The sequence below is a fragment of the Roseicyclus salinarum genome, assembly GCF_029624655.1.
In the GTDB taxonomy this organism is placed as follows: domain Bacteria; phylum Pseudomonadota; class Alphaproteobacteria; order Rhodobacterales; family Rhodobacteraceae; genus Roseibacterium; species Roseibacterium salinarum.
This window is the reverse complement of the sequence record NZ_JARRSA010000003.1, coordinates 1-54,095: the sequence shown is the minus strand read 5'-3', so window position 1 is coordinate 54,095 and position 54,095 is coordinate 1. Positions and strand designations below refer to the sequence as shown.

Below are 54,095 nucleotides of genomic sequence, written 5' to 3'. Positions count from 1 at the left end.
TCTCGGGTTCTCGGCGGCGATGATGGCGGGGATCGGTATCGTGCTTGCGTTGCGGACGGTTCCTGCGCTGGCCGGTTCGTCCTGGGTCGGCCTGCAACAGCGCGGCACCTTCCCGATGGGCATCTCGATCGCCATGACCGGCCTCGCGCACCCGGTCGCGATCGCGATCCTGACCTAGCGCCAGGCCCGACTCGGACGCAGCACGGCCTTGACCCGGCGCAGTGCAATGGAAATCGGGTTTACAATCAGCAGCATGAGCGCGGGCCCGTGCCGGCCGCGCCGCGTTCCGCACCGGGTCCCCTCGACGGCTGCCTTTCCTTCCTGACAGGCCGAAAGCCGTCTGCATTCCTCCGCATACGCAACTTTTTTGACCGGGGGCGCGTCAGGATTGCCCTGCGAATGTGCAACGCGAAAATTATTCTAAAACTTTTTACTTATGACTGTGCCATCGGCTGCGGGGCTGCGTAAGACCCCTGCCATGAACATTGCATCCGAAGTCCTCCCGCCCGAAGACGGCCAGCAAGCGAGCGCTCCCCGCTCCCTTCGCTTCGCCGTCGAGTTGCAGAACGCGTCCGTGGTGTTCGGAACTGGCGAAAAGGCCGTGACGGCGCTGTCGCCGACGACCCTCAGGATGACCCCCGGCGACTTCATCGCGCTTGTCGGGCCGTCGGGTTGCGGCAAGTCGACGATCCTGCGCCTCGTCAGCAACCTGATCAAACCCTCGTCGGGCGTCGTCCTTCTGGGCGGCCGGGAGCCAGCGGCCAAGGAGCTGCGCATCGGCATGGCGTTCCAGAACCCCACGATGCTGCCCTGGCTGACGATCGAGCAGAACGTGATGATGCCGCTCAAGATCGTCGATCCGTTCAAGCGCACGTTCCGCAAGGATCGCAAGGGCGCGTTCCGCGACCGTGTGCACGACCTTCTGGCGCAGGTCGGCCTGAAGGACTTCGCGGGGCATTATCCGTGGCAGCTTTCGGGCGGGATGCTTCAGCGATCGAACCTTTGCCGGGCGCTGATCCACGAACCGGACCTGCTCCTGCTGGACGAACCGTTCGGCGCGCTCGACCAGTTCACCCGCGAGGAGCTGTGGCAGATCCTTCAGGACCTCTACCTCACCCGCAAGCCGACCGTCCTTCTGGTGACGCACGACCTCCGCGAGGCGGGTTATCTCGCCAAGCGCATCTGCGTGATGAGCGCGCGCCCCGGCCGCGTCATCTCGGACGAGCCGGTGAACATCCCCCAGCCGCGCGACATCGGCATCATCTACGACCCCGAATTCGTCGAAATGACCCAATCCCTGCGAGAGCTGATCGCGCAGGTCCGCACACAGGAGCCGTCCGATGTCTGAAGCCGCCCGCACACGGATCCTGTCGCTGTCGCTCATCGTGGGCTTCTTCCTCCTGTGGGAGGTGCTCTGCCTGCTGCTCGACGTCTCGGACCTCGTGCTTCCGCGGCCTTCGGAAATCATCTTCACGATCTGGGAGAAGTTCCCGATCCTCTGGCCGCACATCCTGCAGACGCTCTATTCCACGCTGACTGGCTTCGTGCTGGGCGTGTCGATCGGCGTCTTCCTCGGAGTGCTGGTGGGCACCTCGAAGATCGCCTACTCGGTCGCCTATCCCCTGCTGGTGGGCTTCTCGTCGATCCCCAAGGTCGCGGTCGTTCCCATCTTCGTGCTGTGGTTCGGCTCCGGCACGACGCCCGCGATCCTGACGGCAATGGTGATCTGCGTCTTCCCCATCGTGGTCAACATCGCCACCGGGCTGGCGACGACGGAGCCCGACCTCGAGGACGTTCTCAAGACGCTCGGCGCGTCCAAGACCGAAATCCTGTGGAACGTCGGCCTGCCCCGCGCCATGCCCTACTTCTTCGCCTCCCTGAAGGTTGCCATCACGCTGAGCTTCGTCGGAGCGGTGCTGTCCGAGACGGTGGCCTCCAACATGGGGATCGGCAACGTCATGATGACGGCCTCCTCGAACTTCCAGGTCTCCCTCGTCTTCGCGGGCCTCATCATCCTCGCCGTGCTCGGGGTCATGCTCTACGCCGTCTTCTCCATGCTCGAGCGGCGCGTCACCGGCTGGGCCACGCGCGGCAACGACATCGCGATCACCTGAGCTTCCGCTCTCATCCCTCCCTACGAAACAAGGAACCAAGACCATGAAGCATACCATCTTCAGTGCGGCTCTCGCCGTCGTGGCAGGGATCAGCCCCGCCTTCGCGGACATGACGGACATCCGGTTCACGCTTGGCTGGAAGACCCAAGGCAGCGACGCGCCCTTCCTCGTGGCGCTCAACGAGGGCTACTTCGAGGAGGAAGGCCTGAACGTCACCATCGACCAGGGCGAAGGCTCGGCCGCGACGGTCACGCGGATCATGGGCGGCGCCTACGACGCGGGCTTCGGCGACATCAACGCCATCATCCAGAACGCGGCCGCGCGGCCCGGCGAGGCGCCCGTCATGGTGTTCCAGATGTGGAACCGCCCGCCCTTCGCCATCGCGGTGCCGCGGGGCTCGGGCATCGAGACGCCGGCCGATTTCGAGGGGCGCACCCTCGGTGGCGCGCAGGGCACGCCGACCACCCGCCTGTTCCCGGTCTTCGCACGCCTGAACGGCATCGACGTTGACACCGTCGCCTACGAAAGCCTCGCGCCCAACCTGCAGGAGCCGATGCTGATCCGCGGCGACATCGACGGCGCCTACACCTTCACCGTCTCGAGCTGGTTCAACCTGATCGCCAACGGCAAGGATCCCGAGACCGACTTCGACTGGTTCCATTACGAGGACTACGGAATGGACCTCTACTCCAACGGCATGATGGTCTCGCAGGAGCTTCTGGCTGAGAACCCCGAGGCCGTCGCGGGCCTCGTGCGGGCCGTGACGCGCGCGACGCTGCAGGTCATGCAGGACCAGGACATCGCGGTCGAGGCGATCATGGCGTTCGACAATCTCGTCGATCCCGACCTCGAGCGCGCACGCCTCGAATTCGCGCTGACCCGGCTGATGAACGCGCCCGAGACGGCCGAGACCGGCATCGGCGACCTCGTCGACGAGCGGCTCACGCGCTCCATCGCGCTGATCGCGGAAGGCTACGACCTCGAGCGTCAGCCCGAGGCGTCCGAAATCTTCGACCGGTCCTTCCTCGCGCCGGCGGAAGAGCGGATGCTCGACGTCGTGATCAACTGAGCCGACACCACATCGCAGCCCGCGCATCCGGGATCGCCCCGGTTGCGCGGGATTTAAGCCAGACCCAGTCCAGCAAGGTTTGACATGACCCTCGATCTCGAACCGACCGCCGAAGCGAAAGCCATCGTCGAGGCCTACCTCGAACGCTCGATGGTCCCCGACCCCGAAGGCGCGGCGGCCTATGTCGCCGACGACTTCAAGCTCGTCTTCACCGGCGGCCGGCGGTTCGGCCGCCCCGCCGACGCCTCGGCCTTCAACGCGCGCCGCTACGCCTGGGTGAAGAAGCGGTTCGTGCGGACGGACGCCGCGCTCGACCCTGACACGGGCGACGTCCACGTCTACAATACCGGCTATCTCTACGGGGAATGGCACGATGGGACGAGCTTCGAGACCAACCGCTACATGGACAAGTTCGTGGTGCGCGACGGCAAGATCGTCAGCACGGACGTGTGGAACGACAGCGCCGAGATCCTGCTGCACAAGGCCGGGCTTGCCGAAGCCGATCTCTGAGCCATGCTGAACGATCACGGGCGCTACCCCTACAGAGCGATCACCGACCGCCCCGACTACAGCTGGCCGGGCGGGCACCGCCTTGCCGTCTACATCGGTCTCAACCTCGAGCATTTCGCGTTCGGCGAAGGCCTGGGCGCCGAGCTTGCGCCGGGCGGCCCTCAGCCCGACGTCCTGAACTATGCCTGGCGCGACTATGGCAACCGCGTCGGCGCGTGGCGGATGCTCGAGATGTTCGAGACGCTCGACATGCCCGTGAGCGTGCTGGCCAACAGCGCGATGTATGACCTCGCGCCCGGCCTCATGGCCGCGTTCCGCGCCCGCGGGGACGAGGTCGTGGGCCACGGCCGCACCAATTCCGAGCGCCAGGGCGTCCTCGACCGCGGCGGCGAGGCCGCGCTGATCGCGGAGGCGACGCGGGTCCTTTCACAGGCCGAGGGCGTCGCCCCCAAGGGTTGGCTTTCTCCGTGGATCGCCGAGTCCCGCGACACCCCCGAGCTTCTGGCCGAGGCCGGCTACGGCTACACGCTCAACTGGTGCATGGACGATCAGCCGGTATGGATGAAGACGACGGCGGGGCGGCTGCTTTCGGTGCCCTACCCGCAGGAGGTCAACGACATCCCGTCCATCGTGGCGCGCAAGGACGGCGCGCGCGACTTCGCCGACATGATCATCGACAACTTCGACGAGATGCTCGAACAGTCGCGGCACCAGCCGCTGGTGATGGGGATCGCCCTGCATCCCTATCTTGTCGGGCAGCCCTACCGCCTGCGCCACCTGCGCCGCGCCCTGACCCATGTCGCGGCGCATCGCGACGCGGTCTGGCTCTGCCGCAGCGGCGACATCCACGATCATTGCCGGACCGAGATCCCGGACCTGATCCCGTGACGCAGGCCGCCGCCGGAGCCCCAGACCCGCACGCCGCATCCCGGAACGCGCCCCGCACGGTCCGCACGATGTGTCCGATGAACTGCCACCCGACGCTCTGCGGCATGTCCGTGACGGTCGCGGACGACGGGGGCGTGTCCATCGAAGGCGACGCCACGAACCCCGACAGCAAGGGCTTCCTCTGCATGCGCGGCCGCGCGGCGCACGAGATCGTCGGCAACGACCGGAGGCTTGTCGCGCCGCGTCTGCGCGAAAGGCGTGGATCGGACGACTGGCAGGAGACGGACTGGGACGGCGCGCTCGACCGGATGGCCGACGCCATGCGCCGGGTCGGGCGCGAGGCCGTCGGCTTCTGGCAGGGGCACGGCAACATGGCCAACGATTACGGCGTCGGCCTGAAGCGCGGTCAGATGGAGCGGTTCGCGAACCTCTACGGTTGCCAGCACTGGAACCCCGCGATGATCTGCTGGGGCCTCGGCGGGTTCGGGCTGGGCCTGACCGGCGCGCTCGAGACCTCGACGAAGGAGGACATGGGCGATCACTCGGCCATGGTGATCCTTTGGGGCGCCAATACCGTGAGCCAGGCCCATACGCTGCGCGAGGTCGAACGCGCGAAGCGGCGCGGCGCGCGGATCGTGGTGATCGACGTGCGCCGGACCGAGGCGGGCGCGCTGGCCGACGAGGTGATCCTCGTGAGGCCAGGCACGGACGCCGCGCTGGCGCTCGCGATGATGCAGGTGATCGTCGCCGAGGGCCTTTGGGACAGGACCTTCGTGACGGATCACACGCTGGGCTTCGACGCGCTCCGAGCGCACCTTTCGGGGCATACGCCCGAATGGGCCGAGGCCCTGACCGGCGTCGCGGCCGAGCGTATCGGGGCGCTCGCGCGGGACTACGCGCGGACAGCGCCCGCGATGATCGTTCTCGGCGGATCGTCGATCCACAAGGGGGCGAACGCTTGGCACGCCGCACGGGCGGTTTCGTGCCTGCCCGCGCTGACGGGCCAGTATGGCCGCCCCGGGGGCGGCCTGGGACCGCGCCACGGCGGGCGCAGCCACGGCGCGGGGTTCGCAGACATCTCCGCCGGCGACCGGAGGCGGCCGGGCCGCCATGTGCCGAACCAGATGGAGGCCATTCTGGAGGCGCTCGAAAGCGGTGCGGTAAAGGTCCTCGTCTCCATCGGCTCGAACATGCTGTCGTCGTTCCCCGACACGAACCGCCTGCGCGCCGCGCTCGCGCGGGCCGAGCTGGTCGTGGCCTACGACATCTTCGAGAACCAGTTCATCCGCGAGGCCGCCGACATCGTGCTTCCCGGAACGATCTGGCTGGAGGAGATCGGCGCGAAGTCCACCAACACGCATGTCCATCTGACCGAGCGCGTGCTGCCCCCCATTGGCCACGCAAGGCCCTCCTTCGAGATCTACAGGGGTCTGGCGGCGCGGCTGGGGGTGGACGACGTCTACCCCTGGGCCGACCAGGACGCGGCGCTGGACGCCGTGCTCGACCATCCCGCGACAGGTCACGCCTCGGTCGCGTCGCTGCGGCGGGCGGGCGGGCGGCAGGCGCTGCGCATCTCGCATGTCGCCCACCCCGACCGCCGCTTCGCGACCCCCTCAGGCAGGATCGAGTTCCATTCCGAACGGGCGGCCGCGATGGGCCTGCCTTCCCTGCCGGTCGCGCCCGCGCAGGACGCCGAGCCCGGCCTGACCCTGGCCCACGGGCGAACCTTCGCGCACTTCCATTCGTTCTACGACCACGGCCGCGCCCTTCCGACGCTTGCGGCGCGCGAGGACGCCCCGGAGCTCTGGATAGCGGTCGAGGACGCCGCCGCACGCGCGGTGCGCAACGGCGACGCGGTGGAGGTCGCGAACGCGCGCGGTCGCTTCCGTGCCCGCGCCCGCGTCACGCCGAGGATCCCGGCCGGAACCCTCTGGATGCGCGACGGCTGGCCGGGGTTCAACGCGCTGACCGACGGCGCGGCGGTGCTGCCCGAGGCGGCGCTGTCGGCCTTCGCCTTCTCGGTCGGTCAAAGCGGCTTCGGCGCGCGGGTCGAGGTGACGCGCCTCGACGAGGCCACTTCGTGAGATGCGTGCCGCCACACAGGCACCGGGACGGGCACAGGGACGGGCGCCGGTCGCGGCACACGCGCCGCGTTGCCGATTGCACGGCCCCGATGTCCGGTGCATCCCGCCCGCCACCCGAAGGACCGGAGGACCGGGATGCCCAGACGCGATGACACCGGCGCGGGCGCGCCGCCCCGCACGCGCGACCCCGAACGCACCGAGGCCGGCATCCTGCAGGCCGCCGTGCGGGAATTCGCGCAGCACGGATACCACGGCGCCCGCATCGTGCGGATCGCCAAGGCCGCGCGCTGCAACACGCGGATGATCTACCACTACTTCGGCGGCAAGGAGCCGCTTTATGTCGCGGTGATCGACAGCGTCTACGCCTCGATCAGGAACCGCGAGGCCGCGCTGAACCTGTCGGAGGACACGCCGCTGGAATCCATGCGCCGGCTGGTCGAGTTCACGTTCGACTATTTCCACGAGAACCAGGCGTTCCTGAACATCACGCGAAACGAGAACATCCTCGGCGGGAAGTTCATCCGCCGGTCCCGGATGATCCGCTCGATGTCGCAGCCGCTGACCGAATCGATCGGGCGCATCCTCGACCGTGGCGTCGAGGCGGGCCTGTTCCGGCACCGCCCCGATCCGCTGCAGCTTTACCTCAGCATCGTCGCCCTGTCGGCGCACCACCTCAACAACGCCCACACGCTTTCGGCGACATTCGGCGAGGACTTTTCGGATCCCGCATGGCTTGGCGAGCGGCGCAGGCACGCGGTCACGATGATCCTTCGGGACCTCGGGGTCGCCGACGCCTGAAACCGCCCCGCCCCCGGGAAGCCGCGCGCGGTAGTCCTCAGGCGGCGGTCCGGGCCGCGCGGAGGTCGTCCAGCCGCTGCGGCAGCGCGAGGTAAAGCTGGTCGAGCTGCGGAAGGATGGCGCCCGCGATGCGCCGGCACTCCTCCAGCTCGTCCGCCACGTCGTCCTTTTCCGCGATCCGCGCAAGGAGGGCGTCATGGCGCGCCGCCAGCCGGGTGAACGCCTCGCTTTGCGCCAGCTCCGCCCCGCCCACCAGCGCAAGGAGCGTCTGCCTGCGGCCCACCCCCTTCAACGCGAGGCTCCCCAGCGGAAGCCACGCGAGGTCCGGCGCCCGCTCGCGCACCGCCTCCGTCGCCACGATGTCGAAGCCGACGGCCTTGCAGCTCGCTTCGACCCGCGCGGCGAGGTTCACGGCGTCGCCGATGGCGGAGTAGTTGAACCTCTGCCGTGAGCCGATGTTGCCCACGCAGGCGTCCCCCGAATGAAGGCCGATCCCGATCCCGATGGGTTGCGCCAGATCCGGCCGCCGCGCGAGGAAGCGCGACAGCGCGGCGCGCATGGCGAGGGCCGCCATCGCGCCCTGCCGAGCGTGGTCCGTCACCGTCAGCGGCGCGTTCCAGAACGCCATGACGCTGTCGCCGATGAACTTGTCGATCGTGCCGTCGCGTTCGAGGATCTCCTCCGTCAGGTCCGTGAACAGGTCGTTCAAAAGCGGCACGAGCGCATCGGCCGCCATGCTTTCGCTGAGGGGCGTGAAGTTGCGGATATCGGTGAACATGACGGTCAGCTCACGCACCTCGCCGCCAAGTTCGATCCGGTAGCCCCGGTTTTCGATCTCGCCCAGCACCGAGGGCGCGAGGTATTGCGAGAACGACCGCCGGATCATCCGGCGCTCGCGGTCCGTGACGACGAAGCGGTAGGCGGTCAGCAGGCCGAAGTTCAGCGCGCCCCCCAACAGCGGATAGGTCGCGTCCACGAGGACCGAGTGGCGCTGGAACATCCACCAGCTCGCGCCGATGACGGCGACGGCCCCCAGCCCTCCGGCCACCAGCGAAAGCTGCGGTCCCGCGCGCGCCATCATGAAGGCGACCATCAGCCCCAGAAGCGCCTGCGCCACCACCTCGAGCCCGGCCACGAAATCGCTCCGCGTGAGGTGATCGTCCAGAAGCACCTGCTCGATCAGCTGGGCGTGGATCGAAACGCCCGGCACCGTCTCGCCAAGCGCGGTGGTCCTGATGTCGAGAAGCCCCGCGGCGGACGTCCCGACCAGCACGATGCGCCCCTGCACCGCCGATTGCAGCCACGCGGGATCGTCGCGGCCGAGGACGTCGCGCGCCGAGACATAGAGGCGCGGATCGTCCCGCCGGTAGCGCACCCACATCTCGCCCCTGGACGTCGCGGGGATCACGAAGCCGCCGATCTGGACGCTTTCGACCGCGCCGCGCACGTCGCCCACGCCGCGCAGGATGAAGGTGTCCTCGCCCAGCGCGACGCGAAGCGCCTCGATGCCGAGGGTCGCGACCGCGCCCGTTTCGGTGCCCCACAGCAAAGGGACGGTCCTGATGCGCCCGTCGTTCAGGCGCGGGCTCGTGTTGATGTTGCCGAGGCCCTGCGCCGCGTCGGCGAGGCCGGGCACCAGCGTCGTGGAGCGGCCGAAGACGTGAAGCCCCTCGCTGGGCCGATTGCCGATCTCCACGAGGCCGGGCCGCGCAAGGTCGCCGGTCTCGACGCCGCCCGAGGCCGCCGACGCCAGTCCCAGCACGACCGCCGAGCGCGAGATCGCCTCGGCGAAACGGCGGTCGTTGTCGAGCGTTTCGATCGCGTCCTGCGCAAGGTCCTCGCGGAACAGGCCCGCAAGTTCGGGGTCCTGCAGCAGACGCGCGGGCGACTGGCGGTCGGGTTCCGCGAACAGGACGTCGAAGGCCACGACCGCCGCGCCCGCCGCCGTCAGCTCGTCCAGCATCCGCGCCATCAGGCTTCGCGGCCAGGGCCATTGGCCGAACTCGGCCAGCGACGGCTCGTCGATGTCAACGACCACCACGGGGAGGTCCTGGTAGTCGCGAGGATCGAAGATCTGGAGATAGTCGAAATAGGCGTTTCGCACGGCCTGAAGCGGAAGCGGATCGAACAGCCTGAGCACCACGAGGACCGCGACGATCGCAAGCCCGAGCGCGAGGACCGAACGCTGCAGCCGGCGCCTCATGGACGGCGACGGCCCGCGCCGGAGCGATGCAGGCGGGACGGGCGCGCGAAAACCGGTGCGCGCATCAACCCGATGATCCACCTCGGCCGTTGCCGTTCCCGCGCCCGTTCCCGCTGCCGCCGCCGCGGTTGCCGTTTCCGGCATCCGCGTTCCCGCCGCGCCCGGTGCCGCCGCCCCCGCCGGCGTCGGTGTTTCCGCCGCCGCCGTTGCGGTTCTCGGCACCCTGCCCCGATCCCCGGCCCGAACCGTCCTGCCCGCTGCTGGCGCCGCCGCCCCTGCCTTCGCTGGGCCCGACGCTGCCGCTGTTGCCGGGGAAGTTGCCCGAGGGCTGCGGCGCGGGCCGATCAGGCGGCGGAGGCTCGCGCCTCGGCGGTTCGGGGGCGGGTGGCGGCGGTGCGGCCGGTGGCGGCGCGGCGGCAGGGGGCGCGGGCACCGGGTTGCGGTCCGAGCGGATCTGGAAGTAGCGTCCGCAGCCGCCGGTGGCCGCGCGGAACCCGCTCCGAAGCTGCGATTGCTGCGCCACGAAGGAGAACGCCCCGGAAAGGGCGTCCGCCGCGGCGCGTCCCGTGAGGCCCTCGATCCCGCGCGACCCGCCCGTCCGCGCGACCGCGCAGGACCCGCTGACGATCGCGCAGCGGCGGCTGCTGCGGCACATCCGGACCGACCCGTCGAACAGCGCGAGCGTGGTCTCGCGCCGCGCCACCGCGAGGTCGAAGGAGGTGCCGCGCACGCCCATCGTCGCCGTCGGCGTCGTGATCTCGTAGGCGTCCTTGTCGCTGTTGCCTGTGATGAAGCGGAACCCCCCGCTGACCGCGTTGACGGCGAAACGGCTCGCGCGATTGGAAGAGGTCATCAGGACTTCGGTGATCTCCAGCGAGGAATTCCTGCCGACGACCATGTTCGTTCCGTCGTCGAAGGTGATCTGCACGGTGCCGTCGTCCGACGTCGAGACGCGCGTTCCGTCGTCGATCCGCGCGCCGCTGCGAATGATGAAGCGCTGCCCGCCGACGGACATCTCCGCGCGGCCCGTGACCTCGACGGCCGTGGCGATCGCCTGGGCCGCAAGCGGTGCGGCTGCCGCAAGCGCGACAGCGATGGACGCCATCTGGAACAAGGCACGGATCACTGCGTCCCCCAACGCTCTGGATCACGACGGACCTGCGGTTGACGAGAGAGGCGCGGTAGAGGATCAGGCTGCGCGAGTTCTCGCCACAAAACTGCCCGAATTTGGCCATATTTCGCCGATCCGTCAAGAAATATCGGTTAGGCGGACGCCTATTGATGGCTCGCGCGCTTCGCGCCGGGCCACGGGACGACGTCGTTCTGTCAGGGGCCAGATCCGGCGGAAGGCCGCCTTCCGCAGGGCTTGGGGACGGAGGAAGGCTGCGCTCCGCAAGACTTTGCGACAGGGGCCTGCGCGGTCGCGCCGCCGCGATGCGAAGGGCTAGCCGGCCGCCTCCCGACGGCGATCGGCCTCGGCGCCCCCTTCGCGCCTCGCCGTCCCGTCGCCCGAGCCCTCCGGCGCGCTGAGGGACAGCTTGCGCGCGAGGTCGCGGTTGAACATCGCGCCCAGCGCGTTCGATAGCGCGGGCGACCGGCGCATGATCCGCTCCAGGTCGCGTCGATCCCAGAAGATGTAGCGTGTCCCCACGGGAGCCGTCACGGTCGCCGAGGCGGGGCCTCCGATAAGAAAGGAGATCTCGCCGATGAAGCTCCCCTCGGGGATCTCGTGGACGGTTCCGTTGCGCTGCATCTCGACCCGACCGTCAGCGATCAGGAAGAGGCCGGGCACCTCGTCACCGTTCCGGGTCAGGACGGTGGTCGTGTCCGCCGTCATGATGCGCCCCGCCTTCAGGACGCGGCGGAACTGGCCTGGATTGAGGGTCGGAAAGCTCGCCGAGAGCTTCAGGTGTTCCTCGCTCATCCCGAACCGCGTCCGCTCGCGCACGATCACGACCAGCAGCACGAGATTGATCGTGAAGAGCGTGCCGTTCGTGCCGATCGGGGCCCAGATCGGGGTGTCGTTCAAGGTGAAGTAGAAGACGATGTAGCACAGGTAGCAGCAGGCCAGCAGAGCCCGCATCGCGAGCTCGTCGCGGATCATGAAGCCTGTCGCGCTCAGGCAGAATGCGAGGAACACCAATCCATTGGGGTCCAGGTAGGCAGCGAGACCCAAATCGACGCTCCGGTGGTGGCCTTTTCGTTGCAGGTCCCTTTGGACCGCAATCGCGTCAGGGAGTCAACGCGCGGGACGCCGAAGGGGGGCCGCCATAGACGTCCCCTCCCCGGCGTTCGTTCCGCGAGCGTCGGGATGCAGCCCAGGGCCGGTCTTCCGGGCAAGCGCGCCCGTCAGCGCAGGATGCCGAGGTCGTCCATGTCGACGCCGAGAGGACCGGCAAGATCCGCCACCGAGTCGTGCAGGAGTTGCAGCGCGTAGTGCGGATTGTGGGCGTAGGCGCCGGGATCGGCCGTCACGAGCTTCCAGTTGTAGGCCGCCCGCAGCATCCGCGGCGTCCAGCTGGAATAGGCGACGGGCTGGCCGTCGGCGGTGTCCGCCACACCGTCGGCGTTGCCGTCCGCGAAGAAGTAGGGATAGCGCCCGCCATCGTAGAGGATCGGCGCGCCCGCGACTTCCGCCCCGTAGCGCCCGACCATCTCCAGCAGCAGGTCGGCGTTGTTGTGGATGTCCTCGCGGATGCCCTGGCTCGTGTCGCCGCTTCCGTCGAAACTGTGGCGCGAGATGCGGATCTCGGCCGGCGTGCCGTTCTCGTGGCAGGTCGAGCAGCTTTCGACCTGCACCTCCAGCGTGTGCGGCTGGTGGCAGGACACGCAGCTGTCGATGGGCCGGGCGTGGAAGAAGCGGCCGGCGTAGTCGCGGCCCTCGTAATGGTAGCCCGCGCCGCCATAGCCGCCGAGCCATGTCGCGGCCGCCGTGGCGTAGTGCGGATTGACGAAGCGGATCGCGGCGTCGGGACGGTCGTCCGGCAGGCCGGCAACGGCTTCGGACACCGTGACGCCGGCGGTCCGCCCCTGGTGACAGGTCATGCACGAGGCCTCGACGCCGTTGACGGGGTGCATCACGCCGCTCGGCATCCGGATCTCGGTGATCCGCGACAGGCCGGGATTGTGGCATGTCGCGCAGTCCACGACGCCGCCGGTATCCACGGGCGTCTCCGGGATGCCCGGCTCGCTGCCGTCAAGGCCGTGGAAACTGCGGAACCCCTCGCCGGAATGGCAGACGGCGCAGACCGGCCGGATTTCCTCGTCGGCGTCCCAGTGGCGGAACGCCTCCGCCGCCGCGTCGGCATGGGCCGAGCGGAACCAGTCCGCGATGGCGGCATTGTTGGCGATCTCGATCTGCTCGGGATTGAAGGGGCCGGAGTCCGGGATCACGAAGGGGAGGACGGCATCCTCGCCGGTGAAGGGGAGGTCAGCCACGGTCGAATCCGCGTCCCCGCTGCCCTCCGGGGTCTGGGCGCGACCGACATGGCCCGACGTCAGGGCGATGCCCGCGGCGAGCGAAACAAGGGCGAGGATGGCGGCAAGGGCAGGAATGCGCATGTCTTTTTATCCCGGTGCTTGAGTGTCATCGCGCGTGTGGATTAGCTTAACCCTACAACCTTTGCGGGCAAAACGGAATCTGACGCATGGGCATCACGGGAACCGGAGGGATGGTCAGCCTGCTCGGGATCGGCACCGGGATCGGCACCGGGCGCGGCATCGCGCACGGCAGGGGCCTCGTGCTGTCGATGGAGACGCCGCCCCTCGCCGGCGGCACGGCGCCCGTCGACGCGCCCACCGAGGAGGCGGCCCTCGTCGCGCCGCGTGGCTGCGAGATGCGCATCGACATGGTGGCGGCCGAGGACGAGGTGCTGGCCGAGGGCGCGCCTATCGCGCGGCTCCGGGATGCGCCGGACGTCACGCTTGTCGCGCCGATGCCCGCGCGGGTCGCGCGCATCCGCCTGCTGCCCGGCCGAAGGCTGGGCGAGATCGTGCTGTTCCGCGAGGCGGGCGGCGAGCGATCGCGCCACGACACCGCCGGCGCCGCGTCCTCGGCCGACGCGCTCGCGGCCCTCGCACAGCGCGCGGGCTTCTGGCCGCGGCTGCGCCGCCGCCCCTACGGCGGGCTGCCCGGTCCGGCCGAGCGCCCCGCCGCGATCGTCGTCATGGCGCGCGACACGCGCCCCTTCGCCCCCGATCCGCGCCATGAGGTGACGGGCCGCGAAGAGGCCCTCGTGCGCGGGCTCGCGGCCCTGGGCCTGCTGACGGACGGCCCGATCTTCCTGTGCGAGGACGGCGCCCGGCCGCTTCTGCCGCGGGGCGATGGCGGGCCGCGCGTCACCCGCGTGGCCGTCGGCCCGCGCCATCCGCAGGGGCTGGCGGGCATATGCCTTCACGATCTCTGCCCCGCGACCGACGCGCGCCCGGTCTGGGACCTGCACGTTGGGGACGTGGCCGATCTGGGGGAACTGCTCGGGACGGGGGTGCTGCCGCAGACGCGGGTCGTCTCGGTCGCGGGCCCCGCGCTGACGGAGACGCGCCTCCTGCGCTGCCAGATCGGCGCCGACACCCGCGGCCTGAGCTATGGCGCGGTCAGGCCCGGCCCCCATGCGATCCTCGCGGGCTCGCCGCTCGACGGCCGCGCCGCGCACTGGCTGGGCCCGCGCGACAGGCAGGTCAGCGTCCTGCCCGAGCCGCCCGGCGAAACGCGGCCGCACTGGTTCCTGTCGGCGCTTACGCGGTCGTCGCGGCCCAAGCCCCTCATTCCCACCGCGGCGCTGTCGCAGGCGGCGGGCGGCGCCTTTCCGGTGATGGCGATGCTTCGCGCGCTCAGCACGGGAGACGACGAGACGGCGACACGCCTCGGGGCGCTGTCGCTCGTGGAGGAGGACCTCGCCCTTGTAGATTACGTCGTGGGCGGCGCGCCGAGCGCGAGCGATCTTCTGCGCGGTTTTCTCGACCGCGCGCAGGCCGAGGCCGCGCCATGATGCGCGGGCTCTGGGACCGGGAGATGGTGGCGCTCCTGCTGATCGCGGCGCTCGCGCCGATGGGCCTTGCGTGGCTCTGGTCCGAGGGGTCCGACGCGGTCGCGCGGCTCGCCTTCGCGCTGGTCGTCGCGGGCGCGTGGCACGTCGTCTTCATGCTCGCCCGCGCGCAGCCGCCGTCGCTGGCCGGCGCGATCACCGCCCTTGCGGTGGCGATGCTGGCGCCGGAGGACCTCGGCGCGTTCCGGCTCGCGCTCGGGATCAGCTTCGGGGTCGTCTTCGGCGAACTGGTCTTCGGCGGCTGGGGCCGCAACGTCGTGAACCCCGCCACGGTGACGCTCGCCTTCCTGGGCTTCGGGTTTCCCGCTTTCGGCTGGCCGGATTTCGTCCTGCCGGTCGCGTGGGCCGCGATCGGGGCCGGAGCGATCGGGGTGGCGCTCGGGGTCATGCCGCTGGGCGTCATCGCCGGCGCGACGCTGGTCGGGGGGCTGTCATGGGTGGCGGGTCTGCCCGTTGGGCCCGTGCTGCCCGCCGCCGCGATCGCGCTCGTGCTGATGGTCGCAGATCCGGTGGCCAGCCCCGACACCGCGCTCGGCCGATGGCTGCACGGCGGGCTTTACGGCGCGCTCGTGCTGATGTTCGCGACCGGCTGGGACGGGTCGGCGCCGGTGCAGATCTGCGTGGCGGCGGCGCTTCTGGCCTCGCTCGCCGCGCCGCTTTTCGACGAGATCGCGATCGCCCTCTGGGTCATGCGAAGAAGGAGACGCCATGGCGGACCATGACGGCACGAGCGAGGGCGCGGGCCCCTGGCGGCGGTTCCTCGCCCAGCCGAACGACAGCCGCGCCAAGACCATCGCGATGGCCTTCGCCGTATCGGCGGCCTGTGCCGTCCTCGTCAGCGCGGCGACCGTCTACCTGCGCCCGATCCAGGCGGCGAACCGCGCTGCCGAGGAACAGGCCCGCATCGAAAGCCTCGTGCGCGGCATTCCGGGCATGTCCGACCTGCTGGAGCGGTCGGGCGGCACGCTGGGGACCGTGGTGATCGACCTCGAACGCGGGCGCGCGGCCCCCGAGATCACCACCGACACGCTGGAGATCGCGCTGTCCGACCCCGCCAACTGGAGCGCGCTCGAACCCGGCGAGGACCTTGCGGGACTGGGCCAGCGCCCCGATTACGCGCAGGTCTACCTGCTGCGCGACGGGGGCGAGGTCTCGGTCGTGCTGCTGCCGATCACCGGGTCGGGATACAACGGGCGCATCGACGCCGTCCTCGCGCTGGGCGGGGACATGCGCACCATCGCCGGGCTGTCGATCACGCGGCAATCCGAGACGCCGGGCCTCGGCGCGCGGATCGAGGAGGCAGCGTGGCTGTCGGACTTCCCCGGCACCCGCACCCGCGACGAGGCGGGCAACCTGCGTTTCGCGGTCGCGCGCGGGCAGGCCTCGAGCGTCTACGAGGTGGACGGGATCACGGGCGCCACGAGGACCTCGAACGCGATGACGCGCATGATCCGCTTCTGGCTCGGCCCCGAGGGCTACGGCCCCTTCCTCGATGCGGTCCGGCGGGGGGAATTCTAGGCATGGCGCGCGGCCCGCACCTCTGGACCATCCTCACCACGCCGCTGGTGCGCGAAAACCCGGTGACGCTCCAGATCCTCGGGCTGTGCTCGGCGCTGGCGGTCACGACGTCGCTGCCGACCGCGCTGACGATGTCGGCGGCGCTGACCGTGGTGCTGACGCTGTCGGCCGGCATCATCAGCGTGATCCGCCGGCACATCCCCGACACGATCCGCCTCATCGTGCAGATCGTCATCGTCGCGTCGCTCGTCATCGTCATCGACCAGGTGCTGCAGGCCTACCTCTTCGAGATCAGCCAGGCGCTGTCGGTCTATGTCGCGCTCATCACGACGAACTGCCTCGTGCTGGGGCGCACGGAATCCTTCGCGCGCCACAACCCGCCCGTCCCCGCCATGGTGGACGCCTTCGGCAACGGGCTGGGCTATTCGCTGATCCTGATCGTGATCGGCGCCACGCGCGAGCTTTTCGGGCAGGGCCAGCTTATGGGCCGCACCGTCCTGCCGCTGGCCGAGGACGGCGGATGGTTCACCCCGCTCAGTCTCATGCTGCTCGCGCCCAGCGCCTTCTTCCTCCTCGGCATCCTCGTCTGGGCGATCCGCTCGGTCAGGACCGAACAGGCCGAGGCTCCCGAATTTGCACCGCCAAGGGCGCGGGAGCCGGCGGAATGAGCGGGCTCTGGACCCTTTTCCTCGAGGCGAGCTTCGTCTCCAACATGCCGCTGACGCTGTTCCTCGGCCTGTGCACCTTCATCGCGCTGTCGCGCCGCCCCGAGGCGGCGCTGGGCCTGGGCGTCGCCATCACGGGCGTCCTCGGCGTCACGGTGCCCCTCAACCAGGTCATCTACGACGGGCTTCTCGCCCCCGGCGCATGGGCCTGGGCGGGGATGCCCGAGCTCGACCTGTCCCATCTCTCGCTGATCGCGTTCATCGGCGTGATCGCGGCCACGGTGCAATTGCTCGAAATGGTGCTCGACCGGTTCTTCCCGGCGATCCACGCGGCCTTCGGGGTGTTCCTGCCGCTTCTGACCGTGCAATGCGCGATCCTCGGCGGCAGCCTCTTCATGGTCGAGCGAAGCTACACGCTGCCGCAATCGGTCGTCTTCGGCCTCGGCTCGGGCTTCGGCTTCGCGGTCGCCGTCGTGATGCTGAGCGCGATCCGCTCGCGGCTGGCCTATGCCGACCTGCCGGCGGGCCTGCGCGGCCTCGGCATCACCTTCATCCTGTCCGGGCTCATGTCCCTGGGCTTCGCGTCCTTCGCGCTGATGGCCGTCCAATGACCGAGATCCTCGTCGGCAGCCTTGTCCTGATCCTGCTCGTCACCGGCCTGACCCTGGGGCTTCTGGCGGCGCGCCGGAAGCTTGTTCCCGGAGGCGCGATCGAGGTGACGGTGAACGGCACCACGCGCCTTGAGGCCGAGCGCGGCGAAAAGCTTCTGGGCGTTCTGCATGGCGGCGGCATCGGCATCCCGGCGGCCTGCGGCGGATCGGGGACCTGCGGGCTCTGCCGCGTCACCGTGACCGGCGAGGGCGCGGGCGAGCCGCAGGCGACCGAGCGCGGCATCCTCTCGGCGCGCGAGCGGCGCGACCATGTCCGTCTCGCCTGCCAGACGAGCCTGCGGGGCGACTGCGCGGTGACGGTGCCGCAGGACGTCATGGCCGCGGGCGGCGGCTTCACCGCGCGCGTCCACACGGCGCGGATGCTGGCGCCCCTCATCCGCGAGATCGTGCTCGATCTGCCCGAGGGGCAGCCCTTCGACTACCGCGCGGGCGAGTTCATGCAGATCACCGCGCCGCCCTACCGCCTCGACTTCTCGACGCTGGACCTGCCCGAGGCCTTCCGAGAGGTCTGGGAGATGTCGGGCTGGAACCGCCTGCGCATCGCCTCCGACAGCGCCGTGACCCGCGCCTACTCGGTCGCAAACCGCCCCGAGGATGCCCGCGCCGCCGTCTTCAACATCCGCCTCGCCGTGCCGCCCCCCGGCCGCGAGGACGAAATCCCGCCGGGCGTCGTCTCGTCATGGCTGTTTTCCGTGGCGGAGGGCGACCCGGTGGACGTCTCGGGGCCCTTCGGCGACTTCCGCGTGCAGGACACCGGGCGCGAGATGGTCTTCATCGGCGGCGGTGTCGGAATGGCGCCCCTCAGGGCGATGATCCACCAGGAACTCGGCGCCGGGTCGACCCGCCGCATCCGCTACTTCTACGGGGCGCGCTCGGCGGTCGACCTGTTCTACACCGAAGAATTCGACGCGCTTCGCCGGGCGCATCCCAACTTCAGCTTCACGCCCGCTCTGTCCGATCCCGCGCCCGGCGACCGCTGGACCGGGGCCACGGGCTTCATCCACGAGACGCTCTGGCGCGAGATGCAGGCGCACCCCGCCCCCGAGGATTGCGAATACTACCTCTGCGGGCCGCCGGTGATGATCTCGGCCGTTCTCTCGACGCTCACCCGGCTGGGCGTCGAGCCGCGCAACATCTTCAACGACGATTTCGGAGTCTGAGCCATGACAGCGACACGACAGGGGATCGACCGGCGCGGCCTTCTGCGGATGAGCGCGGCCGCGCTCGCCATGCCGGGCCTCGCCCTCGGCGGGACCGAGGCGATCGAGCGGATCGAGGGGCGCGCCTTCGCCACGACGTGGTCCGTCACCGCACCCGCGGGCGCCGGTCTGGAACGGCTGCGGCCCGCGATCGACAGGCTCCTCGCCGGGATCGACCGGCAGATGTCGCCGTGGCGGCCCGACAGCGAGATCGCGATCGTGAACCGGGCCCCGCCGGGACGTCACGCGGTATCGGCCGACACCGCCACGGTCTGCCGGGTGGCGCTGGAGATCGCCGAGGCGAGCGCGGGGCGCTTCGATCCCACGGTCGGGCCGCTCGTGGCGCGGTGGGGCTTCGGCCCGATCGAGGGCGACGCGGCGGGCGACTGGCGCGACCTTTCGGCCAGGGATCGTGCGGTCGAGAAGGCGCGGGCGGGATCCACGCTCGATCTCTGCGGCATCGCGAAGGGATGGGCGCTCGACCGGATGGCGGAGGTCGTGCGCGCAGCAGGGCACGAGCGGGCCCTCCTGGATCTCGGCGGCGAGATGCGCGGCATCGGGGACCACCCCTCGGGCAGGCCCTGGCGGGTCGCGGTGGAAAACCCCGCCGCCCCGGACGGCACCGTCGCGGTGCTGGAGCTTCCGGACATGGCGGTCGCGACCTCGGGCCTGACGTGGCAATCCTACGCGGTCGGCGGCGGCACCTATGGACACATCGTCGACCCACTGACCGACCGGCCCGCCGCCGGCGCGCTCCGCTCGGTCTCGGTGCTGCACCGGGAGGCGATGCGCGCCGATGCCTGGGCGACGGCCCTCTTCGCGGCGGGCGCCGGGGCGGGGCCGGCGCTGGCCCGGGCGATGGACCTTCCCGCCCTCTTCTTGATCGCGCGGGACGGGCGGCTGGTGCAGGAGGAAACCGGCGCGATCGGGGGCTTCCTGCGATGAACGAAGACGACGGAACGGAGCGCTGCCGATGGAAATGATCCTTGCAACCCTTGTGTTCGTGCTTGCGGCCGGCGGTCTCGGGCTTGGGCTGGCGCTGGGGCGCGGGCCGGTGCGGGGCAGCTGCGGCGGCGCGTCCTGCATGGCGGGCGACGCCTGCGCCGCCTGCCCCCGCAAGAGGCAGGCGGACGCGGAGCGGGACCCATGACCGAGGCCCTGAAGGTCCGCGCGGGCATGGAAACCGACATCGTCAGGCTGTCGCCGGGCGATCCGATCCGGCAGGCCGTCGCGGCGCTCGTCGCAAGCGGTGCAAGCGCCGCCCCGGTCGTCGAGGCGGACGGAGCCTTGTGCGGGATCCTGACCGAGAAGGACTGCTTCCGGTCGGTCCTCCACGCGAGCTACTACCAGGAATGGCGGGGCACCGTGTCCGAACACCTTTCGCGAAACGTGGTCACGATCGAGGCGTCCGAGGACATGGTGCGCGCAGCCGAAGTGTTCCTGTCGCTGCCCCACCGCGTGCTGCCCGTGCTCGAGGACGGCAAGCTGGCCGGGATGCTGAACCGCTCGGCCGTCATGGCCGCCCTCCTGCGCGAAAGCTGACGCAGCCGCTCGGGCCGGGAAGGCAGGGACACCCTTCGGCGTGGGAAGAGGGCGCGTTCCGCCTGCAGCACGCCCCGGTCATCGAACGGGCTGCCGCCTTCGGCGGCGCCGTCGGTGAGGCCGAATTGCAGGCCTGCACGACCGCCGGTCCAGTCGGATGTCGAAACGGCCGGCATGACGGCTGTGGCAGGTGCGGGCCCCCTCCCCAGCCAGCGCGGGGCCCGCGGCCAGCGGGGAAGCGGCGGCATGAATGAAGCGAACCATGAGGTCATCCCTCGTTGGATTGGTCGATCGCGTGACGGCCGGCCCGCCGGTCTTTCGATCGGGGCCGGCCGCTGCGCCGTCCTATCGGCCCGGAGCCGCCGAGGCGCCGCTGTCGCGCCCGGCGTCGTCGCGTCCGCTGTCGCCGCGTCCGCTGTCGCCGCCACGGTCGCTGCCGCGGGATCCACCGTTGCGGTCGTCCTCGCCGCGGTCGGAATTGCTCGGGCCACGGTAGACGAGGATGGGCACGCCCCGCTCGCGCAGGACCTCGCGCACGACGCGCCGCTGTCCGGGGGGCAGGAAATCGAGGTCGAGGGCGCCGGCCTCGAGCGGTTGCTCGTGCTGGTTGTCGCAAAGGTCGAAGCCCTCGCCGATGCACTGCTCGTAGGGCGTCAGCGACTCGGGGCACTGCACCATGATCGAGTCGTAGCAGTCGGACAGGGCGCTGGCCTGCGCGGGGGTGCTCGCCATCGGCAGAAGCCCGAGCGTGCCGGCGGCGGCAAGGGTGCGAAGGATTGCGGTTCCGGTGGTCGTGCGCGTCATGATTTGGTCTCCGTCGGGTTCGATTGATGCGGGCTCGCCGCGTTACAGCCATGGGTCGGAGACCGGGGCCGAAGCGTTCAAAAAAAGTTCGGGAAAGTTTCAAAAGGGGCTCGGTGCGGCGCGAAGACCCCGCCCCACGAGGCCGAGACGGCGCTGCGCAGGGCCGGGTTTCTTGCGTGGTTCAGGTCCGCGGGAAGGCCTGGACGACTGGACGCCGAGACGCGAGCGCGGACATCCGGCGGCCGTCGCGCATGGCGATGGGAGGTGGCGGAACCCTGCGGATGCCCACGCCCGTCACGGAACGCGGCAGGGCGCCCAAGGGCGGGGAAGGGCCACGGGACGCGCGGGCGCATGTCCGAAGCGGCAGCGCCCAGTTGCCAGTGGCGAGGCGCGGACCCTGCGCCCGGTCCGCATCAGCCCACGACGCATCGGGGACCGCGCGGCCGCGGAAGATCGTCAGAGGTGCCCCCGGCAAATGAAGGGCACCGGCGCCTGCGCCCGCCCTGTCCGCGACTGGCACCGCCCACCGTTCGCGACGCAGGCCGCCTTCGACGCGCGCCGCCTTCGACGCGCGCCGTCTTCCGCCCATGCGGTCCGCCGCACGCCCGCCATCGACCCGCAACGTCCGTGACGCGCCCCGTCCGGCCCGCCAAGAGCCCGTCGGCGAGACGCGTCAATCCTCACCCGCCCCGCCCCGCACCAGCCGTCACCCGCCCCGTCCGTCGCATGGCCCCCGGCGACACGCGTCGTTCGTCACCCTCCCCGTCTCTTGCTCGCGGCGCCCGCGCCGTCACGCCCTCCGCGCCGCGCACTGTTCGCAATGCGCACCGTCCGCGACCCGCCCGCCGGACCCTCGCCCAGCCGCAGCCCGCCCGGTCCTGCCGCACCCTGTGCACCCGCTTTCGCGCCGTTGCAGGTCGCTGATCAGCCGCCGGGCTGCCGGTCGATCGCCGCGTCGGCGTGGCGCATCAGCATCTCGAACATGATCTCGGGCGGGCGGTTGGCGCCCGTCGCGAAACCGCGAAGCAGTGTGACGGCACGAGCGCAAGGCGCATCTTCCAGTCGCTGAACCATTTCAGCTCGGCCTCTTCGGAGGCGAGGACACGGATGCCCGCGTGCCGCGGATCGCTCAGAAGCCGCAGCGCAAGGTCGGCGACGGCTCCGCGCGCGCCCTCCACCACCTGCACGAAATGGCTCGCATCGGCGAGGAGGATCCCGGTTATGCCATCCGCGAGGTTGCGGGCGCGCGCGGCGTCCAGCATGGCGGCAAGGCCCGACGCATCGACGCGCCTTTCCGAAAGATACGCAAGCCGGTGGATCGGCGCCCCCATCGCTCAGGACGCCGCCGCAAGGGCAAGGGCGGCCAGACGGTCCAGCGGCGCCTGCTTCTCGACCGCGCCGCGGTCGAAGGCGACCTTCGGCATCCCGTAGATCACGCAACTCGCCTCGTCCTGACCGAAGGTCGCGGCCCCGGCATCGCGCATTTCGCGGAGGCCCGTCGCGCTGTCATCCCCCATTCCGGTCATGATCACGCCCACGGCATTGGCCCCCGCGACCTGCGCCACCGAGCGGAACAGGACGTCCACCGAGGGGCGGTGCCGCGAGACGAGGGGACCGTCCCTGACCGCGACGCCATAGAGATGGCCCGATGCGGAACACCCAGCTCTTGCCGGGGCCGCGAGGCTGAACGAGGTAGCGCATGTCGTCTTTCTCGGCCTTTCTGTGGTCCAAGCTGGACAACAAGCCGTTGGACATCGCCGGAAAAGCCTCGCAATAACAACACGTTATGTATGGTGGCGGAGACGAAGGGATTCGAACCCTCGAGACGGTTTCCCGCCTACTCCCTTAGCAGGGGAGCGCCTTCGACCACTCGGCCACGTCTCCGCCGACCCGTTTAGGCGAGTGTCCGGTCGGTCGCAAGGGATGATTGCCCGCCTTCGGGCCGCGCGCGGCGCGCGGGTGGCGGCGGGCTTCGTCGCTCAGGCGTTGAACAGGAAATGCAGCACGTCGCCGTCCTTGACGACGTAGGACTTGCCTTCCACGCGCATCCGGCCGGCATCCTTCGCGGCCTGCTCACCGCCGAGCGTCACGAAATCCTCGTAGGAGATCGTCTCGGCGCGGATGAAGCCCCGCTCGAAGTCGCCGTGGATGACGCCGGCCGCCTGCGGGGCGTGCGTGCCCTTGCGGATCGTCCAGGCGCGCGCCTCCTTGGGGCCGACGGTGAAGTAGGTCTCGAGGCGCAGAAGCTCGTAGCCCGCGCGGATCATCCGGTCGAGGCCCGCCTCCTCGAGGCCGAGCTCCGACAGGAACATCCCCGCCTCCTCGGGCTCGAGCTGCGCGATCTCCTCCTCGATCCGGGCCGAGATGACGACGTGGGCGGCCCCCTGCTCCTCGGCCATGCGGGCCACGCGCGCGCTTTGCTCGTTGCCGGTGGCGGCCTCGTCCTCGGCGACGTTGCAGACGTAGAGGATGGGCTTGGACGTCAGAAGCTGAAGCATCTGCCAGGCCTTCGCGTCCTCGGCGTCGACCTCGACGAGGCGGGCGGGCTTGCCCTGCTCGAGCATCGCCTTCGCCTGCTGCATCAGGCGCTCCTGCTGGATCGCCTCCTTGTCGCCGCCACGAACCTTCCGGACGATGTTCTGGAGGCGCTTCTCGATCGACTCGAGGTCCGCCAGCATCAGCTCGGTCTCGATGGTCTCGGCGTCGGCGACAGGATCGACCCGCCCCTCGACATGCGTCACGTCATCGTCCTCGAAGCAGCGCAGGACATGCGCGATGGCGTCCGTCTCGCGGATGTTGGCGAGAAACTGGTTGCCGAGGCCCTCGCCCTTCGACGCGCCCTTCACGAGGCCCGCGATGTCCACGAAGGTCATGCGCGCGGGGATCACCTGTTTCGACTTCGCGATGGCGGCCAGCCGGTCGAGCCGCGCGTCGGGCACCGCGACCTCGCCCACGTTGGGCTCGATCGTGCAGAACGGAAAGTTCGCCGCCTGCGCCGCCGCCGTGCGGGTCAGCGCGTTGAACAGCGTGGACTTGCCCACGTTCGGCAGTCCGACGATCCCGACCTTGAAGCCCATGAAGACCACCCCTTCGAAAAGACGCCGCATCTCTAAGGCGGGCGGGGGCGCGGGGCAACCGCAACCGTGATAGGATGGGGCGGTATCAGCACAAGGAGGCGCGCGATGCACGTCACCCCCTATCTCTTCTTTCCGGGCACCTGCGAGGAGGCGATGCTGTTCTACGCCGAGACGCTGGGGACCGACCCGCCGCATTTCGTGCGGATGAAGGACATGCCGCCCGAGGACCAGGCGCAGATGGCCGGGATGCCCCCGGACGCCGTGATGAACGCGGGCCTGAAAAAGGGCGCCTTCGAGGTCATGGCCTCTGACACGCCGCCGGGCGAGGACGCGGGCATGGAGGGCGTGTCGCTTCACCTCGCGCTCGACGACGTGGCCGAGGCGCACCGCGTGTTCGACGTCTTCGCGGAGGGCGGCACGGTGGGGATGCCGATGGGCGCGACGTTCTGGACCCCCGCCTTCGGCACGGTGCGCGACCGTTTCGGCACGCGCTGGATGGTGTCGGTCGAGGACGGCGCGGCCTGAAGGCGCGCGGACGCCGCCGGCCATTGATTTCCCGCGCCACATGGCCCAAACCCGCGCGGGACCATCGTGACGGGGCAGGACATGACACGGATCGACGACACCTTCGCCAAGCTCAAGGACGAGGGGCGCAAGGCCTTCGTGGCCTACGTCATGGCGGGCGATCCCGACTACGAGACCTCGCTGGAGATCGTGAAGGCCCTGCCGCGCGCGGGCGTCGACATCATCGAGCTGGGGATGCCCTTCACCGATCCCATGGCCGACGGCGCGACGATCCAGCTTGCAGGGCAGCGTGCGCTGGAAGGCGGGCAGACGCTGGAGAAGACGCTGCAGATCGCGCGCGAGCTGCGCAAGGAAGACGACGCCACGCCGATCGTGATGATGGGTTACTACAATCCGATCTATTCCCGCGGCGTGGGCCGTTTCCTCGCCGACGCCAAGGAGGCCGGGATCGACGGGCTGATCGTGGTGGACCTGCCCCCCGAGGAGGATGACGAATTGTGCATCCCGGCGCAGAAGGCGGGGCTGAACTTCATCCGGCTGGCCACGCCCACGACCGACGACAAGCGCCTGCCCAAGGTGCTGACCAACACGTCGGGCTTCGTCTACTACGTCTCGATCACCGGCATCACCGGAGCGGCCGAGGCGCAGGCCGCCGACGTCGGCCCCGAGGTCGCGCGGATCAAGGCGCAGACCGACCTTCCGGTGATCGTGGGCTTCGGCATCAGGACGCCCGAGGCCGCCGAGGCCATCGCCGGCGTCGCGGATGGCTGCGTCGTCGGCTCGGCCATCGTGGGCGAGATCGCGGCAGGCAAGTCGGTGGACGAAATCGCGGCCTTCGTGAGGGGCCTGGCCGACGGCGCGCACCGCGCGGGCTAGAGCTTCTCGCGCGGCCGGGCGCCGACAAGGTCCCGGCTGTCGTCGAGAACGCGGCGCACCTCTTCCAGTCTCGGCAGAAGCTCGGCCAGAACCGTCCCGTCGATGCGGCCAAGCAACGCCTCGATGTCCGGCAGGAGCGCGGCGATGGCGTCCTCGCGAAAGGCGCGGCCCGCCTCCGTGATCCAGACCCGTTTCGACCTGCGGTCTTCGGGGTTAGCGCGCATCGAGATCCAGCCGCGCCGCTCCAGCAGCATCAGCGTATGGCTGAGCGTCGTCTTCGGCACCTGGAAGGCGCGGGCAAGCTCCAGCGGCGTGCGTCCGTCGGCCACCCGCACGAGGTGGTTCAGAACGCCGAAATGAGAGGCGAGCACGCCATGCGGCAGCCGCGCCTCGAACAGGGCGCGGCTGAGTTGTTCTATGATCGCGATCTCGTTGAAGACGCGGAAGACATCGCGCGGATCGACGGGCTCACCCGACAAGCTTCTCCTCCAGTGTCCAGCGCGGGCTGGGACCCACCTGCGGACCGTAGCCCAGTCTGGCCCACATTTGAACGGTCGCTCCGTCGGGGGCCAGCCTGTCATGGATCCCGGCATATAGCCCGGCCATTTCGGGATACTCCTGCAACGCCTGGCTCATGGGCTGCGTCCCGATCCCGAGCATCGTGGCGGCAAGGTTCACCCGGACCCAGTCGCGCCCCGCCGCGATCTGGTCCGAGCGGGTGTTTTGCGCCGACACGAGCCAGACGAAGCCCATCGCCGTATCGGCGTTGGCGAAGACGGCGGCGAGGCCCTGCCGGTATGCGACCGAGGATGTGTCGAGGGCGACCTCCCGGGAGAAAAGGCCGGTGCGCGCCATCGCCTCGAACGCCGGGCCGGAAAAGTCGATCCCGTCGGGGTTCGCCTCGACCTCGCGCCGGCCGATGCGGAAAAGATCGACACTTTCGCGGTAGGTGCGCGGGGTCTCGATCTCGATGCGGAGCGCCTCGTGGCTCAAGCTGCGCATCTCGGCCACGTCCGCCTCTGCGACGGTGCCACCTGCGCGCGTGCCATGGATCACCGCGGCCCGCAGCGTGTCGATGGCCGAGGCCGGCACGGGCCGGGCGGTGTCGTAAGGCTCTTTCAGCGAACGGCGGTCCGGCACGGCCGCGAAAAGGGGGTCGGGTGCGGCGTTCGTGGGCCGGAAACGGCAGATTGCGACCGGACGTCCGTCCAGCTCCGTGACGCTCTCGCCCTCGGGGAAAAGCTCCGCGTCCACCGCGAAACCGTCCTGCAGCGCGGCCATGCGCATGACCTCGAGGAAACATCCAAGGCCGATGACGATCTGGCGCGAGAACGGATCGGTGTGCGGCAGAAGCCGGTTCGTGTCGACGTGGAGGATCGCGGTGTCCGGCCGGGACAGGTCGATCAGCCAAGGCTGCCGGTTGTGCGGGTTCGGCGCAAGGATCGCCCAGCTCAGCGCCCTCATGCGGGGATCCCGGTAGCCGCCCGCGGCCTCCCACGGCTCCAGCGCGCGCTCGAGGGGGCGGGTGAGGGTGTAACCCGCGACGGCGCTGGCCGCGAGGATGGTTCCGCCCCCGAGGAGGGCAAGGGTCTTGCGGCGGGAAAGGGTCATGGCAGGCTCCATTAATACGATCTCGCATCACTTAATACGATATCGCACTAACTGTAAACCAATTTCGCCGCATGGACGTCCCCGCGCGCCATTGCTACGAAATTCCGACCACCGCGGAGGAGACGACTTTCATGCCGGTCATCACCGAGATCGAGGACCTCAGGCGCATCTATCGCCGCCGCGTGCCGAGGATGTTCTACGATTACGCGGAATCCGGCAGCTGGACCGAACAGACGTTCCGCGAGAATTCCTCGGACTTCGACGAGATCCGCCTGCGCCAGCGTATCGCCGTGGACATGGCGGGACGCACGACCCGGACCACGATGATCGGCCAGGACTACGCGATGCCCGTCGCGCTCGCCCCCGTGGGCCTGTGCGGGATGCAGTCGGCCGACGGCGAGATCAAGGCCGCGCGCGCGGCCGAGAAGTTCGACGTGCCCTTCACGCTCTCCACCATGTCGATCTGCTCGATCGAGGACGTGGCGCGCAACACCTCCGCTCCGTTCTGGTTCCAAGTCTACACGCTGAAGGACGACGACTTCATGAAGCGGCTCTTCGCGCGCGCGAAGGACGCGAAATGCTCGGCGCTCGTCATCACGGTCGATCTCCAGATCATGGGCCAGCGCCACCGCGACGTGAAGAACGGCCTCTCGGCCCCGCCCAAGCTGACGATCCCCACGATGCTGAACCTCGCCACGAAAGTGCCGTGGGGGCTGGAGATGCTGGGCACGCACCGGCGCTTCTTCGGCAATATCGTGGGCCACGCCAAGGGCGTGACCGATCCCTCCTCGCTCGCCTCGTGGACGGCCGAGGCGTTCGATCCCTCGCTCGACTGGGACAGGATCCGCGAGTTCCGCTCGTGGTGGGACGGGCCGGTGATCCTGAAGGGCATCCTCGACGAGGAGGACGCGAAGAAGGCGCTCGACGTGGGCGCGGACGCGATCGTGGTGTCGAACCACGGCGGGCGGCAGCTTGACGGGGCGCTGTCCTCGATCCGGATGCTGCCGCGCATCATGGACGCCGTCGGCGACAGGATAGAGGTGCATCTCGACAGCGGAATCCGCTCCGGTCAGGACGTGCTGAAGGCGCTGGCGCTTGGCGCGAAGGGGACCATGATCGGGCGGGCCTTCGTCTACGGCCTCGGCGCGATGGGCCAGAAGGGCGTGACCAAGGCGCTCGAGGTCATCCACAAGGAACTCGACACCACCATGGCGCTGTGCGGCGAGCGGGACGTGGCGAACCTCGGGCGGCACAACGTGCTCCTGCCCGAGGATTTCACGACCCGCTGGCGCTAGGCGCGGAACCCGCGACCTCCGTACGGGGTTTGCCCGGCAAGAAACCGGAGGACGCGGCACATGGCGACGCTGAAGGGCGGCGAACGCGACGCGAGGACGTTGCTGGAGCATCTGATCCGGCTCGAGCATGACGCGATCGCAGCCTTCGACGTCGCCATCGAGAGGCTGCAGGACAAGGCGCGCGCGCGGATGGTGCGCGCCTTTCGCGACGATCACATGCGCCATCTGGAAGAACTGGCCCGGCTTGCGGCGGCGCATCGCGCCCGCGATCCCGGCAAGGGCTCGATGAAGTCGCTGCTGGCGACCGGAAAGGTCAGGATGGCATCCCTGACGGGCGGCGACGCCGCGATCCTCGAGGCGATGAGCGCGAACGAGACGGACACCGTCACGGCCTACCTCAAGGCCTCGCGGAACCCACATGCCCCCGAGGACGCAAGACCGTTCCTCGACCAGGCGCTGGCCGACGAGGAGCGTCACAAGGCCTGGCTGGACACCGAGGCCGAGACCGCCTGAGACGCCGTCAGGCCGGTCCCGGTGTCCAGCGCCCGCGCAGCACGAGGGCCAGAAGCGGCGCGATCAGGGAAAGCGCGCCGACCACCGCGAAGGCCGTGCGCAGGCCATAGGCTTCGGACACCTGCCCCATCACGACCGGGGCCATGAGAAACGCGCCGAAACCCATCACGTTGACCCGCGCCACGGCGGCGGTGCGCCGGGACGGCGGCACGATCCGCCCGACCAGCGCCAGCGCCATGGGACCGACCACCGACATGCCGAGGCCCATGAGCCCGAAGCCGAGATAGGCGACCACGGGGCCTTGCGCCGCGGCGGCGAGGCCGGCCCCGATGCAGGCCATGACCGACCCCGCGGTGATGATGGTGGCGTCGGCGAACCGCCCCGCCGCGACCTGCCCAGCAAAACGCCCCGCCGCCATCGTCAGGCCCAGCACGGCGGGCCCGAACGCGCCCTCGGCCGCGCCGCCCGCAAGCGTGCGCTCGACGTGCAGCGCCGACCAGCTTTCGACGACCGCCTCGACGAAGTAGGCGATCAGGACGATGCCCCCGCACAGCAGGACCGCGCCGCCCGGCAGGCCCGCGGGGACGGTGCCGGTCTCGGCGACCTCGGCGGCCTCCATGCGCATCCACAGCGACAGCAGGACGACAGCGGCGGCGACGCCTGCGAAGATCGCGGCCGGGGCCAGCCCCGCCTCGCGTGCGATGCCGGTGGCGACGGCGCTCGCGGCATAGGCGACCGAGAACATGGCGTGGTTGGCGTTCATCAGGGGCGCGCGGTGCCGCGCCTCGAGCTCGGACACGCGCGAGTTCGACACGATGTCGAGCGTCCCCGAGCACAGCCCGACGACGATCATCGTCACGAAGAACGCCGCGGGCGCCCCGACGAGGCCCACGGCCAGCATCGAAAGCCCCGTCAAGGCGGCCGCCGCGGGCAGCGACAGCGCGGCGAGCCAGCGGTCGAAGGCCGGCGCCAGCCACAGCGTCAGCACAAGGCCGATCGGACTGCCCAGAAGGACGAGGCCAAAGACCGCGTCGTCGGCGCCGATCCGGGCCTTCAGCACCGGCAAGACGGCGGCGAAGCTGCCGAAGACGAGGCCCATCGCCACGAACCCCAGAACCGGGCGCAGCGAGGTGCGGAGAGCGGAGAGAACGGCCATGGGACGCCTCTGCCACGGGCCGCAAGGGTGCACAAGCGCAGGCGCGCGGGGTCCTCGCAGCCCCTGTTCGGCCTTCTATTACCCCCCGTGCGGCCCTGACGCGGACGCGCCGCGCGCCCCCGCTCATTGCGTCTTTTCTTTCGCGGCGATCTCGCCTATACGCGCGGCTTCATCGGGGCCCGACACCCTTGGAGGCAGCCCCCTCAGACATGGAGAATTGCAATGGCTGGTGAGATTCCAGATCTTATCGCCGAGGCACGGACGGGGACAGGCAAGGGGGCCGCCCGTCAAGCTCGCCGTGAAGGCAAGGTGCCCGGTGTGGTGTATGGCGGCGGCGGCGATCCGCTTCCGATCCAGATCCCCTTCAACGCCCTGATCAAGCGGCTGCGCGACGGCCGCTTCCTCTCGACGCTCTTCAACCTGAAGGTCGAGGGACAGGACGACGTGCGGGTGATCTGCCGCGGCGTGCAGCGCGACGTGGTCAAGGACCTGCCGACGCATGTCGACCTGATGCGCCTGCGCCGCACCTCGAAGGTCAACCTCTTCATCCCCGTCGAGTTCGTGAACCACGAAGCGTCGCCCGGCCTCAAGCGCGGCGGCGTCCTGACGGTTGTGCGCGCGGAAGTCGAGCTTTTCGTCACCGCGGGCGATATCCCCGAGAAGATCGTCGCGGACCTCAGCGGCCTGAACATCGGCGACGTGGTCCACATCTCGGACGTGCCGCTTCCCGAAGGCACCAAGCCCACGATCGATCGTGACTTCGTCATCGCCAACATCACCGCGCCCTCGGGCCTGGTGAGCGCCGACAACGCGGCCGAAGAGGCCGAAGGCGAAGGCGAGGCCGAGGAATAAGGCCACCGGCCCACCGGCCGCGCACCAGCTTCAGGGACCGCCACGCCGATCCGGCCTGGCGGTCCTTTCGTTATGGTCCGGTCATTCAGGGGCCGCGCCTGCGCCGCCGAGGCCAAGGTCCTCGGCCCCTGGCGCGATCAGGATCTTGCCGGCGCTCGTCCGCGCGGCATGGCGGGCCACCGCCTCGGGCGCGTCCGCAAGCTCGCAGACATCCGCCACCCGGCTCTCCGCGAAGCCGCCCTGCAACGCCTTCGTCACCTGCCGCGCCATCCACAGCCGTTCGGGAAGGCTGCGCCCGGCCAGCCAGCGCGACAGCCAGAAGCCGCGCACCGTCAGGCCCTTGAAGATCATCGTGCCGGGATGGAGGCGCGCCGCCTCCTGCGCGAGACCGCCATAAAGCACGATCTCCCCCTTCCCGCGCAGCGCCTCCCCGAGGCGGAACGTCATTCCGCCGCCGACCGCGTCGAAGGCCATCCTGCATCGAAGCTGGCGGCAGGTGGCGGCAAGCGCCTCGTCGAAATCGTCGCGGTCGGTCGATAGGACATGGCGCGCGCCCTCGCGCCTCAGCGCCTCGGCCTGATCCTCCCGGCGCACGACGTCGATGATCTTCAGCCCTCGCGCGCGGGCGCGGGCGCGGATCATGCGGCCAAGCGCCCCGCCCGCCGCCGTCGAGACGGCCGACCAGTGCCCGCCCCTGCGCGCGATCCCGACCAGCGCGATCGCCGTCAGCGGGTTGACGAAGCTCATCGCCGCGGGCCCGAGGGCCGTGTCGCGCGGCAGCGCCACGCAGCGCGCCGCCTGCGTCACGGCATACTCCGCCCACAGCCCCTGGCGGTCCGCCACGCAAGACACTGCGCGTCCACGCAGCGCGCGCGCCAGCAGCCCGCCGCCGTCGGCCACCACCCGGCCCGATCCCTCGAGGCCAGGCACAAGCGGGAATTGCCAGCCGATCCCGTACTCGCCCGCGATCGTCGACATGTCGGAGGGATTGATCGGCGAGGCGGCGATGCGCACCAGCACCTCGCCATGTCCGGGCCGCGGCACCGGGCGGATCTCGACGCGCGGGGCGGCGCCGGGCGCGGGCACCACGAGGGCGCGCATCGTCTGGGGTATCTCGGTCATCGCGGGTCTCCTCGGGCGTGCGTCGCCTGCCCTGCGCCAGCCTGCCATGCCGGATCGAGCCTTGGCAAACGCCGCCCGTGCTGGCATCACGCCCCGCAACGAAGGACATGACATGAAACTCTGGGTCGGCCTCGGCAATCCGGGCGCGAAATACGCGGGCAACCGTCACAACATCGGCTGGATGGCGGTGGAGCGCATCGCCGGGGATCACGGCTTCGCGCCGTGGCGGTCGAAGTTCCAGGGCTCCGTGAGCGAGGGGGTTCTGGGCGGAGAGAAGGTCCTGCTCCTGCGACCGGAGACCTTCATGAACCTGTCCGGCCAGTCGGTCGGCGAGGCGCTGCGCTTCTACAAGCTGACGCCGGACGATCTCACCGTGTTCCACGACGAGTTGGACCTGGCACCCGGCAAGGTTCGGCTGAAGCAGGGCGGCGGCCATGCCGGCCACAACGGGCTGCGCTCGATCCATCAGCATTGCGGGTCCGACTACGCGCGGGTGCGCCTCGGCATCGGGCATCCCGGCCACAAGGACCGGGTCGCGGGCTACGTCCTGTCGGATTTCGCGAAGGCCGACGGCGACTGGCTCGACGACGTGCTGCGCGGCGTGTCGGACGGCGCGCCGGACCTGGCGGCGGGGGACGGCGCGAAGTTCCTGAACGCGGTCGCGCGGCGCACCGCGCCCGCGCGCAACGAGGGCGCGAAACCGGACCCGAAGCCGTCCGGAAAGCCCGCGCCGGCCGACGACGGGACGCCGGCCGGCGCGGAGGCGAAATCGCCCATCCAGAAACTCATGGACAAGTTCCGGTGACCGGAACCGAAGGCCGCGTCAGATCGGCCTTCCACAGCCAGGGAAAAAGCTGCGCGCTGCTGGGCTCGCCCTTCATGGGCAGGCTGATGCCGCTCGTGGCGGAGCGGCTGACGCCCGATACCGCGCCCGGCGCGCGCATCCTTGGCTGGGAGGGCGATGTCGGGCCGGCGGGACAGTCGGTTCCCCTCAGGCTAGCGGGCGCGCTTCATGCGCTGGTGCTCGAGGGGGTGGATGCCGAACTCGCCGCCGCCTACCCGCCCGCCGAGGTCGACGACGACACGCTCTGGCGGGCCGTGCACGGCGCGCTCGGCCGGCACGCGGGGCGCATCGGCACATGGCTCGACCAGGCGCCCCAGACCAACGAGGTGCGGCGCGCCTGCGTTCTTCTTCCCGCTCTCTGGTGGCTTCTGGAGCGGACCGGCGCGATGCCCATCGAGCTCGGCGAGCTTGGCGCAAGCGCGGGGCTGAACCTGTCGCTCGACCGCTTCGCCATCGTCACGCCTCACGGCCTCGCCGGGCCCGAGGGGTCGCCGGTCACGCTGCGCCCCGAATGGCGCGGCGCGCCGCCGCCGCCCCGGCCCGTCACCGTCGGGGAGCGCGCGGGCGTCGACCTGAACCCGCTCGACCCGGCGGATGCCGCGGACGCGCTCAGGCTTCTGTCGTTCCTGTGGCCCGACCAGCCCGAGCGCATGACGCTGACGCGCGGCGCCATCGCGCTGGCCTCCACGCGCCCCGACGCGGGCGACGCCGCCGGCTGGCTCGCCGCGCGGCTGAAATCCCGCGCGGCGGGGCGGCTTCACGTCGTCTTCAGCACCATCGCGTGGCAGTATTTCCCGCACGACACCCAGACCGCCTGCACCGCCGCACTGGAGGCGGCGGGCCGGGACGCCACCCCCGCATCGCCCCTCGCCCATGTCGCCTTCGAAAGCGACGGCCGCCGTGACGGGGCGGCGTTGCGCGTCCGTCTCTGGCCACAGGCGCCCGCGCCCCAGATGCTCGCGCGTGCGGATTTTCACGGCCGCTGGGTCGATTGGTGCGGTTAACATTTGCGCTTAACGACAGGGCTGTTAGCCTTCCGCATCTGTAAAGTACGAACGGGGGAAGTTCTCATGCCATTCGAGATGGATGCATCCATCAACGTTATGGGCCAGGCACTGCAAAGCTGTTCGCGCGATCCCATGACCGGCTTCTTCCGAACCGGAAGCTGCGAGACCTGTGTGGAGGACCGCGGCATTCATACCGTCTGCGCAGTGATGACCGAGGAATTCCTCGCCTTCTCGAAATACGTCGGCAACGACCTGTCGACGCCGCGGCCCGAATCCTCCTTCAACGGCCTGAAGCCCGGCGACCAGTGGTGCCTGTGCGCCTCGCGCTTTCTGCAGGCGCATCACGAGGGCGTCGCGCCCCGCGTGAACCTGCCGGCCACGCACGAGCGCACGCTCGACGTCGTTCCTCTGGAGGTGCTGGAGGCCTACGCGCTCGACGGGTCCTGAGGCTCGGGCGCCGCGCCGCGCCCGACGGGAACCGCGGCGGGCGCCTGCGGCGCGGGCGTGCCATCGAGAAGTTCGTCCACGAAAAGCGACAGAAGCTGCGGCCGGCCCGTCACGCCGGCCTTGCGGTAGATCGCGTTCGTCTGCGCCTTGACCGTGCCCTGCGATGTCTGCCGCAGGCTCGCGATTTCGGCGATGGACATGCCCTTGAGCGCGAAAAGCGCGACATCGCGCTCGGCCGGGGTCAGAGTCCATTCAGCGAACCGTTCCTCGACGATCTCCATGAACGCGCCCGACGCCGCCCGCAGCGAGCGCTCCATCGAGCGGGTCCTGCGCAGGGACGCCCTGAGCAGAAGCGCACCCAGAACGACGCCGAGGATGAGGCCGATCGCGGCGGCAAGCTCCATGACCTCCCGGTAGGCCCACGGGATCGGGCCAATGGGCGCGCCCACGACCGTCAGCAGGATGTCGGACACGAAGAAGAAGCCGCAAAGCGACTGCACGACGAGGATCGCCCCGAATATCCAGGGCTGGTTCAGCATTCCCCCTGCCCGGGACCGGCCGGATCAGTCGTCATCGTCATCGCCACCATCATCGTCGTCATCGTCGTCATCGCCGCCGCGGTCGTCATCGTCGTCGTCATCATCATCGTCGTCGTCGTCGTCGCGACCGTCGTCATCGCGGCCCGACATGCGGTCGTCCTCGTCGCTGTCGTCTCCCGGCGACGGCCCGATCGAGGGATCTCCGCTTCGGTCCGTGGTGTAGTCGCGCAGGATCGTGCCGTTGCGGGGATCGAGCACGATCTCCCGGTCGAGATCGCCGCGGCGGGACAGGACGCGAACCCGGCCAAGAAGCGTCCGGCGCACCATCGTCACCTCGAACCCCTGCTGCCGCAACTGACGGACGACGGACCGCGTGGCACGGTCCTCCTGCGCCGCGGCGGGGCCCGCGGCGAGGACGGCGGCGGAAACGCCGATCAGGAAAGCGCGCCGGTTCATGCCCATGCCCGCGGTCACCCCTCGCAGAACCCCGCCGGACACTGGCCGGCGGGGCAGATCATCAGATCGCGAGACCACCTTGCGGCGCCTCAGTCGTCGTCGTCATCATCATCATCATCGTCGTCGCCGCCACGGTCATCGTCGCCGCGGTCGTCGTCGTCATCATCATCGTCGTCATCATCGTCGTCGTCGCGATCGTCGTCGTCATCATCGTCGTCGCGATCGTCGTCATCATCATCATCGTCGTCGTCGGGATCTTCGCCGGTATAGCCGGGCCCGTAGGCGTCGTCGTCCTCCACTTCCGAGCGCAGCAGATTGCCCTGCCCGTCGTAGTAGAAGTCGCCCTCGCGGCCGCCGCCATAGGCCTCGACCTCGAAGGTGCCGTCACGCTCGATGTCGATCTCGATGCGGACATAGCCGTCCGCCACGAGTTCGTCGACGATGCGGTCGATGACCTCCTGCGATTGCGCGGAAGCGGCCGAGGCGACCACCGCGATCGCGAGGGCGGAGGACGTGAGAAGTCTTGTCTTTCGCATGAACATGCTCCGTGGGGCTTGCGTTTCGTCGTCGACGCCGCCCGACCGGCGGCAGCCATCGGCAAGGTCCTGCCCTGCCGGACACGGCTGCTACATTGGCACGGAGTTTAGACCGCAAACCATAAACGCAAGCTCGACGGCGATAAACCAAAGGACTAGGGGGGGCGCTCAGCCCGTCATGTCCCATCCCAGCGCACGCGCGACCGTGAAAATGTCCTTGTCGCCCCGGCCGCACATGTTCATCACCAGCAGGTGATCGGACGGAAGGTCGGGCGCGATCTTGGTAACGTGCGCCAGCGCGTGGGACGGCTCCAGCGCGGGAATGATCCCCTCCGTCTCGCACGACAGCTGGAACGCCGCGAGCGCCTCGGCATCCGTGATCGAGACGTATTGCGCACGACCGATATCGTGGAGCCACGCGTGTTCCGGCCCGATGCCCGGATAGTCGAGGCCCGCCGAGATCGAATGCCCCTCGAGGATCTGCCCGTCCTCGTCCTGCAGCAGGTACGTCCGGTTGCCGTGCAGGACGCCCGGACGCCCGCCGGTCAACGAGGCGCAATGCTCCATCTTCTCGTTGACGCCGTGGCCGCCGGCCTCGACGCCGATGATCGCCACCTCCTTGTCGTCGAGGAAGGGATAGAACAGGCCCATCGCGTTCGACCCGCCGCCGATCGCGGCGATGAGCGTGTCGGGCAGCCGGCCCTCGGCGGCCATCATCTGCTCCTTCGTCTCCTTGCCGATGATCGACTGGAAGTCGCGGACCATCGCCGGGTAGGGATGCGGGCCGGCCACGGTGCCGATGCAGTAGAACGTGTCGCGCACGTTCGTCACCCAGTCCCGCAGCGCGTCGTTCATGGCGTCCTTGAGCGTGCCGCGCCCGCTCGTCACCGGCACCACCTCGGCGCCCAGAAGCTTCATCCTGAACACGTTCGGCGCCTGCCGCTCCACGTCGGTCGCGCCCATGTAGACGATGCACTTCAGCCCGAACTTCGCGCAGACCGTCGCCGTCGCCACGCCATGCTGGCCCGCGCCAGTCTCGGCGATGATCCGGGTCTTGCCCATGCGGCGGGCGAGGATGATCTGGCCAAGGACGTTGTTGATCTTGTGCGCGCCGGTGTGGTTCAGCTCGTCGCGCTTGAAGTAGATCTTCGCGCCGCCCAGGCGCTCGGTCAGCCGCTCGGCGAAATAGAGCGGCGAGGGGCGGCCGACGTAATGCGTCCAGAGATCGTTCATCTCGTCCCAGAAGCTCTGGTCGGTCTTGGCGTTCTCGTACTGCGCCTCGAGCTCGAGGATCAGCGGCATGAGGGTCTCCGACACGAACCGCCCACCGAAATCGCCGAAGCGCCCCTTTTCGTCCGGGCCGGTCATGAAGCTGTTGAGGATGTCGTCGGGCATCGCGCCTGCTCCCATTTGGCGTGTTGCGGTGGTTCTAGCGCGCCCGCCGGGCGGGGGCCAACGCAAAAAGGGCCGCCGTGGGGACGGGCGGCCCTCAGGGGGCGCGATCGGGCGGATCGGTCGCGGATCAGCCGTCGCTGCCGGTCTCGCCCGCCTCCATCATCATCTCGAACGTGGTCAGGACGTGCTCCCCCTCGCGCGAGACGGGAAGATCCGCGATGCCCTCGCGGTACTGGAACCCCTCCTCGCCGGTTTCCTCGTAGAGCATGACAATGTAACGGCCGCCCGGCATGAAATCGCCGCGAACGATCACGTCCCGGGTCTCGCCTGCGGGGACCTCGGCAATGGCGACCGGCGCGCTTGCAGGCGCGCCTTCGGGGGTGTCCTCGGTCACGACGATATAGCCGGGCGTCTCGGCCACGACGTTGTCGAGGACGATCCCGCCGTCCTGGTGACGCGCCTCGCCGATGGCAGGTTGCGTGTCCTGGGCAAGCGCGGCTGGCGCGGCAAGCAGGGCGGCGGCTGCGCAGGCGGTGATGCGGATCATGGGCTTCTCCCTTTGCTGTGCGCTTGCGGGCACAACGAAGCGAGGCGGGGGGAAGGTTCCCCTTTCCGCTCGGGCCGGCGTCAGCCGTCGCGCAGCGCGCGGGCGAAAGCGGCCATGAGATCGGCGTCCTTGACGCCGCGCGCCGCCTCGACGCCCGAGGAGACGTCGACCTGCCGCGCGCCGGTCAGCCGGACGGCTTCCGCCACGTTCGCGGGCGTCAGGCCGCCGGCCAGCATCCACGGCCGCGTCCAGTATTTCCGGCCCGCCAGGAGCCGCCAGTCGAAGGACAGCCCGTTGCCGCCCGGCAGGTCGGCGCCCTCCACGGGCTTCGCGTCGATCAGGAGCTGGTCGGCCACCGCGGCGTAGCGGTCGATGGCGGCGAGGTCGCCGGGACCCGCGACGCCCAGCGCCTTCATCACCGGCAGGCCGTGGCGCGACCGCAGGGCCTCCACCCGCTCGGGCGGCTCCTCGCCGTGAAGCTGCAGCATGTCGAGCGGCACCGTCTCGACCAGCGCGTCCATCTGCGCGTCGTCGGCATCGACCGTCAGCGCGACCTTCGCCACACCCGGCGGCACTTCGAGCGCCAGCGCGCGCGCCTGCTCCAACGAGACGTTGCGCGGCGATCTGGGGAAGAACACGAAGCCGACGTAACGCGCTCCGCAGGCCGCGGCGGCGGCCACGTCCTCGGCGCGGGTCAGCCCGCAGAACTTGATGGCGACTGTCATGGCGAATGCGCCCTCAGCGGGCCGTGCCGCTGTCCTCGACCAGCGCGAGGATCTCGTCGCGGCCCTCGTTCTGGCGACCCTTGAGCGACTGCACCTCGCGCTCCAGCTTCTGGGCTTCGCGCTGGTTGGTGCGCGCCGCCGTGCGGTAGCGATGCTCGCGAAGCCATTCCCAGACGAAGCCGACCAGCACGCCGGTCACGACACCGCCGAGGATCACGAGGAACAGGGGCAGCTCGATCGCGACATCGACGCCCGACCAAAGCGCCAGCTCCTGCGGCAGCAGCGTCAGCGTCACGGGGCCGCGGTTGGCGAGCGCGAGGATCGTGAGCGCGATCGCGACGAGGATCAGGAAAAGGTACTTGATGGCGCGGATGATCTTCATCGCATCCCCCCGGAAGTTGCCGTCGGCAGAGGCAGGCGGCGGTCAGCCGTCCTGTTCGTTCAGACGGTCACGTAGCAGCTTGCCCGCCTTGAAGAAAGGGACATGCTTTTCGTCGACCTCGACGCTTTCGCCGGTGCGGGGATTGCGGCCCACGCGGGCGTCGCGCTTCTTGACCGAGAAGGCGCCGAAGCCCCGCAACTCGACCCGGTTTCCGCCGGCGAGCGCCTCTATGATCTCCTCGAAGATCGCGTTGACGATACGCTCGACGTCCCGTTGGTAGAGGTGCGGATTTTCATCGGACAGCTTCTGAATCAGCTCCGAGCGTATCATGTCGTCCTCCCAAAACCTGACGGAACGCACCGCCATTATAGGCAAAAGCAATTGAACTGGATACCGGATTCAACCACCGGCTGACGGCCATATCCCTGCAAACATGGGTCAATTCGGGGCTTTGCGGCATCCCGGCAGCCTCGGGCGGGGTTCGGCAGCCTCCGCCCGAAGCGCGCGGGCTGCCGATTCGCGCCGTCCGGCACAAGCCCGCATCAGCCCGCGAACGCCAGCGACACCCCGCCCACGAGGATCAGGCTCAGCGCCCAGACCATGCGCCATGGCCGCGAGAAAGGACCAAAGCGCAAGCCTCGAGGGCGGCACGCGGGCGAGACAGCGCGGATGGCGGCGATTGAAGACGAGGTAGACGCCAAGCGCGATCACGAGGCAGGCGACTGCGATCCGGATCTCCCGCTCCCATTGCGCGAGGACCAGGAGCGCGGTGAACGGGAGCGAGTTGGTCCAGTAGACGCGCTTGCCGTCGCGGCTGATCTCGACCATCTGCGGGCCGAAGGCGAAGGGCTTGCCGTTGGGATGGGCCGTGCCGCGCGCGATGCCGCCGAGCTCGACCTTGGCCGCAAGCACAGGGGTCATCGGATCCGAGACGTCGTATTGATGCATCCCGCCCAGCCCCCAGCAGGCGAGATGGAGGAACCTGTCGTCGAGGCTGAGGTCGATGTCGGTGACAAGCGGCGGCACCGCCTCGAAGCCCTGCAGCAGCGGCGGCAGGTTTTCTGCCTTCTCGGGGCGCCGGGGAACAGGCGTTCCAGCCGAAATGGTGGAACTCGTCGCCCTTGTCGGGCATCAAAAGCTGGTGGACGATCCGGCCACAGGTGTCCGACTTCGGATCGACATCGACGACGGCAAGGCCGTCCGGCCGGGACCCGTCGGGACTGAGCATGAGCATGAAGGCCAGCGTCTCGACCGGAGCTTCCATGGCGAGTTTCGGGGTCGCGTGGAAAGTTGGATCTGGTCTCAGGCTCATCGTCGGCTCCTCCCAGGCCTTGGGCAGCGGAGCATCCGACGGCGGATCGATCCTCGAGCGCCCGTGCCGCCGAGCCTGCCACACATCGGGGATTCGGGCGATTTCCGGGGCGTGCGGGACGTCCCGGCCGCCCGAAGGCGGCGCGAGCGAGGCCTAGCGCTCGGGAAGCGGAATGAACTCGTCGCTGTCGCCCGGCGGCAACTGGAAGCGTCCGTTCCGCCAGTCGCCGGCCCGCCACGCCTCTCGGGCCTCCTCGATCCTCTCCTTCGAGGAAGCGACGAAGTTCCACCAGATGTAGCGCGGCCCCTCCAGCGTCTCGCCGCCGAGAAGCATGACCCGCGCGCCGCCTGCCCCGGCCCTGAGGGACACGCGGTCGGCGGGGCGGAACACCATCATCCGTCCCGCCTCGAAGGTCTCGCCCGCCACCGTGACCTCGCCGCTGACGACGTAGACGCCGCGGTCCTCGTGGTCGTCGGGCAGAGGGATCGCCGCGCCCGGCTCGAGGATGGCATCGGCGTAGAACATCTCGGACGCCGTCCGCACCGGGGCCCGCTCGCCCCACGCATTGCCGAGAACCAGCCTCACCCGCTTCCCCTCGCCCTCCAGCAGCGGAAGCGCGCTGGCGGGCGCGTGGGCGAAGTCCGGCGCCCGGTCCTCGTGGTCCTTGGGCAGGGCGACCCATGTCTGGATGCCGAAGAAGGGCATCGGATCCGTTTGCGTCGCGTCGTCGGTCCGCTCGGAATGGGTGATGCCGCGGCCCGCCACCATCCAGTTCACCGCGCCCGGCTCGATCCAGGCGTCGGTGCCGAGGCTGTCGCGGTGATGCATCCGTCCGCTGAACAGGTAGGAGATCGTGGCAAGCCCGATATGGGGATGCGGCCGAACGTCCAGCCCGCGCGAGGGCAGCAATTCGGCGGGCCCCATCTGGTCGAAGAAGATGAACGGGCCGACCATCTGGCGGCGCGGCGCGGGCAAGGCGCGGCGCACCTCGAAGCCGCCGAGGTCGCGCGCGCGGGGCACGATGACGGTGTCGATGGCGTCCACCTGGTCTCCGGTCGGACAATGCGGGTCGAGGGCGGGGTTCCAGCTCATGTGCGTGCTCCATGTTGCACGCCCATAGAAAGGCATCGCGACTTTTCGCACAAGACGCCCGAATGGCGCGATACTTGCGCGCTGGCGCACATGTCGCGGCCCCCTGGCACCGCCACGCGGGGCGCGTCCGGTCCGGCGGGGGCCGCCCTCGTCAGCCCATCCGTTCGCTCGCGTAGCTTCCGGGGCTGGCGGGAAAGACCACGGTCTTGTCGCCGTTCAGGAAGGTGCGGTTGTGGATGTGGGCGTGGACCGCGCGGGCCAGAACCGCGCTTTCCACGTCGCGCCCGAGGCTGACATAGTCCTCGGCGCTCTGGGCGTGGGTCACGCGGACGGTGTCCTGCTCGATGATGGGCCCCTCGTCGAGGTCGCTCGTGACGTAGTGCGACGTCGCCCCGATCAGCTTCACCCCCCGCTCGAAGGCCTGCTTGTAGGGGTTCGCGCCCTTGAAGCTGGGGAGGAAGGAATGGTGGATGTTGATGATGCGCCCCGACATCTTGCGGCACATCGCGTCCGACAGGACCTGCATGTAGCGCGCCAGAACGATCAGCTCGGCCCCCGTCTCCTCGATGATCTCCATCTGCCGCGCCTCGGCCTGGGGCTTGTTGTCCTTCGTGACGCGGATGCAGTGGAACGGGATGTCGTGGTTCACGACCACCTTCTGGTAGTCCATGTGGTTCGAGATCACGGCGACGATGTCGATGGGCAGCGCCCCGATCCGCCAACGATAGAGCAGGTCGTTCAGGCAGTGTCCGAACCGCGAAACCATGATGACGACCTTCATCCGGGCCGCCTCGTCGTGGAAGGCGTACTCCATCCCGAAGGGCTCGGACACCGCGGCGAAGGCCGTCTCCAGATCGGCAAGCGCCGCGCCCGTCTCGGCGGTGAAGCTCACGCGCATGAAGAAGGTCCCGGTCTCCAGGTCGTCGAACTGCGCGCTGTCGGTGATGTTGCAGCCCTTCTCGGCGAGGAAGCCTGCGACGGCGGCCACCAGCCCGCGGGTGGACCGGCATTTGATGGTCAGTGCGAATTTGCTCACGGGGTCGGGTGCCTTCTTCTGTCGGGGTGTCGGGGCGGGTGGCGTGCGTTCTGGGTGCCGGGGCGTCAGTCGGGCGGTCGGGCCGCGCCGGGCCTGAGCCACCGGCCATGCCCGGTTTTCATGTCCGGGTCGGCTGCGCAAGCGCCGGCGCGACGATCGGCGGGGGGCCCTGCGGTCCCGGCATTCCCGCGCGCCTCAGGCAAGGCCGCGCGCCACCGTCTCCAGCGCGTGCCACAGCGACAGCGCCGAGGAACGCGCGCCGAGCACGCGGTAGGACCGGCCCGGCGCGTCGCAGATCACGAAGCAGTTCATGTGCTCGATGCCGGTGCGGTCGGCCATGCCCGCCTGCATTCGCGCAAGGTCGAGCCGGCAGAGCCGCTCCAGCAGCGCGGTCGCCCCCTCGCCCTCGAGCACGAAGCAGACCCATCCGTCGGTCTGTTCCGTGACCGACGCCGCGCCCCCCAGTCGCGCCGCGAGGCGGTCGGCCATGTCCTCGTGCGTATCGAAGGGCGCGAGCGCGAACCACTGGCCCGGCCCGGTCCACATCAGCTGAACGCCGCCGGGCCTGCCGGTGACGCGCCGCGGCTCGGGCGGCGGCGCGCCGGCAAGCTCCTGCGCGAGAGCGTCGAGCGCCTCGGCCCCGCCCGCGCGCTCCGCGACCGAGGCGATGGCGAGGTCCGGCGTCTCGGCGACGGAGACGGCTCCGTGCCGGGCGCTGCGCGGGCGCGCGCCGCCGGTCGCGCAAAGAGGTTCGAGACGATGATCAGCCACGCAGGCGCCCTCCTTCGGGATCGACGAAATGCGGCGACACCACCCGCACGGCGATGTCGAGGCCCTCGAGCGGGCTGACCGCGCGCAGCGTCTCGCCCTCGCGGTCCTGTCCGCGCGACACGAAGGCCAGCGCGATCGGACTGCCCAGCGTCGGCGAGAAGGCCGCCGAACTGACCCAGCCGAGCGCGTTGGCTGCGGTCAGCGCCGCGCCCTCGGCGATCACGTGCGCGCCGCCGGGGATCTGGGCCGACCCGTCCAACGGCACGAGGCCCACAAGGCGCCTGTCGTCCGCCTCCAGCCCCTCGCGGCGCGACAGGACCGCGCCGATGCTGTCCTTGGCGGCCGAGACCATGCGCCCCAGTCCCAGCATCGCGGCGGTGGTGCGGCCGTTAAGCTCGTTGCCGGCGGCGTGGCCCTTCTCGATGCGCAGAACGCCCAGCGCCTCGGTGCCGTAGGGTGTCACGCCGAGGTCGGCGCCCTGCGCCATCATCTCGCGCATCAGCGCGTCTCCGTAGCGGGCGGGCACGGCGATCTCGTAAGCCAGCTCGCCCGAGAACGAGATGCGGAACAGCCGGGCGCGCAACCCGCCGCAGACCGTCACCGGCGCACAGGCCATGAACGGAAACGCCTCGTTCGACAGGTCGCAGCCCGCGTCCACCACACGCTGCAGGAGGGTGCGGGCATGGGGCCCCGCGACGGCGATCTGCGCCCACGCGTCCGTGGTCGAGATCAGCTGCACGTCCATCCCCGGCCACAGGCATTGGCGGGCGAATTCCATGTGCCGGTAGACCGCGCCGGCATTCGCCGTGGTCGTGGTGACGACGAAGTGATCCTCGGCCAGCCGCGCGGCGGTGCCGTCATCCATCGCGATGCCGTCCTCGCGCAGCATCAGGCCGTAGCGCACGCGGCCGACCGCCAGCTTCGCCATGCCGTTGCAGTAGATGCGGTTGAGGAAGGCGGCGGCGTCGCGTCCCTGCACGTCGATCTTGCCCAGCGTCGTCACGTCGCAAAGCCCGACGGCCGTGCGGACGGCGCGCACCTCGCGGTCGACGCTCTCGCGCCAATGGGTTTCGCCCTCCCGAGGGAAGTATTGCGCCCGCAACCATTGGCCGGCCTCCACGAAGGTCGCGCCCTGCGCCTCGGCCCAGGCATGGGTGGGCGTACGGCGGGTGGGGCGGAATTCACCGTCCCGCGCGCGCCCCGCGAAGGCGCCGATGGACACCGGGTTATAAGGCGGGCGAAACATCGTGGTGCCGGTCTCGGCGACGCCCTGCCCCGTCAGCGCGGCCATCACGCCGATGGCGCTGGTGTTGGCGGTGCGGCCCTGATCGGTCGCCATCCCAAGCGTGGTGTAGCGTTTCACATGCTCGACCGAGCGGAAGCCCTCCTGCTGGGCGAGCGCCACGTCCTTGACCGTCACGTCGTTCTGGAAATCGAGCCAGGCCCGCCCCGTGGCGCCCGTCACGTGCCAGAACGCGGCGATGCGGGTCGGCGCGTCCTCGGCTTTCGGCAGCGGGGCCGCCGGCGCCTCGAGGCCCAGCGCGGCCAGCGCCGCGCGCGCTGCCTCTGCGCCCTCCGCCAGGGCCCCGTGGGTCGAGAAGGTACCCGCCGCCGCACCCGCCAGGACCTGCCCCGGCACGGCGCCCGGCGCCGGCCTGAAGGCCGCGATCCCGGCGTCCCAGACCGGGCGCGTGCGCTGCTGCGCGCTCAGATGCAGGTTGGGGTTCCACCCGCCCGAGACGGCCAGCGCGCCGCAGGCGATCTGCCGCGAAGACCCGTCCGCAAGGCGCACCGTGATGCCGGTCAGGCGCAGGCGGCCGGCGGTGCCAGTGACCTGCGCGCCCCGGAAGGTCTCGGCGGCCCGGCAGTCGGGCGCGTCGGCGCGCGTGTCGATGACGGCCGCGACCTCTACGCCCTGCGCGGCAAGATCCGTCGCCGTCCGATGGCCGTCGTCGTTGTTGGTGAAGACCGCGATCCGCTGCGCGGGGGTTGCGGCCCAGCGGTTGGCGTAGGCGCGCGCCGCCCCCGCCAGAAGGATACCGGGCCGGTCGTTGTCCGGGAAGGCGATGGGCCGTTCGGTGGCCCCGGCGCAGACCACGCAGGCCTTGGTGTAGAGCCGCCAGAGCGTCTGGCGGGGCGCGTGGTCGGGCCGGTCGGGCGCCGCCATCTCGAGGGCGCCGTAGATGCCGTGGTCGAAGACGCCGAACACGGTCGTGCGCGCCATGACCCGGACGTTCGGCAGGCTCGCAAGCTCGGCCATCGCGGCCCCGGCCCAATCGGCGGCGGGCGCTTCGTCGATGGCGAAGGTCTCGGCGTTCAGACGCCCGCCCGCGGCGAAATCCTCGTCGGCGAGGATCACGCGCGCGCCTGCGCGGCCCGCGGTCAGCGCCGCCATCAGGCCGGCGGGACCCGCGCCCACGACCAGCAGGTCGCAATGAAGGAAGCCGCGGTCGTAGCTGTCGGGGTCTGGAACGGTGGCCAGCCGCCCCAACCCTGCCGCGCGGCGGATCGCGGGCTCGTAAAGCCTTTCCCAGAAGGCGCGCGGCCACATGAAGGTCTTGTAGTAGAAGCCCGCGGTCAGGAACGGCGACAAAAGGTCGTTCACCGCCATCGCGTCGAAGCGCAGCGACGGCCAGGCGTTCTGGCTGTGGGCGGTCAGCCCGTCGGACAGTTCCACCACCGTGGCGCGGGTGTTGGGCGTGCGCGAGGGTCCCCGCGTCAGCGTCACCAGCGCGTTCGGTTCTTCCGAGCCGGCCGAAATCAGCCCGCGCGGGCGGTGATACTTGAAGCTGCGCCCCAGAAGCGCGACGTCGTTGGCCATCAGCGCCGAGGCCAGCGTGTCGCCCGGATGGCCGGTGAAGCGGCGCCCGTCGAAGGAGAAATCGACCGTGCGGCTGCGGTCGATCCGGCCGCCGGGCAGGCGGTTGGGCTGCGTGCCGGAGGTCATGCGCCGCGCCCCCGCGCCAGCGCCACGTCGCGCGCCAGTTCCACCTTGGTGATCGCGTGGGTGCGGGTGTCGCGCGTGACCACCAGCCAGGACCGGTCGCCCTGTTCATGGAACCACAGCTCGCGGTGCAGTCCGGCGGGGTTGTCGCGCAGGTAGAGGTAATCGAACAGCGCGTCCTGCGCGCCGTCGGCCATGCCGTCGGGCCGGTCGATCAGCGCGGCGTCGCCGAGATAGGTGAATTCCTGCGCGTCGCGCGGGCCGAGAACGGGATGGGGAATGATCATGTGCGCGTCTCGCTCAATGCAGGTTGGGCGTGGCGCCCATGCCCTTTTCGTCGATCATCCGGCCGGTGCGGAACCGGTCCAGCCGGTAGGCGGCGGCGGTCTCGTGGGGGGTGTCGGTCGCCAGAAGATGCGCGAAGGCCAGCCCCGAGGCCGGGGTCGCCTTGAACCCGCCGTAGCACCAGCCGCCGTTGAAATAGAGGCCCTCGACCGGTGTGCGGTCGATGATGGGCGAGCCGTCCATGCTCATGTCCATCACGCCCCCCCACATGCGCAGCAGACGCGCCTGCCCGATCATCGGCATCAGCGACATGCCGCTTTCGCAGACATCCTCGACGGTGGGCAGGTTTCCGCGCTGCGCGAACGAGTTGTAGCCGTCGATGTCGCCGCCGAAGACGAGGCCGCCCTTGTCGGACTGGCTGACGTAGAAATGCCCCGCGCCGTAAGTGATCACGCCGTCCAGCACGGGCTTCAGCCCCTCGCTGACGAAAGCCTGCAGGACGTGGCTTTCGATCGGCAGGCGCAGGCCCGCCATCGCCATCACCTGCCCCGAATGGCCCGCGACCGCGACGCCCACCTTGCCCGCGCCGATGAAACCGCGCGTGGTCTCGAGTCCGCGGATGGCGCCGTTCTCGATGCGCAGGCCCGTCACCTCGCAGTTCTGGATGATGTCCACGCCGCGGCTGTCGGCGGCCCGCGCGAAGCCCCAGGCGACCGCGTCGTGGCGCACGGTGCCGCCGCGCCGCTGCAGCAGGCCGCCCTTGATCGGAAAGCGCGCGTTCTCGAAGTTGAGGAACGGATACATCGCCCGCACCTGCGCCGCGTCCAGAAGCTCGGCGTCGGCGCCGTGCAGCATCATGGCGTTGCCGCGCAGGCGGTAGGCGTCGCGCTGCGCATCGGTATGGCACAGGTTCAGCACGCCGCGCTGGCTGACCATCGCGTTGTAGTTCAGGTCCTGCTCCAGCCCTTCCCAGAGCTTCAGCGACATCTCGTAGAACGGCTCGTTGCCGTCGAGCAGGTAGTTCGAGCGGACGATCGTGGTGTTGCGCCCGACATTGCCGCCGCCGATCCAGCCCTTCTCAAGCACCGCGACGCGCCGCGCGCCATACCGGCTTGCGAGGTAGTGCGCGGTGGCAAGCCCATGCCCGCCCCCGCCGACGATGACGATGTCGTAGGCCTGCTGCGGCTGGGGATCGCGCCAGACAGGGCGCCAGCCCTTGTGCCCGGTGATCGCCTCGCGAAACACCCTGAACCCCGAATAGCGCATCTGACGCCCCTTGCTGCCCGTCCTGGTCTCAGTGCCACGTTCCGGCGCGCCATGACGTTCCGAAAGTGACGCATTCTTGCCTTTTCGTGCCAGACACGTCACAGCGCGTCCAAAAGGGGGAGCGACACGATGCGCCGGCGGATCGGTTTCCTGCTGCTCGAGGATTACGCGCTGATGTCCTGCGCCGCGGCAGTCGAGCCGTTGCGCGCCGCCAACCTTCTGGCGGGCCGCGATCTTTACGAGATGTGCTTTCTCTCGGAGGGCGGCGGCCCGGCGGTAGCGTCGGTCGGGGGCATGTTCGACACCGTCGCGCTGAATGCCGTCGCGGGCACCTTCGACACGGTGTTCGTCGTCGCGGGGGGCGATCCCCTCGGCCTGCATTGCCCGCGGGCCACGGGCTTTCTGCGCGGGCTCGACCGGCGGGGGGTCGCGCTTGGCGGGATCTCGGGCGGGGCGGTGGTGCTTGCGAAGGCGGGGCTTCTGTCGGGGCGGCGCTTCACGGTGCACTGGCAGCATTTCGACGCGCTGCGCGAGCTGTCGCCGGACCACCTCATGGAACGCAGGCTTTTCGTGATCGACCGCGATCGCTTCACCTGCGCCGGGGGGGCCGCCCCGCTCGACATGATGCACGCACTGATCACCGCGCATCACGGCATCGAGCTGGCGCGGCGCGTGGCGGACTGGTTCATCCACACCCGCATCCGCGAGGCCGGTGACCCGCAGAAGGCCGGCACGGCCGAGCGTTACGGCATCCACGATCCGACCCTCATGGCGGTCGTCAGCCTGATGGAAAGCCACCTCGCCGATCCGCTCAGCGTCGGGCAGCTGGCGATCCTGTCGGGGATGAGCGCGCGCCACCTTCAGCGGCGCTTCGAGGAGCGGGCGGGCGTGCCGATCATGCGCTTCTACCGCGCGATGCGCCTCGACAAGGCGCGAGACCTTCTGGGCCAGACCGGACTGCCGGTGCTGGAGGTGGCGCTGGCGACGGGCTTCGCCAACGGACCGCATTTCGCGCGCGCGTTCCGCGACCGCTTCGGGATGGCGCCGACCGCCGTCCGCGCAAGGGGCCATGCCTCCCCGAGCGGACCGGCCTGAGGGCCCGGGCGGCCATTCCGGCGTCGCGGGGGAAAGCCTAGCTCCGTCCCTCGGCCAGCGCGGATAGTTGCTCCCACATCGCGGGGGCCACCTCGACGGGGTCTTGCAGCACGCGGTGCGCGCCGGGAATGCGGACTTCGGGATCGCCGGCCATGGCCTCGGTCACGCGGGCGATGCTGGCCGAAAGGTCGCCGCCATGAACCGCGGGATCGATCAGGATGTAGCTCTGCCCGAGACCGTGCGGCGGGCCGTCGGGAAGCTTCAGCCCCTTCACCTCGCGCGATCCGCGCGACCCGGTCAGCCCGGCCGCCATGAACTCCACCAGCAGGCCCAGCGCCCAGCCCTTGTAGCTTGCCGCGCTGACGAGGGCGCCCGACAGCGCGGCCTCTGGATCGGTCGTGGGCCTGCCCTCGCTGTCCACGGCCCAGCCCAGCGGGATCTTCTCGCCGGCCGCCTTCGCCATGGTGATCTTGCCCAGCGCCACGGCGGCGGTCGAGAAATCCGCGTGCATCGAGGGGCCGTCGGGCCCCGGCAGCGTGAAGGCGATGGGGTTCGTGCCGAGAACGGGCGTCCGCCCGCCCGGCCCTGCGACGATGGCCGAGGCATTGGTGAAGCCGATGCCGATCAGCCCCTCGCGCGCGATCTGTTCGGTGAAGAAGCCCAGCGACGTGCAGGTGTGCGAATGGCGGATCGCAAGCGTCGCGATCCCGCAGGACCGGGCCGCCTCCAGCGCCGCGGGAAGGCCGCACTGGAAAGCGGGCTGGGCGAATCCTTGGCGGGCATCGACCGTGACCGCACCCGGACGGGGCGTCGCAACGGCGGGCTCGGCCCGTCCATCGACGCGGCCCGTCCGAAGCTGGCGGCAATAGCTTTCGAGGTAGTAGAGGCCGCAGATCACGTTGCCGGTCTCCTCGGCGCGGGCGATGGCCCGTGCCACGGATGCGGCCTGCAACGGCCCGGCGCCGTGGGCCGCGAGCGCCCGCGCGCTCAAGTCCTCGATCCGGGCGAGTTCGATTTCCATCCTGTCGGTCCTGCCTTCCCGTCATTGCACCGCCGCGCCACAGGCGCGCCGTTCAGTCGTTGTCGCTGGTCCCCGCCCCGGCATCGGCGCGCGATGTCTCGGACGGCGGCACCGTGGTCTTCAGCGCAAGCGCGCCGAGACTGTCGAGCGTGTCTTTGCTGCAGCCCCTGCGCGCGCCGGGCGCCGCGGGCTCGGGCGCGTCCGCCCCACGGCAGAGCGTGAGTAGCGCGCAGTCCACAGCCCCGATGGCGCAAAGCGCCCCCGACATCCCGCCCGCCGGCGAGATCGCGATGCGCCCCCCGGCCCACGAGACCTCGACCGGATGCCCCAGCCGCCGCGCGACGGCGGCGAGAAACGGCAGCAGGATCACCGGACGGCTGACCGGGCCAAGCGTCAGGCCCTCGTCGTCCAGCGCGGCCTCGGGCAGGGTGCAGAAATCGCTCAGCGTCGCGCCAAGCGCGACGGGACAGAGCATCCCGTCGCCGCGCGCGGTCCACATGCCCCTTGCCACGGCCGGGCAGATCTCGTGCCAGGGCAGGCCTTGCGCCCAGTGCAGGTGATCGGCCAGCGCCCGCGGCCCGTCGATCCCGCGCGCGGAAAGCCAGCCTGCGGCAAAGCCCGCCTCCTCGGCCAGGCCCCACGCCATGCCGGCCCCGCGCGCGGCCTTGGCGCAAAGCGCCTCGATCTCGCTGCGCGACAGGAGCGGATCGGCGGGAGCCGCGCGGAGGGCGGGCCCGGAGGCGCCGTCTGTCGACGGGGGCCGGACCATCACGCGCACGCGCCCGCCTGCTCCAGAGGATAGGGCGCCCCCTGGAACAGGCTGATGCGCACCCACTTGTCCGACCGCGGGTCGAAATGGCTCGCCCCGAAGAAGGCGAGCTTGCAGCGCATCATGTCGATCGGAAGCATCTCGGCGGCGATCAGGTTGTCGCGCACCTCGGCATAGGGGTGGCGCGCGGCCAGTTGCGCGCGGCGCGCCATGAAGCGGTGTTCCGGCGCGCGCAGGAGGAATTCGGCCAACGTCTCGGTCTCGCGACAGCCGGCCAGCGCATCGTGCAGTTCGCGTGCGAGCCTTGCGATGCACAAGGGCTGCTCCCGCTCGGCGCCATCGTCGCTCAGCCGGTCGCCCAGCCTCGGCTCCAGCTTTTCCTCAGACACGTACCAGAACCGCGCGGCGGCCGAGGGCTGCGCGAAATCGATGGCGAGCGCCCAGTCGTAACGGGCCTCCAGAATGCCGCGCAGCTCGGCGCAGCGCATCGCGCCATCCAGCCCGAAGCCGGCCGTCTCGTCGGCGTCCATGCACTGCGCAAGCCCGTCCACCAGCGCGCCGTGCGGCTCCAGCATCAGCGCGAAAAGCTGTTCCTGCCCCTCGAGCGTCAGCGTCTCCTCGCCCCAGCGCCAGAGCGCGTCCCAGGGCGTGTCGCAGGTGCCGGGGAAATCCGCGATCCTCGCCCCGATCCGCTCGAGGTCCGCGCGCAGGTCGCGCAGCTTCTCCACCTGCAACGGATGCTCCGAGCGCCAGTTCGCGGCGTTGTCGCGCGCGGCCTCCCACGCGGCGCGCAGGGCGGCCCGCGCGTCAGGGTCGGCGTCGGGAAGCGCGCGGACGCGGACCAGCGCCTCTTCCTTCGCCATCATCCAGTTGTTCAGAAGAACGGGGTGGCGCACGATGAAGGGCGCCATGCCGAGGCCGGTGGAATTTCCGACGCCGAGGCGGCGCCGGATGTCTGGCGCAAGACGCGCGGCACGGTCGCCGCCGCGCGCGGCGGCCACGTGCTCGACCATGTCGACGGTGAACTGCCGGATCAGCCAGACCGCCAGCATCTCGACCTGGAACGGCGCGGCAAGCTCGGGCCGGGCGGCGATGTCGGCACGGTCCGCCGCGCCGAACTTGCCCGACCCGTAGACCGCCGTGGTGCGCATGAGGTAGCCGACCGCGTCGATTTCCGCCGTGTCGGGCTGCAGCCCTTCGGCGAGCCGGTCCACGACGTGCCGCCAAAGTCGCACCGAGCGGTTGGCCCGGCTGAGCGAAAGTTCCGACGGCTCGACGCGGCCCGCCTCCTGAAGGGGCACGTTCGCCGCGAGCCGGTCGAGGTCCGCCGCCGAGGGCGTTCCGTCATGCAGGGCGAAGGTCGCGTCCCACGCCGTGGCGATCACCCGGTCCGAGCGCATGTGCGCCGGCAGGTCATGCGCGAAGGCCACGAGGCTGTAGGTCCGTTCGGGGCCGCGCGCGCGATAGACCGCCCGGCCCACGCCCTTGGCGTCGATCTCCCAGACGGGCCGGTCGAACCGCCAGCCCTCGGCCCGCACGCGACGCAAAAGGATGCGCAGGAACGACAGGCGCGTGGGATGCGCCGAGCCCATGCGCGCAAGGCGCATCACCTGCTCGGGGGCGCGTCGTTCGACCGCGGCGGCGGCCTGATCCGTGGACGTGGTCGTGTGCATCGATACGCTCCCGCGTCGCGTTCAACGAGTGTCGGGCCGTCGCGGGCGGCGGTCGGGTGCCGCCCGCGACGTCGTCTTCAGCCCTTGCCGAGCTTCAGCGTGATCCGCAGCGCGTCCCACAGCGACGGCAGAAGCACCAGCGATACGGGCACGGCGGTGACCACGATGAAGCTTTGCAGCTTGCCGATGCCGCCTGCCCCGGTCCAGATCAGAATGAGCGCCATGACCGCCATGGCAAGCCCCCAGAACGCCCTCAGCAGGACCGAGGGATTGTCGTCGGACATCGCCGTCGCGATCACGTAGCTCATGGAGTCGCTGGTGGTCGCCACGAAGATCATCGTGAGGACGAGGAAGAAGAACGACAGGATCAGCCCCATCGGCATGGCCTGCGTGATCGCCAGGAGGCCGGCGGGCAGGTTGAAGCCCTCGAAGGGCCCCGAGATCACGCCGGGCGTGACCTGCTCGAACGCGATGCCCGACCCGCCGATGATCGTGAACCAGAAGTTCGTGATGATCGGAGCGAGGATGGACAGCATCACGATGATCGACCGGATCGAGCGGCCCCGGCTCACCCGGGCGATGAAGATCGCCATCAGCGGGCCGTATCCGAGGAACCAGCCCCAGAAGAACACGGTCCACCAGCCGAGCCAGCCGGGCGCGCCGAAGATGCCCGCGTCGCCGCGATAGAGCGCAAGCTCGAAGAAGTTGCCGAGATAGGCGCCCATGCCTTCGAAAAACCCGCCGAGGATGAAGCCGGTCGGCCCGGCCACCAGCATGAACAGCAGCAGGCAGAAGGCGAGGATCACGTTCGCCTTGGACAGAAGCTGGATGCCCTTCGAAAGGCCCGTGATCGCCGAAACCGTATAGATGCCCGCAAGCGCGAGGATCATGGTGGCCTGCGTGGCGAAGGTGTCGGGGATGCCGAACAGCGTGTTGAGCCCGTAGGACATCTGCAGCCCCAGGAAGCCGATGGGCCCGACGGTGCCCGCGACCACGGCGATGATGCACGACGCATCCGCGATCAGGCCGATCGGCCCGTTGATCGCGCGGTCCCCGAACAGCGGGTAGAGCAGCGTCCTCGGGGCCAGCGGAAGGCCCTTGTCGTAATGGTAATGCATCAGCATCACCGTCGTCAGCGACCCGAGGATGGCCCATGCAAGAAAGCCCCAGTGCAGGTAGGACTGCGCCAGCGCGGCGGCGGCCTGCGCCTCGGGGTCGGCGGAAAGATCGCCGAAGAGGGGCGGCGTGGAGAGGTAATGCGCGATCGGCTCGCCCGCGGCCCAGAACACCCCGCCCCCCGCGAGGAGGGTGCACATGATCATGGAGCCCCACTGGAAGGCCGAGAATTCAGGCTTGTCGAGCGCGCCCATCACGGTGCGCGCGCCCGGAAGGAAGCAGATCACGATCCCGATCAGGAAGGTGCCCAGCAGGAGCAGCTGCCAGTAAAGGCCAAAGTATGTCGCCGCGAAATTGAAGCCCCAGTCCACCATGGCCGACAGCGTGTCGATGCTGATCAGCGCAAGGCAGCAGAACAGAAGGATGAAGCCGCCCGTGATCGCGAAGAGCGGTTTGTCCACCCGGCCGAGCCGGGAGGACACGTCTTCGGAGCTCTTTGGTATGTCAGTCATGTTCGCCGTCCCCGTTGTGTCAATCCAGATTTCCGTTTGCCGGTCATTCCGCGGCGTGGTCGTTCAGGTTCTCGTGCCTTTTCGCCTGCTCCGCGGGGCCGAAGCCGCGCTCGAAGAAGCGCAGCCAGTTTCCGCCCATGATCGCCTCGATCTCGCCGGCGTCGAACCCGACCGCCGACAGCCCCTCG

General features: G+C 69.9%; 56 protein-coding genes, 1 tRNA gene and 2 pseudogenes (1 of these 59 running past the window's edge). 26 read left to right on the top strand and 33 right to left on the bottom strand.

Features of this window, described 5'->3' with window-relative positions; all coding sequences use genetic code 11:
* The 8 genes from P6F26_RS02710 to P6F26_RS02675 all read left to right on the top strand — a co-directional run.
* Positions 1–178: the end of an A24 family peptidase gene (locus P6F26_RS02710; protein WP_278027104.1), read on the top strand. The gene continues 290 nt to the left of window position 1, outside the view; only the last 178 of its 468 coding nucleotides appear in the window; its start codon lies beyond the left edge, outside the window; the stop codon is at positions 176–178.
* 300 nt (positions 179–478) lie between these two features.
* On the top strand, positions 479–1,348 hold the full coding sequence (locus tag P6F26_RS02705; protein ID WP_278027103.1) for an ABC transporter ATP-binding protein: 870 nt from the start codon (positions 479–481) through the stop codon (positions 1,346–1,348).
* Positions 1,341–2,114 (top strand): ABC transporter permease, encoded by a 774-nt coding sequence (locus P6F26_RS02700; RefSeq protein WP_278027102.1) that lies wholly within the window; start codon positions 1,341–1,343, stop codon positions 2,112–2,114. The genes P6F26_RS02705 and P6F26_RS02700 overlap by 8 nt, the downstream gene beginning before the upstream one ends.
* A gap of 43 nt (positions 2,115–2,157) precedes the next feature.
* Entirely contained in the window at positions 2,158–3,183 is a 1,026-nt protein-coding gene (locus P6F26_RS02695; RefSeq protein ID WP_278027101.1) for an ABC transporter substrate-binding protein, read from the top strand.
* A gap of 84 nt (positions 3,184–3,267) precedes the next feature.
* Complete coding sequence (locus P6F26_RS02690; RefSeq protein ID WP_278027100.1) at positions 3,268–3,693, top strand: nuclear transport factor 2 family protein; 426 nt, start codon at positions 3,268–3,270, stop codon at positions 3,691–3,693.
* Between the two features lie 3 nt (positions 3,694–3,696).
* Positions 3,697–4,581 (top strand): polysaccharide deacetylase family protein, encoded by an 885-nt coding sequence (locus tag P6F26_RS02685; protein ID WP_278027099.1) that lies wholly within the window; start codon positions 3,697–3,699, stop codon positions 4,579–4,581.
* Positions 4,578–6,665, top strand: coding sequence for a molybdopterin-containing oxidoreductase family protein (locus P6F26_RS02680; RefSeq protein WP_278027098.1), 2,088 nt, complete (start codon positions 4,578–4,580; stop codon positions 6,663–6,665). Before P6F26_RS02685 ends, P6F26_RS02680 begins: the two co-directional genes overlap by 4 nt.
* A gap of 135 nt (positions 6,666–6,800) precedes the next feature.
* On the top strand, positions 6,801–7,463 hold the full coding sequence (locus P6F26_RS02675; protein ID WP_278027097.1) for a TetR/AcrR family transcriptional regulator: 663 nt from the start codon (positions 6,801–6,803) through the stop codon (positions 7,461–7,463).
* Positions 7,464–7,500: 37 nt separating this feature from the next.
* Here the strand turns inward: P6F26_RS02675 and P6F26_RS02670 are convergent, their stop codons facing one another.
* The 4 genes from P6F26_RS02670 to P6F26_RS02655 all read right to left on the bottom strand — a co-directional run bounded on the left by P6F26_RS02670 (position 7,501) and on the right by P6F26_RS02655 (position 13,227).
* Positions 7,501–9,666 (bottom strand): CHASE2 domain-containing protein, encoded by a 2,166-nt coding sequence (locus P6F26_RS02670; protein ID WP_278027096.1) that lies wholly within the window; start codon positions 9,664–9,666, stop codon positions 7,501–7,503.
* Between the two features lie 64 nt (positions 9,667–9,730).
* On the bottom strand, positions 9,731–10,792 hold the full coding sequence (locus P6F26_RS02665; protein WP_278027095.1) for a FecR family protein: 1,062 nt from the start codon (positions 10,790–10,792) through the stop codon (positions 9,731–9,733).
* 318 nt (positions 10,793–11,110) lie between these two features.
* Positions 11,111–11,770 (bottom strand): Crp/Fnr family transcriptional regulator, encoded by a 660-nt coding sequence (locus tag P6F26_RS02660; protein ID WP_278027094.1) that lies wholly within the window; start codon positions 11,768–11,770, stop codon positions 11,111–11,113.
* A 245-nt stretch (positions 11,771–12,015) separates the two neighbouring features.
* The gene (locus P6F26_RS02655) at positions 12,016–13,227 is read right to left on the bottom strand and encodes a cytochrome C (protein WP_278027093.1); all 1,212 of its coding nucleotides are present in this window, start codon (positions 13,225–13,227) and stop codon (positions 12,016–12,018) included.
* Between the two features lie 86 nt (positions 13,228–13,313).
* Here P6F26_RS02655 and P6F26_RS02650 point away from each other — a divergent pair, with 86 nt between their 5' ends.
* The 9 genes from P6F26_RS02650 to P6F26_RS02610 are packed head-to-tail and all read left to right on the top strand — an operon-like array spanning position 13,314 to position 20,306.
* The gene (locus P6F26_RS02650; protein ID WP_278027092.1) at positions 13,314–14,654 is read left to right on the top strand and encodes a Na(+)-translocating NADH-quinone reductase subunit A; all 1,341 of its coding nucleotides are present in this window, start codon (positions 13,314–13,316) and stop codon (positions 14,652–14,654) included.
* Complete coding sequence (locus P6F26_RS02645; protein ID WP_278027091.1) at positions 14,651–15,433, top strand: RnfABCDGE type electron transport complex subunit D; 783 nt, start codon at positions 14,651–14,653, stop codon at positions 15,431–15,433. The genes P6F26_RS02650 and P6F26_RS02645 overlap by 4 nt, the downstream gene beginning before the upstream one ends.
* Complete coding sequence (locus tag P6F26_RS02640) at positions 15,420–16,229, top strand: FMN-binding protein (protein WP_278027090.1); 810 nt, start codon at positions 15,420–15,422, stop codon at positions 16,227–16,229. The genes P6F26_RS02645 and P6F26_RS02640 overlap by 14 nt, the downstream gene beginning before the upstream one ends.
* 2 nt (positions 16,230–16,231) lie before the next feature.
* Complete coding sequence (locus P6F26_RS02635) at positions 16,232–16,897, top strand: NADH:ubiquinone reductase (Na(+)-transporting) subunit D (RefSeq protein ID WP_278027089.1); 666 nt, start codon at positions 16,232–16,234, stop codon at positions 16,895–16,897.
* Positions 16,894–17,505 carry an NADH:ubiquinone reductase (Na(+)-transporting) subunit E gene (gene nqrE / locus P6F26_RS02630; RefSeq protein WP_278027088.1) on the top strand — a complete coding sequence of 204 codons (612 nt, stop codon included), beginning with the start codon at positions 16,894–16,896 and terminating at the stop codon, positions 17,503–17,505. The genes P6F26_RS02635 and nqrE overlap by 4 nt, the downstream gene beginning before the upstream one ends.
* Entirely contained in the window at positions 17,502–18,725 is a 1,224-nt protein-coding gene (nqrF, locus tag P6F26_RS02625; RefSeq protein WP_278027087.1) for an NADH:ubiquinone reductase (Na(+)-transporting) subunit F, read from the top strand. Before nqrE ends, nqrF begins: the two co-directional genes overlap by 4 nt.
* A 3-nt stretch (positions 18,726–18,728) precedes the next feature.
* Complete coding sequence (locus P6F26_RS02620) at positions 18,729–19,709, top strand: FAD:protein FMN transferase (protein WP_278027086.1); 981 nt, start codon at positions 18,729–18,731, stop codon at positions 19,707–19,709.
* A 28-nt stretch (positions 19,710–19,737) separates the two neighbouring features.
* Positions 19,738–19,914 carry a hypothetical protein gene (locus P6F26_RS02615; RefSeq protein WP_278027085.1) on the top strand — a complete coding sequence of 59 codons (177 nt, stop codon included), beginning with the start codon at positions 19,738–19,740 and terminating at the stop codon, positions 19,912–19,914.
* Complete coding sequence (locus P6F26_RS02610) at positions 19,911–20,306, top strand: CBS domain-containing protein (protein ID WP_278027084.1); 396 nt, start codon at positions 19,911–19,913, stop codon at positions 20,304–20,306. The genes P6F26_RS02615 and P6F26_RS02610 overlap by 4 nt, the downstream gene beginning before the upstream one ends.
* 345 nt (positions 20,307–20,651) lie before the next feature.
* Here P6F26_RS02610 and P6F26_RS02605 read toward each other — a convergent pair whose 3' ends face one another.
* The 5 genes and pseudogenes from P6F26_RS02605 to ychF all read right to left on the bottom strand — a co-directional run bounded on the left by P6F26_RS02605 (position 20,652) and on the right by ychF (position 24,187).
* Positions 20,652–21,110 carry a hypothetical protein gene (locus P6F26_RS02605; RefSeq protein WP_278027083.1) on the bottom strand — a complete coding sequence of 153 codons (459 nt, stop codon included), beginning with the start codon at positions 21,108–21,110 and terminating at the stop codon, positions 20,652–20,654.
* A gap of 968 nt (positions 21,111–22,078) precedes the next feature.
* A complete protein-coding gene (locus tag P6F26_RS02600) occupies positions 22,079–22,441 on the bottom strand; it encodes a BLUF domain-containing protein (RefSeq protein WP_278027082.1) in 363 nt (120 codons plus the stop codon).
* Positions 22,442–22,444: 3 nt separating this feature from the next.
* Positions 22,445–22,747, bottom strand: a pseudogene (locus P6F26_RS02595) (CheB methylesterase domain-containing protein); the annotation flags it as partial.
* A 157-nt stretch (positions 22,748–22,904) separates the two neighbouring features.
* Positions 22,905–22,994 (bottom strand) — tRNA-Ser (locus P6F26_RS02590).
* 95 nt (positions 22,995–23,089) lie between these two features.
* A complete protein-coding gene (gene ychF / locus P6F26_RS02585) occupies positions 23,090–24,187 on the bottom strand; it encodes a redox-regulated ATPase YchF (RefSeq protein WP_278027081.1) in 1,098 nt (365 codons plus the stop codon).
* A 105-nt stretch (positions 24,188–24,292) separates the two neighbouring features.
* On the opposite strand from ychF, the gene P6F26_RS02580 reads away from it, so the two are divergent.
* Positions 24,293–24,712: a VOC family protein gene (locus tag P6F26_RS02580; protein WP_278027080.1), complete on the top strand. Its 420-nt coding sequence runs from the start codon at positions 24,293–24,295 to the stop codon at positions 24,710–24,712.
* Between the two features lie 81 nt (positions 24,713–24,793).
* Positions 24,794–25,588 carry a tryptophan synthase subunit alpha gene (gene trpA, locus P6F26_RS02575; protein ID WP_278027079.1) on the top strand — a complete coding sequence of 265 codons (795 nt, stop codon included), beginning with the start codon at positions 24,794–24,796 and terminating at the stop codon, positions 25,586–25,588.
* On the opposite strand, the gene P6F26_RS02570 is transcribed toward trpA, so the two are convergent.
* Entirely contained in the window at positions 25,585–26,067 is a 483-nt protein-coding gene (locus P6F26_RS02570) for a MarR family winged helix-turn-helix transcriptional regulator (RefSeq protein ID WP_278027078.1), read from the bottom strand. The two genes, trpA and P6F26_RS02570, sit on opposite strands and share 4 nt — an antisense overlap.
* Positions 26,057–27,199 (bottom strand): Acg family FMN-binding oxidoreductase, encoded by a 1,143-nt coding sequence (locus P6F26_RS02565; protein WP_278027077.1) that lies wholly within the window; start codon positions 27,197–27,199, stop codon positions 26,057–26,059. The genes P6F26_RS02570 and P6F26_RS02565 overlap by 11 nt, the downstream gene beginning before the upstream one ends.
* Positions 27,200–27,330: 131 nt before the next feature.
* On the opposite strand from P6F26_RS02565, the gene P6F26_RS02560 reads away from it, so the two are divergent.
* The gene (locus tag P6F26_RS02560) at positions 27,331–28,494 is read left to right on the top strand and encodes an alpha-hydroxy acid oxidase (protein WP_278027076.1); all 1,164 of its coding nucleotides are present in this window, start codon (positions 27,331–27,333) and stop codon (positions 28,492–28,494) included.
* Positions 28,495–28,554: 60 nt separating this feature from the next.
* Positions 28,555–29,007, top strand: a complete 453-nt coding sequence (locus P6F26_RS02555; protein WP_278027075.1) for a ferritin-like domain-containing protein — start codon at positions 28,555–28,557, stop codon at positions 29,005–29,007.
* 7 nt (positions 29,008–29,014) lie between these two features.
* Here the strand turns inward: P6F26_RS02555 and P6F26_RS02550 are convergent, their stop codons facing one another.
* Positions 29,015–30,163 carry an MFS transporter gene (locus P6F26_RS02550; RefSeq protein WP_278027074.1) on the bottom strand — a complete coding sequence of 383 codons (1,149 nt, stop codon included), beginning with the start codon at positions 30,161–30,163 and terminating at the stop codon, positions 29,015–29,017.
* A 222-nt stretch (positions 30,164–30,385) separates the two neighbouring features.
* Here P6F26_RS02550 and P6F26_RS02545 point away from each other — a divergent pair, with 222 nt between their 5' ends.
* Positions 30,386–31,015, top strand: coding sequence for a 50S ribosomal protein L25/general stress protein Ctc (locus P6F26_RS02545; RefSeq protein ID WP_278027073.1), 630 nt, complete (start codon positions 30,386–30,388; stop codon positions 31,013–31,015).
* Positions 31,016–31,096: 81 nt separating this feature from the next.
* Here P6F26_RS02545 and P6F26_RS02540 read toward each other — a convergent pair whose 3' ends face one another.
* Positions 31,097–32,137, bottom strand: a complete 1,041-nt coding sequence (locus tag P6F26_RS02540) for a zinc-binding dehydrogenase (protein WP_278027072.1) — start codon at positions 32,135–32,137, stop codon at positions 31,097–31,099.
* 112 nt (positions 32,138–32,249) lie between these two features.
* Between P6F26_RS02540 and pth the strand changes: the two genes are divergently transcribed.
* The 3 genes from pth to P6F26_RS02525 all read left to right on the top strand — a co-directional run bounded on the left by pth (position 32,250) and on the right by P6F26_RS02525 (position 34,435).
* Complete coding sequence (gene pth / locus P6F26_RS02535; protein WP_278027071.1) at positions 32,250–32,942, top strand: aminoacyl-tRNA hydrolase; 693 nt, start codon at positions 32,250–32,252, stop codon at positions 32,940–32,942.
* Positions 32,939–33,985: a DUF2332 domain-containing protein gene (locus tag P6F26_RS02530; protein WP_278027070.1), complete on the top strand. Its 1,047-nt coding sequence runs from the start codon at positions 32,939–32,941 to the stop codon at positions 33,983–33,985. Before pth ends, P6F26_RS02530 begins: the two co-directional genes overlap by 4 nt.
* Positions 33,986–34,051: 66 nt before the next feature.
* Entirely contained in the window at positions 34,052–34,435 is a 384-nt protein-coding gene (locus P6F26_RS02525; protein ID WP_278027069.1) for a DUF2237 family protein, read from the top strand.
* Here P6F26_RS02525 and P6F26_RS02520 read toward each other — a convergent pair.
* The 16 genes and pseudogenes from P6F26_RS02520 to P6F26_RS02445 all read right to left on the bottom strand — a co-directional run bounded on the left by P6F26_RS02520 (position 34,414) and on the right by P6F26_RS02445 (position 47,721).
* Positions 34,414–34,974: a helix-turn-helix transcriptional regulator gene (locus P6F26_RS02520; RefSeq protein ID WP_278027068.1), complete on the bottom strand. Its 561-nt coding sequence runs from the start codon at positions 34,972–34,974 to the stop codon at positions 34,414–34,416. The two genes, P6F26_RS02525 and P6F26_RS02520, sit on opposite strands and share 22 nt — an antisense overlap.
* 24 nt (positions 34,975–34,998) lie before the next feature.
* The gene (locus P6F26_RS02515; RefSeq protein ID WP_278027067.1) at positions 34,999–35,430 is read right to left on the bottom strand and encodes a hypothetical protein; all 432 of its coding nucleotides are present in this window, start codon (positions 35,428–35,430) and stop codon (positions 34,999–35,001) included.
* Positions 35,431–35,519: 89 nt separating this feature from the next.
* Positions 35,520–35,966 (bottom strand): hypothetical protein, encoded by a 447-nt coding sequence (locus P6F26_RS02510; RefSeq protein WP_278027066.1) that lies wholly within the window; start codon positions 35,964–35,966, stop codon positions 35,520–35,522.
* 168 nt (positions 35,967–36,134) lie between these two features.
* A complete protein-coding gene (gene trpB, locus P6F26_RS02505; protein WP_278027065.1) occupies positions 36,135–37,361 on the bottom strand; it encodes a tryptophan synthase subunit beta in 1,227 nt (408 codons plus the stop codon).
* 127 nt (positions 37,362–37,488) lie between these two features.
* The gene (locus tag P6F26_RS02500; protein WP_278027064.1) at positions 37,489–37,908 is read right to left on the bottom strand and encodes a DUF7282 domain-containing protein; all 420 of its coding nucleotides are present in this window, start codon (positions 37,906–37,908) and stop codon (positions 37,489–37,491) included.
* 80 nt (positions 37,909–37,988) lie between these two features.
* The gene (locus P6F26_RS02495; RefSeq protein WP_278027063.1) at positions 37,989–38,633 is read right to left on the bottom strand and encodes a phosphoribosylanthranilate isomerase; all 645 of its coding nucleotides are present in this window, start codon (positions 38,631–38,633) and stop codon (positions 37,989–37,991) included.
* A 13-nt stretch (positions 38,634–38,646) separates the two neighbouring features.
* Positions 38,647–39,015, bottom strand: coding sequence for a lipopolysaccharide assembly protein LapA domain-containing protein (locus tag P6F26_RS02490; RefSeq protein ID WP_347403028.1), 369 nt, complete (start codon positions 39,013–39,015; stop codon positions 38,647–38,649).
* Positions 39,016–39,057: 42 nt separating this feature from the next.
* Complete coding sequence (gene ihfB / locus P6F26_RS02485) at positions 39,058–39,345, bottom strand: integration host factor subunit beta (RefSeq protein WP_278027062.1); 288 nt, start codon at positions 39,343–39,345, stop codon at positions 39,058–39,060.
* A 108-nt stretch (positions 39,346–39,453) separates the two neighbouring features.
* On the bottom strand, positions 39,454–40,041 hold the full coding sequence (locus P6F26_RS02480; protein WP_278027061.1) for a selenium-binding protein SBP56-related protein: 588 nt from the start codon (positions 40,039–40,041) through the stop codon (positions 39,454–39,456).
* A 72-nt stretch (positions 40,042–40,113) separates the two neighbouring features.
* Positions 40,114–40,327 (bottom strand): annotated as a pseudogene (locus P6F26_RS02475) (selenium-binding protein SBP56-related protein); the annotation flags it as partial.
* Positions 40,328–40,480: 153 nt separating this feature from the next.
* Positions 40,481–41,419, bottom strand: coding sequence for a pirin family protein (locus P6F26_RS02470; protein WP_278027060.1), 939 nt, complete (start codon positions 41,417–41,419; stop codon positions 40,481–40,483).
* Positions 41,420–41,570: 151 nt separating this feature from the next.
* Positions 41,571–42,455 (bottom strand): formyltetrahydrofolate deformylase, encoded by an 885-nt coding sequence (gene purU / locus P6F26_RS02465; RefSeq protein WP_278027059.1) that lies wholly within the window; start codon positions 42,453–42,455, stop codon positions 41,571–41,573.
* 195 nt (positions 42,456–42,650) lie between these two features.
* Complete coding sequence (locus tag P6F26_RS02460) at positions 42,651–43,226, bottom strand: sarcosine oxidase subunit gamma (RefSeq protein WP_278027058.1); 576 nt, start codon at positions 43,224–43,226, stop codon at positions 42,651–42,653.
* A complete protein-coding gene (locus tag P6F26_RS02455) occupies positions 43,219–46,173 on the bottom strand; it encodes a sarcosine oxidase subunit alpha family protein (RefSeq protein ID WP_278027057.1) in 2,955 nt (984 codons plus the stop codon). The genes P6F26_RS02460 and P6F26_RS02455 overlap by 8 nt, the downstream gene beginning before the upstream one ends.
* Positions 46,170–46,457: a sarcosine oxidase subunit delta gene (locus P6F26_RS02450; RefSeq protein ID WP_278027056.1), complete on the bottom strand. Its 288-nt coding sequence runs from the start codon at positions 46,455–46,457 to the stop codon at positions 46,170–46,172. Before P6F26_RS02450 ends, P6F26_RS02455 begins: the two co-directional genes overlap by 4 nt.
* Before the next feature lie 13 nt (positions 46,458–46,470).
* Positions 46,471–47,721, bottom strand: a complete 1,251-nt coding sequence (locus tag P6F26_RS02445) for a sarcosine oxidase subunit beta family protein (RefSeq protein WP_278027055.1) — start codon at positions 47,719–47,721, stop codon at positions 46,471–46,473.
* 129 nt (positions 47,722–47,850) lie between these two features.
* On the opposite strand from P6F26_RS02445, the gene P6F26_RS02440 reads away from it, so the two are divergent.
* The gene (locus P6F26_RS02440; protein ID WP_278027054.1) at positions 47,851–48,816 is read left to right on the top strand and encodes a GlxA family transcriptional regulator; all 966 of its coding nucleotides are present in this window, start codon (positions 47,851–47,853) and stop codon (positions 48,814–48,816) included.
* 37 nt (positions 48,817–48,853) lie between these two features.
* Here the strand turns inward: P6F26_RS02440 and P6F26_RS02435 are convergent, their stop codons facing one another.
* From P6F26_RS02435 to P6F26_RS02420, 4 genes are all read right to left on the bottom strand, one after another.
* Complete coding sequence (locus tag P6F26_RS02435) at positions 48,854–49,837, bottom strand: Ldh family oxidoreductase (protein ID WP_278027053.1); 984 nt, start codon at positions 49,835–49,837, stop codon at positions 48,854–48,856.
* Between the two features lie 52 nt (positions 49,838–49,889).
* A complete protein-coding gene (locus tag P6F26_RS02430; RefSeq protein ID WP_278027052.1) occupies positions 49,890–50,606 on the bottom strand; it encodes a DUF3726 domain-containing protein in 717 nt (238 codons plus the stop codon).
* Positions 50,606–52,279 carry a hypothetical protein gene (locus tag P6F26_RS02425; protein ID WP_278027051.1) on the bottom strand — a complete coding sequence of 558 codons (1,674 nt, stop codon included), beginning with the start codon at positions 52,277–52,279 and terminating at the stop codon, positions 50,606–50,608. Before P6F26_RS02425 ends, P6F26_RS02430 begins: the two co-directional genes overlap by 1 nt.
* A gap of 77 nt (positions 52,280–52,356) precedes the next feature.
* Positions 52,357–53,907, bottom strand: coding sequence for a BCCT family transporter (locus tag P6F26_RS02420; RefSeq protein WP_278027050.1), 1,551 nt, complete (start codon positions 53,905–53,907; stop codon positions 52,357–52,359).
* Between the last annotated feature and the right edge of the window lie 188 nt (positions 53,908–54,095).

What these genes read in the sequence shown, in the direction of transcription:
- P6F26_RS02660 (WP_278027094.1), bottom strand. Translation starts at nt 11,770, where the DNA reads ATGATCCGCGACGAGCTCGCGATGCGGGCTCTGCTGGCCTGCTGCTAC.
- P6F26_RS02455 (WP_278027057.1), bottom strand. Translation starts at nt 46,173, where the DNA reads ATGACCTCCGGCACGCAGCCCAACCGCCTGCCCGGCGGCCGGATCGAC.
- P6F26_RS02445 (WP_278027055.1), bottom strand. Translation starts at nt 47,721, where the DNA reads ATGCGCTATTCGGGGTTCAGGGTGTTTCGCGAGGCGATCACCGGGCAC.
- P6F26_RS02490 (WP_347403028.1), bottom strand. Translation starts at nt 39,015, where the DNA reads ATGAAGATCATCCGCGCCATCAAGTACCTTTTCCTGATCCTCGTCGCG.
- P6F26_RS02615 (WP_278027085.1), top strand. Translation starts at nt 19,738, where the DNA reads ATGGAAATGATCCTTGCAACCCTTGTGTTCGTGCTTGCGGCCGGCGGT.
- P6F26_RS02435 (WP_278027053.1), bottom strand. Translation starts at nt 49,837, where the DNA reads ATGGAAATCGAACTCGCCCGGATCGAGGACTTGAGCGCGCGGGCGCTC.
- P6F26_RS02550 (WP_278027074.1), bottom strand. Translation starts at nt 30,163, where the DNA reads ATGGCCGTTCTCTCCGCTCTCCGCACCTCGCTGCGCCCGGTTCTGGGG.
- pth (WP_278027071.1), top strand. Translation starts at nt 32,250, where the DNA reads ATGAAACTCTGGGTCGGCCTCGGCAATCCGGGCGCGAAATACGCGGGC.
- P6F26_RS02495 (WP_278027063.1), bottom strand. Translation starts at nt 38,633, where the DNA reads ATGACAGTCGCCATCAAGTTCTGCGGGCTGACCCGCGCCGAGGACGTG.
- P6F26_RS02675 (WP_278027097.1), top strand. Translation starts at nt 6,801, where the DNA reads ATGCCCAGACGCGATGACACCGGCGCGGGCGCGCCGCCCCGCACGCGC.
- P6F26_RS02610 (WP_278027084.1), top strand. Translation starts at nt 19,911, where the DNA reads ATGACCGAGGCCCTGAAGGTCCGCGCGGGCATGGAAACCGACATCGTC.
- P6F26_RS02540 (WP_278027072.1), bottom strand. Translation starts at nt 32,137, where the DNA reads ATGACCGAGATACCCCAGACGATGCGCGCCCTCGTGGTGCCCGCGCCC.
- P6F26_RS02705 (WP_278027103.1), top strand. Translation starts at nt 479, where the DNA reads ATGAACATTGCATCCGAAGTCCTCCCGCCCGAAGACGGCCAGCAAGCG.
- P6F26_RS02640 (WP_278027090.1), top strand. Translation starts at nt 15,420, where the DNA reads ATGGCGGACCATGACGGCACGAGCGAGGGCGCGGGCCCCTGGCGGCGG.
- ihfB (WP_278027062.1), bottom strand. Translation starts at nt 39,345, where the DNA reads ATGATACGCTCGGAGCTGATTCAGAAGCTGTCCGATGAAAATCCGCAC.
- P6F26_RS02605 (WP_278027083.1), bottom strand. Translation starts at nt 21,110, where the DNA reads ATGACGCGCACGACCACCGGAACCGCAATCCTTCGCACCCTTGCCGCC.
- P6F26_RS02470 (WP_278027060.1), bottom strand. Translation starts at nt 41,419, where the DNA reads ATGAGCTGGAACCCCGCCCTCGACCCGCATTGTCCGACCGGAGACCAG.
- P6F26_RS02695 (WP_278027101.1), top strand. Translation starts at nt 2,158, where the DNA reads ATGAAGCATACCATCTTCAGTGCGGCTCTCGCCGTCGTGGCAGGGATC.
- P6F26_RS02690 (WP_278027100.1), top strand. Translation starts at nt 3,268, where the DNA reads ATGACCCTCGATCTCGAACCGACCGCCGAAGCGAAAGCCATCGTCGAG.
- nqrE (WP_278027088.1), top strand. Translation starts at nt 16,894, where the DNA reads ATGAGCGGGCTCTGGACCCTTTTCCTCGAGGCGAGCTTCGTCTCCAAC.
- P6F26_RS02580 (WP_278027080.1), top strand. Translation starts at nt 24,293, where the DNA reads ATGCACGTCACCCCCTATCTCTTCTTTCCGGGCACCTGCGAGGAGGCG.
- P6F26_RS02700 (WP_278027102.1), top strand. Translation starts at nt 1,341, where the DNA reads ATGTCTGAAGCCGCCCGCACACGGATCCTGTCGCTGTCGCTCATCGTG.
- P6F26_RS02685 (WP_278027099.1), top strand. Translation starts at nt 3,697, where the DNA reads ATGCTGAACGATCACGGGCGCTACCCCTACAGAGCGATCACCGACCGC.
- P6F26_RS02500 (WP_278027064.1), bottom strand. Translation starts at nt 37,908, where the DNA reads ATGATCCGCATCACCGCCTGCGCAGCCGCCGCCCTGCTTGCCGCGCCA.
- P6F26_RS02420 (WP_278027050.1), bottom strand. Translation starts at nt 53,907, where the DNA reads ATGACTGACATACCAAAGAGCTCCGAAGACGTGTCCTCCCGGCTCGGC.
- P6F26_RS02440 (WP_278027054.1), top strand. Translation starts at nt 47,851, where the DNA reads ATGCGCCGGCGGATCGGTTTCCTGCTGCTCGAGGATTACGCGCTGATG.
- trpB (WP_278027065.1), bottom strand. Translation starts at nt 37,361, where the DNA reads ATGCCCGACGACATCCTCAACAGCTTCATGACCGGCCCGGACGAAAAG.
- P6F26_RS02545 (WP_278027073.1), top strand. Translation starts at nt 30,386, where the DNA reads ATGGCTGGTGAGATTCCAGATCTTATCGCCGAGGCACGGACGGGGACA.
- P6F26_RS02510 (WP_278027066.1), bottom strand. Translation starts at nt 35,966, where the DNA reads ATGCGAAAGACAAGACTTCTCACGTCCTCCGCCCTCGCGATCGCGGTG.
- P6F26_RS02560 (WP_278027076.1), top strand. Translation starts at nt 27,331, where the DNA reads ATGCCGGTCATCACCGAGATCGAGGACCTCAGGCGCATCTATCGCCGC.
- P6F26_RS02655 (WP_278027093.1), bottom strand. Translation starts at nt 13,227, where the DNA reads ATGCGCATTCCTGCCCTTGCCGCCATCCTCGCCCTTGTTTCGCTCGCC.
- P6F26_RS02520 (WP_278027068.1), bottom strand. Translation starts at nt 34,974, where the DNA reads ATGCTGAACCAGCCCTGGATATTCGGGGCGATCCTCGTCGTGCAGTCG.
- trpA (WP_278027079.1), top strand. Translation starts at nt 24,794, where the DNA reads ATGACACGGATCGACGACACCTTCGCCAAGCTCAAGGACGAGGGGCGC.
- P6F26_RS02555 (WP_278027075.1), top strand. Translation starts at nt 28,555, where the DNA reads ATGGCGACGCTGAAGGGCGGCGAACGCGACGCGAGGACGTTGCTGGAG.
- P6F26_RS02650 (WP_278027092.1), top strand. Translation starts at nt 13,314, where the DNA reads ATGGGCATCACGGGAACCGGAGGGATGGTCAGCCTGCTCGGGATCGGC.
- P6F26_RS02565 (WP_278027077.1), bottom strand. Translation starts at nt 27,199, where the DNA reads ATGACCCTTTCCCGCCGCAAGACCCTTGCCCTCCTCGGGGGCGGAACC.
- P6F26_RS02425 (WP_278027051.1), bottom strand. Translation starts at nt 52,279, where the DNA reads ATGCACACGACCACGTCCACGGATCAGGCCGCCGCCGCGGTCGAACGA.
- P6F26_RS02525 (WP_278027069.1), top strand. Translation starts at nt 34,052, where the DNA reads ATGCCATTCGAGATGGATGCATCCATCAACGTTATGGGCCAGGCACTG.
- nqrF (WP_278027087.1), top strand. Translation starts at nt 17,502, where the DNA reads ATGACCGAGATCCTCGTCGGCAGCCTTGTCCTGATCCTGCTCGTCACC.
- P6F26_RS02635 (WP_278027089.1), top strand. Translation starts at nt 16,232, where the DNA reads ATGGCGCGCGGCCCGCACCTCTGGACCATCCTCACCACGCCGCTGGTG.
- P6F26_RS02600 (WP_278027082.1), bottom strand. Translation starts at nt 22,441, where the DNA reads ATGGGGGCGCCGATCCACCGGCTTGCGTATCTTTCGGAAAGGCGCGTC.
- P6F26_RS02620 (WP_278027086.1), top strand. Translation starts at nt 18,729, where the DNA reads ATGACAGCGACACGACAGGGGATCGACCGGCGCGGCCTTCTGCGGATG.
- P6F26_RS02670 (WP_278027096.1), bottom strand. Translation starts at nt 9,666, where the DNA reads ATGAGGCGCCGGCTGCAGCGTTCGGTCCTCGCGCTCGGGCTTGCGATC.
- ychF (WP_278027081.1), bottom strand. Translation starts at nt 24,187, where the DNA reads ATGGGCTTCAAGGTCGGGATCGTCGGACTGCCGAACGTGGGCAAGTCC.
- P6F26_RS02450 (WP_278027056.1), bottom strand. Translation starts at nt 46,457, where the DNA reads ATGATCATTCCCCATCCCGTTCTCGGCCCGCGCGACGCGCAGGAATTC.
- P6F26_RS02645 (WP_278027091.1), top strand. Translation starts at nt 14,651, where the DNA reads ATGATGCGCGGGCTCTGGGACCGGGAGATGGTGGCGCTCCTGCTGATC.
- P6F26_RS02430 (WP_278027052.1), bottom strand. Translation starts at nt 50,606, where the DNA reads ATGGTCCGGCCCCCGTCGACAGACGGCGCCTCCGGGCCCGCCCTCCGC.
- P6F26_RS02515 (WP_278027067.1), bottom strand. Translation starts at nt 35,430, where the DNA reads ATGAACCGGCGCGCTTTCCTGATCGGCGTTTCCGCCGCCGTCCTCGCC.